Here is a 55,290-nt window from a genome sequence, read left to right as displayed (position 1 = left end):
AGCCCTTCCCCCGTGATCGGCGAGGCGATCGTCCGCCCCACACCTGAGTAGCGCGACGGCGCGACGCCGAAGCGCCCCAGGATGTCGGCAATGTCGCTGGCGAGGCTTTCGGCGGTCAAGGCGGGTTCCTTTCGGCGGGCGGGCTCCATCGGTGATAAATCACCGGGCCGGGCCGGCCAATATGCGTTGTCGGCAGGGCAGACCGGCGCATGTCAACGGGGTGGCAAACCGGTTCCCGCTTGTACCCGAAACCCCTCTGGGCCCGGCGCGGCGCCGGCGCTACAAGGGGGAATGCCGATTCGCCCCCTGCTGCTCTATCCCGACCCCGGGCTGCGCCGCCCGGCCGCCCCCGTCACCCGCTTCGACGACGGGCTTTCCGCCCTCGCCGCCGATATCGCCGAAACCATGGCGGCGCATCAGGCCATCGGGCTGTCGGCCTGCCATGTCGGGGATTACCGCCGTCTCGTCGTGCTGCGCCTCGATCCCGGGGCGGGGCCCGAGGTTTTCGTCAATCCCGCCGTCACCTGGGTCTCGCCCGAGACCGGGACGCGGGACGAGGGCAGCGTCTCCATGCCCGGGATCTACGAGCCGGTGACCCGCCCGGCCCGCATCCGCCTGACCTGGCAGGACCTGGACGGCACCGCCCGGGAAGGCGAGGCGGCGGACTGGCGCGCCGCCTGCCTCATGCACGAGATCGACCAGTTGGACGGCGTCTTCTGGCTGGCCCGCCTGTCACGCCTGCGCCGCGACCGGGCGCTCAAGCGCTTCGGCAAGCGCGCCTGACGCCTGCTGGCCGGCGATGAAACCGGCCAGATCGCGCGGCGGCCGGCCCAGCACGGCCCTTGTCGCCGCCAGGTCCTGGTCGCTGGCCGCGAGCCCCCGGGCCTGGAAATAGCCGTACATGAGCGACAGGTCGTGGCGCAGCCAGCCGGGCAGGAGCGGCCGCACCGCCTCGTTCCAGCGGGTCAGGTCGTCGCCGGCATAGGCGACGGGCCGGCCCAGCGCCGCCTGATAGCGGGCGGCCACCGCCGCACCATTCAGCACCTCGGGCCCGACCAGGGGCAGGCACCGGCCCGCGAAGCCGTCTTCCAGCAAGGCCCGCACCGCCGCCGCGGCAATGTCCCGCGTATCGACCCGCGACAGGCCGAGTGCCCCCAGCGGCTGGGGATAGACGCCGGCGCCGATCGCGCCGAAGAGATCGATGTCGTTCTGGAAGAAATTATTCGGCTCGATCACGGTCCAGCCGGGGCCGGCCTCGCGCAGCGCCGCCAGCACCGGCAATTTCGTGGCGAAATGGGGGATGTGGCGCCCGGCCTCGATATTATGGATGCCGAGGAAGACGATGCGCCGCACCCCCGCCGCCCGCGCCGCCGCCACCGCGTTGAGGCCGGCGGCGGTTTCCTCCGGGTCCAGGGGGGTGACCAGGAACAGCCGGTCGACGCCGGCGCAGGCCGCCGCCAGCGACGGTGCGTCGAACAGGTCGCCGCGCGCCGTCTCGGTGCCCGGGACCGGGGGCCGCCCCGGCCGCAGCAGCAGCCGGGGGGCCAGACCCAGGGCGTTCAGGCCGGCGACGACCTCGCGCCCGACCTTGCCGGTGCCGCCGGCCACCAGGATGCGCATGGTCAGGCCGCCAGCGCGAGGCCGAGGTCCTGCAGCAGCACGTTGAACTCGCGCGGCGGCAGGCTGGGCCGGGCGGCGTGTTCGATCACGGCATCCAGCACCTCGCGGGGGGCGGTATCCCGGATCCCGGCCAGCATGGCCAGGCGTTCGGCGGGGGCGATCGCCGGCAGCATCAGGCCCATGAAGGCCATGTTCTCCTCGGGCGGCAGGGAGCCGACCAGCGCGCCCTCGATCGCCATCTGCTCGGCATCGGTGAACAGGGCGCAGAGCCGGGCGCGGGCCGCCGTCTCTTCCTCGTTCATATGGGCGAAATCCTCGGCCATGAAGATCGCGAAGGCGAGATAGAGGTCATGGGCCGCCGCCGCCCGCGCCGCCGCCGCCGTCGCCCCGCGCACGGCCGCGATCAGGGCGGCCAGCTCGCCGAAGCGGGCGCCGTGGTGGCGGTGCTGTTCCTCCAGCGCCGCCGCCGCCCCCGGGGCCCGGCCTTCGAGGGCGGGATGGATGAAATCCTCCTCGTGGCGCAGGTGGCTGGCGGCCAGCATCAGGTGGCGGTCGAGCTCGGCGAGCACGGCCGCGGCCTCGGCGGCATCGGCGAAATCGGCATTGCCGAGGCGGGCGAGCATGCGGCCATGGGCCAGGCGTAGGCCCTTGTGAACGGCGCGATAGATATCGTAACGGGTCGAGATCGACATGGGTAAACCCCCTGGTGACATGCGATGGCGATGGCCCTTCAATAGCGCCGGCCCCGCCGGCCGGCTTCCTAAGTCGTTGCTAAGGCCCGGGCGGATTTCCTAAAACATCGCTAAACAGCCGGGCCGGGCCGCATTACCCTGCTGCCGGACCGGAGCGGGCGCGACAGCGAGGGGGCGGATGATCGACGCGACAATGGCCGCCTTCATCGAGGGACCGGTGATGACCGTGCTCGCCGCGCGGGACGACGCCCTGCGGCCATCGATCGGCCGGGGCATCGGCACGCGCTGCCTTGCCGGCGGCACGCTGGCGGATACATTGGTGCCACGCGCCCTGTGGCCGGCGGTGACCGCCAACCTGCACCCGGGCTGGCCGCTGGCGCTCACCTTCGTCGATGCTGCGAGCTATCAGTCGTTCCAGGTGAAGGCGCAGATCGAGGCGCTGGCCCCGGCCGATGCGGCCGATCTCGACCTCGCCCGGCGCTACCGGGCGCTGGTGATGGCGAAACTGACCGCCCTCGGCGTCACCAACGAGCAGATGGCCTGGTGGCTGAGCGAGCGCGACCTGATGCGCGTGCGCTACCGGCCGCTCGACCTCTACCGCCAAACCCCGGGGCCGGGCGCCGGCAGCCGCATCGTCGCCGGCGGGGCGCCCGTCGCAGGCGGCACGCCATGACCCGGCTGCGCGATATCCGCGGCTGCTTCGAGGGCGTGATCCCCTCGATCATCGCGACCGTCGACGGCGAGGGCATGCCGAATATTTCCTATCTCTCGCATGTCTATTACCTCGACGACGACCATGTGGCGCTGTCGAACCAGTATTTCACCAAGACCGCGGCCAATACCAGGACCCGCGGCCATGCCGCCCTGATCCTGGTCGACGGCATCAGCGGCCGGCAGTATCAGCTCGACATCACCTTTCTCCGCGCCGAGGCGGCGGGTGAATTGTTCACCCGCATGGCCGCGCACCTGAAGGCGATGAGCAGCCAGCAGGGCATGGCCGAGATCATGGCCCTGCGCAGCGCCGACATCTATCGCGTGACCTCCTGCATTCCGGTGCCGTGCCCCGACCTGGAGGGCGAGACCGGCCCCCCCGCGGCACCGGCGCTGGACCGGCTGGGCGCCGCCGCGCGGCTGGCCGCCGTCCTCGGCGCCGCCCCCGAGGCGGACAGCATGATCGATCTCGCCCTCGAAGGGCTGGACCGGGTCTTCGGCTTTCGCCAGGCGATGATCCTGGTGCCGGATGCGGACGGGCGCCGCCTGACCACCCTGGCCAGCCGCGGCTACGACAGCCTGGGGATCGGCTCGGAAGTGCCGGCGGGCCAGGGCGTCATCGGCATCGCGGCGGACAGCCGGCTGCCGCTGCGCATCTCGGACATGAGCCGGGGCCGGCGCTATGCCGCCGCGGTCGGCGGTGCCCTGCCGGTCGCGCCGCGCAGCATTCCGCTGCCCGGCCTGCCGGAAGCCCTGAGCCAGATGGCCGTGCCCATGATCCACCGGGGCCAGATGCTGGGCGTGCTCTTCGTCGAATCGCCGGCCCGCTTCGCCTTCCTGCAGGAGGACGAGGATGCCCTCGCCCTGCTCGCCGGGCAGCTCGCCGCGGGCCTGCGCCTGCACGAGGCCGAGGCGCGCGACGCCCCGGGTCTCGCCCCGGCCGGAACCATGGAACCCCCGGCCCCGGCACGGCGGATCCGCCTGCGTTACTACCGTTACGACGACAGCGTCTTCATCGACGAGGGCTATCTGATCAAGGGCGTGCCGGGGCGCCTGCTCTACCACCTGATCGCGATCTTCCTGCGCGAGGGGCGGCAGGAGTTCACCAACCGCGAAATCCGCCTCGCCCCCGAACTGCGCCTGCCCGAGGTCAAGGACAACCTGGAAACCCGCCTCATCCTGCTGCGCCGCCGGCTGGAGGAACATCAGGCGCCGCTGCGCCTGATCCGTACCGGCCGCGGCCGCCTGCGCCTCGAACTGGACGGCCAGCCGACGATCGACGTGGTCGAGGACGCTTGAGCGCCCGTCTCCCCGCCGCCGAAGCAGGGACGCGCATGTCATTTCAAGGGGGGCGTGAGGGATGGTGGACGCGGCTGGGATTGAACCAGCGACCCCTACGATGTCAACGTAGTGCTCTCCCACTGAGCTACGCGTCCGGGCCATGCCGGGGGCCGGGGCGGTGGGTTGCTGCCGTCGGCCGGGAGCCGCGTATTTAAGGGATCGAAAGCCGGCTTGCAACATCTTTGTTGCGGCCGGCCCGGCCGGCGGCGAACCCCGCCTTCCGGCCGGTGATCGGCAAAGCGGTGGCGTGATCGTCAGGTCAGGCCTTCACCTTGGCGGCAGTTCGGCTCATTCTAGAGGGATCGCCCGTGCCAGCAGCGAGACCGCCGCCCGTGTCCATTGCCACCATCGTCACCGCAGAGCCGCCGTTCCCGTCCGCCGACCGCGCCGACGAACAAGCGGTGGTGGCCGTGGCCGGCCCCCAGCCGGGTGCGGCGACCCGGCCCCTGGTGCTGAGTTCGCCCCATTCGGGTGCCACCTATCCCCCCGCCTTCCTGCGCCAATCCCGGCTCGACCCGGTCAGCCTGCGCCGGTCCGAGGATTGCTTCGTCGACCGGCTGTTCGCCTCGGCGCCCCGCCGTGGCGCCACCCTGGTCCGCGCCCTGTTCCCGCGGGCCTATGTCGATCCGAATCGCGAACCCTACGAGCTGGACCCGGCGATGTTCCGCGACAACCTGCCGGCCTTCGCCAATACCCGCTCGCTGCGTGTCCTGGGCGGTCTCGGCACCATCGCCCGGGTGGTCGCGGACGGGGCCGAGATCTATCGCGAAAAGCTCGCCTTCGCCGAGGCGGAAGCCCGAATCGCCGAATGCTACCGCCCCTATCACGCCGCCCTGGCCGAGGCGATCGGCAGCGCGGAACGGGGCCACGGCATGGCCATCCTGCTCGACTGCCATTCCATGCCCTCGCTCGCCAACGGCGGCGAGGAGCACAAGGGCCGGCCCGACATCGTGTTGGGCGACCGTTTCGGCATGAGCTGCGCCGCCGTGGTGATCGAGACGGCGGAACGGCTGCTGCGCACCCGGGGCTATCGGGTCGGGCGCAACGATCCCTATGCCGGCGGCTATATCACCCATCATTACGGCCGGCCCCGGCGCGGGCGCCATGCCTTGCAGATCGAAATCAACCGCGCACTCTATATGGACGAGACCCGGCTGGAGCCGAATCGGGGCTTCGCCCAGGTCCAGGCCGATCTCGACGCCCTGATCGAAGCCCTGGCCGGCCTGCCGGAAACCGACCTGAAGGCCGCACCGTGACCGGCTGGCGGCTTGTCCCCGCCGGCCCCGACCATCTGCCCGGCATCACCGCGATCTATCGCCATCATGTCGCCGAGGGCTTCGCCTCCTTCGAGGAAGTGCCGCCCGATCCGGCCGAAATGGGCCGGCGCCAGCAGGCCCTGCTGGCCGGCGGCTATCCCTATCTGGTCGCGCTCGACGAGAATGAGGCGGTGCTCGGCTATGCCTATGCCGGACCCTATCGGCCGCGCAGCGCCTATCGCTTCACCGTCGAGGATTCGATCTATCTCGACCCGGGAGCGGCGGGCCGCGGCATCGGCCGCGTCCTGCTTGCCCAGCTGATCGAGGCATGCCGCGCCCGCGGCTATCGCCAGATCGTCGCCGTCATCGGCGACAGCGGCAATGCCGCCTCCATCGGCCTGCACCGCGCCCTGGGCTTCGAGCCGGCGGGCGTGCTGCGCGCCGTCGGCCTGAAGAAAGGCCGCTGGCTCGACAGCGTGCTGATGCAGCTCGGCCTCTGAGGCCGCGCACATCCGCGTTGGGCAAAAAAAAGGGGCCGCGACGAACGCGGCCCAAGTTTAGGGAGGAAACGCCCAGGAAGGGCAGCGACACCAGCAAGCTGATGCCGCGATGCACAATATGACATTGCAGCGCGGAATTGCCAAGCCCAAATCCGAAAAAAAATCAGTCAACCGGCCCAAGGCACTGAGAAACAACAATATTTCAATTTAGAGCAGGGTCTCGAAATTTATCTGTGCAAATGACACCAAACCCGCAACCCCCAAGATGGGGGGCCAGGGGCCTGCGCGCGGCCGGGTTTTACGACTCGGTCAGCAGCGGCCGCACCGGCGCCGCCACCAGGAGAGTGGTATCGGCCAGGCGAATCTCGGCCGGCAGGCGGCCGATGACATCACCGTCGCCCTGAATGGGGTCGCCGGCCGGCCCCGTCACCGCCAGCCGGCGGAACGGCTGCAAGGTGACCGACGACAGGCGCGGCACCCGGTCGAGCCCCAGCATGACGCCGTAATGAATGGCAGCAAGGCGCCCGCCCCGCCCGAACAGGCAGGCTTCCAGCCGGTCGGCGGCCAGATCGGCCGCAGGCGCGCAGACGAAGGCGCCACCATAGTGGCGGCCGTTGGCGAAGATCGCCGACGCCGCCTCGACCGGCGCCGCCCCGTCGAAGGCGAGGCGATAGGGCGTGAAATGGAAATGGCGCAACTGGCGGACCATTTCGCCGACATAGGCGAGCTTGCCCACCCGCCGCTTCAGGCGCGGCGAAACGCCGGCCACCACATGGGCGTCATAGCCGACCCCCGCCATCATGACGAAATGCCGCGCCCCGAGGGCCGAATCGACCCGGCCGAGGTGAATGGAACGGCACGCGCCGGCGGCGATGGTCGCGGCAATGCCGGCCGGATCGCGCGGCAGCCCGAGTTCCAGCGCCAGCACATTGGCCGTGCCCAGCGGGACGATGCCCAGCGCCACCGGTCCCCCGGCCAGGCCGTTGGCAACCTCGTTGATCGTGCCGTCGCCGCCGGCCACCACCACCAGCCGGGGCGGCACCGCACGCTCGCGCAAGTCCTGCGCCAGCCTCGTGGCATGGCCCGGGCCCGCCGTCTCCAACAGGTCGACGGCGATGCCGCGGGCCGCCAGCGCCGCCAGCACGGCGCGAAACCGCCGTCCCCGCCGCTGCCCCGCAACCGGATTGTAGATGACCGTCAGATGACAGTCCTGCCCCGCGATCAAATTAGTCATTCCGTTGTCACAATATTCACTTAATTGTCACAAGTTGCGTATTCACGGCAACACATCCCATGTTTTCGAATACTCTATTCTACGCCGACAAGATATTGTGCTATCAACGCGCTGCCCGAATATTTTGCTTCTCTTTTGTGACGGGAGGGTGCCGCTTTGTTGACACGGATGCTGCCTGCGCTGACCCGCCGCCACGATTCCGAAACGCTTTCCGCCGAAGCCCTTTCCGGCGCGCTGGCGGGCCCGGGGGGCGGCTTGCCCGCCACCCTCGATCCCGACGACGACGATGGCGGCAGCGACGATGACGGCGCGGAGAACCCGAAGGACAAGCGGCGCTACCGCACCATCTTCATTTCCGACATCCACCTCGGCACCCGCGGCTGCCAGGCCGAGATGCTGCTGGATTTCCTGAAGCATACGGAAAGCGACCACCTCTATCTCGTCGGCGACATCATCGACGGCTGGCGCCTGCGCCGCTCGTGGTACTGGCTGCAAAGCCACAACGACGTGGTCCAGAAAGTCCTGCGCAAGGCGCGCAAGGGCACCCGCGTGATCTATATCCCCGGCAATCACGACGAAGCGGCGCGCGACTACGTCGACCTGCATTTCGGCGGCGTCGCCGTGGCCATGGATGCGGTCCATGTCGGGGCGGACGGCCGGCGCTGGTTCGTGCTGCACGGCGACGCCTTCGACGGCATCGTCAAATACGCCAAGTGGCTCGCCCATCTGGGCGACTGGGCCTATAATATCGCGCTGACCCTGAACACCTGGTTCAACCGGCTGCGCCGGCGCCTGGGCTATCCCTATTGGTCGCTGTCGGCCTATCTGAAGCACCGGGTCAAGAATGCGGTCGATTACATCTCGAGCTTCGAGACCGCGGTCGCCGAGGAAGCCCGCCGCCACCATGTCGACGGCGTGATCTGCGGCCACATCCACCACGCCGAGATCCGCGAGATCGACGGCATTACCTATTGCAACGACGGCGATTGGGTCGAAAGCTGCACCGCCCTGGTCGAGCACCAGGACGGCCGCATGGAGATCCTGCGCTGGGCGCCTGAGTTCGAGAAGCGCCAGACCCGCCGCCAGCGCGGCCGCGAAACCAGGCTCGTTACCGCCGGATGACCGTCCCCTCGCCTTTCCCCGCCCATCACCCCTTGCGCCTCCTGATCGTCACCGACGCCTGGTATCCCCAGGTGAACGGCGTCGTGCGCACCCTGGATACGGTGGCGCGCGAGGCCAGCCTCCAGGGCCATACCGTCGGCTTCGTGACCCCGGACCAGTTCCGCACCCTGCCGATGCCGACCTATCCGGAAATCCGCCTCGCCCTGTTTCCGGGCCGCCGGCTGGCCCGGCTGATCGCATCCTTCAAGCCCGACGCCATCCACATCGCGACCGAGGGGCCGCTCGGCTGGGCGGCGCGGCGTCTCTGCCTGAAGCGCGGCCTGCCCTTCACCACGGCCTATCACACGCGCTTTCCCGAATATGTCCAAGCGCGCTTCCGCGTGCCGGCGGCCCTGACCTTCCGGCTGATGCGGCGGTTCCACGCACCGTCGCGCGGGCTGATGGTGGCGACACGCTCCCTGTTCCAGGAACTGGCGGGGCGCGGCTTCGCCAACCTGCGCCAATGGTCGCGCGGGGTGGACCTCGAACGTTTCACGCCCGGCCCCAAGGATATCCTGCCCGACCTGCCGCGGCCGATCTTCACCTATGTCGGCCGCCTCGCGGTCGAGAAGAATATCGACGCCTTTCTCGCCCTCGACCTGCCGGGCTCCAAGCTGGTCGTCGGCGACGGGCCGGAAATGGCCCGGCTGAAGGCGGCCTATCCCCAGGTCCATTTCGCCGGGGCGCGCCACGGCGACGATCTCACCGCCCATTTCCGCGCCGGCGACGTCTTCGTCTTCCCCAGCCGGACCGACACGTTCGGCCTCGTCGTCCTCGAAGCGCTGGCCTGCGGCCTGCCGGTCGCCGCCTATCCGGTGCCGGGCCCGGCCGACATCCTGACGCCGGAGACCGGCGCCCTGGACGAGGACCTGCGCAGCGCCTGCCTGCGGGCCCTGGGCCTCGATCCCGCCGCCTGCCGGGCCCATGCCCTCAGCTTCACCTGGGGGGCGACGGCGGCCCAGTTCGTCGAGAATATCGCCCCCTTCCGCCAGGACTGGCCGGCGCAGGCCGTCGCCACCGGCCGGCCGGTGGCGATTCCCCACCAGCCGGGCCCCCGCCAGCCGGCCGCCCATCAACCAGGCGAAACGGCCTGAGCCGTCAGCCGACCGTGATTACCACCTTGCCAGTGGAACGCCGTTCGAGCACCAGTTCGAGCGCTTCCGCCGCCTGTTCCAGCGGCCGGGTGTCGGACACATGGGGGCGCAGGCGCCCCGCCTGCCACCAGCCGATCAGGGTGCGGAAACTGTCCGCCATCACGCCCGGCGCCTTGTCGGCATAGGCACCCCACCAGAAGCCGACGACATCGACATTCTTCACCAGAAGGCGGTTGGCGGCGATCTGGGGCACGTCGCCGCTGGCGAAGCCGATGATCAGGGCCCGGGCCTCGAAATTGGCCGCCTTCAGGCCCGCTTCGAACAGGGCGCCGCCGACCGGGTCATAGATCACGTCGACCCCGCCGCCGGCCGCCAGGATCGCCGCCTTCAGGTCGTCGGTGCCGGCATCGATCAGGTGATGGGCGCCCTGGGCCGCGGCGACGGCCAGTTTCTCCGCGCCCTTGGCGACCGCGATCACTTCCGCCCCCATCAGGACGCCGAGCTCGACCGCGGTCAGGCCGACGCCGCCCGCCGCCCCCAGCACCAGCAGCCTCTCGCCCGCCTTGAGCCGGGCCCGGTGCCACAACCCGAGGTGCGAGGTGCCATAGGCGACGGGAAAGCCGGCGGCGGTGACGTAATCCATCTCGTCCGGGATAGGGACCGCGCGGTCGGCGGCGACCGCGACCTTTTCGGCATAGCCGCCATAGGACGGAATGGCCAGGACCCGGTCGCCCGGCTTGAAACCTGCGACGCCATGCCCCACCGATTCGACCACGCCGGCAACCTCGAGACCGGGCGAGAAGGGCAGCGGCTGGCGCGTCTGATACTTGCCGGCCAGCATCAGGCTGTCGGCGAAATTGACCCCGGCGGCGCGCACCGTAATGGTGATTTCCCCTGCGCCGGCAAGGGGATCCGCCACCTCGAGATACTGCAGCCCGCGCGGTCCCTGGCCGAGACCGGTGACGACGATCGCCTTCATGCCTTTGCTCTCTCTTCCCTGTGTCATGCCGCGGTCACCAATTGGTCAGGGGACGAACGGCCCGCTTTCTGTGATGATGGGGCATGACCGTGCGCCATCTCGATTACTTGTTCAATCCGCGGATCGTTGCCCTGCTGGGCCCGGCGGAACCGCGCGATCCCGTCGCCGCCGCCGTCGCCGACGGCATGCGCCGCGCCCCTTTCCACGGCCGCCTGCTGGTGGCCGAGGATACGATCGAGGCCGTCGAGGCGCTGGCGGAAGCGCCGGACCTCGCGATCCTGAACGGCGATCTCGACCGCGCCCCGGCGCTGATCGAGGTGTTGGGCAAGAAGGGCTGCAAGGTGGTGCTGGCGGTCGGCGCGCCGCCGGAAGATCCCGCCGTGGTCCCGGCCATGGTCGAGGCCGGACGGCGCAACGGCGTGCGCATCGTCGGGCCCGGGGCCTTCAACCTGTCGGTGCCGGCGATCGGCCTGCAGGCCGTGGTCTCGCCGGTGCTGCCCCAGCCGGGGCGCCTCGCCTTCATCACCCATTCGAACGGCATCCTGGATACGCTGATCGACTGGGCGGCGGGCAACGGCATCGGCCTGTCGCGGGCGATCTCGCTCGGCGCCAAATGCGACGTCGACCTTGCCGACATCCTCGACTGGCTGGCGCTGGACCATGCGACCGGCGCCATCATCATGTATCTGGAAACCATCACCAAGCCGCGGAAATTCATGTCCGCGCTGCGCGCCGCCGCCCGCACCAAGCCGGTGGTGGTGCTGAAATCCGGGCGCCACGGCCCGCTGCCGCCCTCGACCACCGCGATCCGCCGGCTGGCGGATGCCGACGCGATCTTCGATGCCGTGCTGGCCCGCGCCGGCTGCGTCCGGGTCGAGGCGATCGAGGAATTGTTCGACGCCGCGGCCACCCTCGGCTTTCCCGGCGCCGCCATGGGCGAACGGCTGGCCATCGTCGCCAACGGCTATGGCGCCGGGCTGCTGGCCAGCGACCACCTGCTCGACCGCGGCGCCCGGCTGGCGGAATTCTCCAGCGCGTCGCTGGCGGCGATCGCCACCGTGCCGGGCCTCAAGTCCGACCAGAACCCGATCGACATCGGCCCCGACGCCCAGCCCGAACGCTATGCCGACCTGCTGCCCATCCTGGCCACGGACCGGGGCATCGACGGCATCCTGGTGATCCATACGCCCTCCGCCGTCTCGTCCGCCCTGTCGGCGGTGGAGGCGACGCTGCGCGGCTTCGGCACCCGGCGCCAGCCCCGGCTGATCGCCTGCTTCATGGGCGAGACCGAGGCGAGGGCCGCGCGGGCCGCGCTGCGCGCCTCGGGCATCCCCACCTTCTCGACCCCGCGGCAGGCGGCGCGGGCGATCATGCATATGGTCGAATACCGCCGGAACCAGGAATTGCTGGCGGAAACCCCGCCCTCGATCCCGGCCGATTTCACCATCGACCGGGCCGGCGTCGCGGAAGAGATCGAGCAATTGCGCCAGGCCGGGCGGGAATGGGTGCACGGGCCGGATGCCCTGCGCCTGCTGGCCGCCTACGGCTTCCCGACCGTGCGGCCGATCTTCGCCGCGACCCCCCAGGAAGCGGCCGACCACGCCAAGCGGATCGGCGCCACCGTGGTCCTGAAGATCGCCACCACCGATCCGATCGACAAGAAGACGGTGGGCGGCGTCACCCTCGGCCTCGACGAGCCGGAGGATGTCCGCCGCGCCGCCGAACTCATGCTGCGCCGGGTCATGACCCGCGCCCCCCAGGCCCGGATCGACGGCTTCACCGTGGAACCCATGGTGATCCGGCCGGACGGCCACGAACTGCTGCTCGGCTTCGTCGAGGACGAACAGTTCGGCCCGGTCATCGTCTTCGGCAACGGCGGCACCGCCTGCGAGGTGATCCGCGACCGCGCCACCGCCCTGCCGCCCCTGAACATGGCGCTGGCCCGCCACGCCATCGCCCGGACCCGCGTCGCCCGCCTGCTGGACGAAGGCCCGGGCCGGCCGGCGGTGCAGGCCCAGGCGGTCGAACTGGCGCTGATGCGCCTGGCCCAGATCGCCATCGATCATCCCGAGATCGTCGAGCTGGAAATCAACCCCATGGTCGCCGATCCGTCCGGCGTGATCGTGCTCGACGCCCGCTTCCGCCTGGGCGAGCCCAGCAAGCCGGGCAGCGGCCGCCTGGCCATCCGGCCCTATCCGGAAACCCTGGAACAGGCGGTGGTCGACGACATGGGCGACCATTACCTGCTGCGCCCGATCCGGCCGGAGGACGAGGTGCCGCTGGTCCGCGGCGTCGCCAAGGTCAATCCCGAACACCTGCGCCTGCGCTTCTTCGCGCCGATGAAGGAATTGAGCCACACCTTCGCCGCCCGCCTGACCCAGATCGACTACGACCGCGAAATGGCCTTCGTCCTGATGGGCGAGGGCCCCCCGGGCGAGGCGCCCTGGTTCGGCACCGGCCGCCTGGTCTGCGATCCCGACGGGGTGAAGGGCGAATACGCCATCCTGGTCCGTTCCGACCGGGTGGGCCGGGGCCTGGGCCGGCTGCTGATGGACCGGCTGATCGCCTATGGCCGCGACCGCGGCCTCAGCGAGATCTATGGCGAAGTCCTGCGCGAGAACCGCACCATGCTGGCGCTGGCGACCGAACTCGGCTTCACCGTCCACGCCACGCCGGGCGAGCCGGACGTGGTCCATGTCGTCCTGAAGCTGTGAACAGACGCGAAAAGGAGGCGACGCCATGCCCGCACTCCCCCTCATTCTCGGCGGCGGCGGCCTGCTGTTCCTGGCCATCGGCCTGATCTTCGGCAAGATCCAGGCGGGCCGCGGCGGCCATGCCCGGGCCGCCGGCACGGTGGTCGAGATCGAGACCCGCGACAGCTACGACCACGACGGCAACCGCCCCCAGACCCACTATCGCCCGGTGGTCGCCTTCGAAGCCGCCCCGGGCCATAAAATCGTGATCAGGGCGACGGTCGAGACCAATTGGTCCGGCTATCGGATCGGGCAGGCGGTCGAGGTCCGCTTCGACCCCCGCCGGCCCGAGAAGGCCGTGTTCGAAGGCTCGTTCCGGCGCTTCCTGATCCCGGTGATCTTCAGCCTGATCGGCGCCGCCCTGCTGGTCGCGGCCGCCCTGATCCCGGCCCCATAATGTCGAGCAGGAGGATGGCGCCGCCGCGCCAAATCGGGTAACCCTGGGGCCATGATCCGGCTGTTCGGTTTCCTGCTGTTCATCACGAGCGGCATCTTCATCTGGCTGGGCGCCCAGGACGGGATCGCCATCTGGCAGCGCACCTCGGCCGCCGAGGATGTGATCGGCGAATTGCTGCGCTACGACCCGGCGCCCGACGGCGCGGCCGCCCCGGTGGCGCGCTTCCGGGGCAGCGACGGCCGGGACCACGACATCCTGCTGCCGCCGGTGCGCCAGCCGAAGGATGCGGTCGGCACGCCCGTGCACCTGATCCACCCGCCCGGCCGGCCCGACCTGGCGGAATCCGGCGAGCCGGTCGCCCTATGGGCGCCGGCGGCTGTCCCCGTCGGCGGCGGGCTGATCGCCGCCGTGTTCGGCCTCGCCCTGATGACCAGCCGGCGCCGCCGGCCCGAGGACATGCCCCGCCTGCCGCTGCTGCTCCGCGTCGGGCTGTTTGCCGTCGCCTTCGCCCTGATTTCGGTCGCCTGGAGCGAATATACGGCGGTGGTCGACAGCCTGAACGCCAGGCCGCGCAGCCGCGGCGTGGTCGTCGCGGTCGACCAGGGCGGCGCCCCCACCATCCGCTACCGGACCGCGGACGGCGTCGTCGTCGATTATGTCGAGACCGGCCTGCCCGCCGGCAGCCTGGCCCCGGGCGAGCGCGTCACCCTGGCCTACGACAAGGGCAACCCCGGCTTCGCCCGGGTGGAGCGCTTCGGCCCGATCTGGGCAGGGGTCGCCGCCTGGGCCGTCGCCGCCGGCCTCGCCCTGACCCTTGCCCTTTTCGCCGCCAGCCTGCGCCGGGGCAAGGCCGCCGCCGTCGAACCCGCCCCGGTTGCGGAAGAGCCCGCCCACGCCGTCTTCGCCGCCGGGCCGGACGACCCGGCCCCGGGCGAGCGACGGGACCCGACCTTCGGCCCGGGCCGCTGACCGCACCGGCGAAAGACACCGCCATGCGGTCCGCGCATGGGAGTTTTCATTGCACCGCCACAAACTCGGGCTATACTCCGCCGCCGCTTGAATGACGGCATAACCTGAATTACCGGCCCTTCGCTTCCGGTCCCCCGAATGGTGGGGACGCGGCACCGGGCCCCGATGCCAGTGCCCCGGAAGGCGCGTTTCATGCAGATCCGCAATATCGCCATCATCGCCCACGTCGACCATGGCAAGACCACCCTCGTCGACCAGCTCCTGAAGCAGTCCGGTACCTTCCGCGCCAACCAGCTGGTGGCGGAACGGGTGATGGACAGCAACGACCTCGAAAAGGAGCGCGGCATCACCATCCTGGCCAAGCCGACCTCGGTGGTCTGGAAGGATACCCGCATCAATATCGTCGACACCCCGGGCCACGCCGATTTCGGCGGCGAGGTGGAGCGCATCCTCTCGATGGTCGACGGCGTCGTCGTCCTCGTCGATTCCGCCGAAGGCCCGCTGCCGCAGACGAAGTTCGTCACCGGCAAGGCGCTGCGCCTGGGCCTGCGCCCGATCGTGCTGATCAACAAGATCGACCGTTCCGACGCCCGCCCGGACGAGGTGCTGAACGAAGTCTTCGACCTTTTCGCCGCGCTGGACGCCAATGAGGAACAGCTCGACTTCCCGATCCTCTATGCCTCGGGCAAGCAGGGCTGGGCGGTCACCGATATCAACGACCCGCGCGAGACGCTGGCGCCCCTGTTCGACCTGATCCTCGACCATGTCCCGCAGCCGAGCGTGATCAACGACACCGACCAGCCCTTCACCATGCTGGCGACCACGCTGGAAAGCGATCCCTTCCTCGGCCGCATCCTGACCGGCCGCATCCAGTCCGGCATCGCCCGCCAGAATGCGCCGGTGAAGTCGCTGCGCGCCGGCGGCGAACTGCTGGAACAGGGCCGCCTGTCCAAGCTGCTGGCCTTCCGCGGCATCGAGCGCGTGCCGGTCGAGGAAGCCTCGGCCGGCGACATCGTCGCCATCGCCGGCCTGACCACCGCCACCGTCGCCGATACGATCTGCGCCCTTGACGTGGCCGAGCCGCTGAAGGCCCAGCCGATCGACCCGCCGACCCTGGCCATGACCTTCTCGATCAACGACTCGCCGCTGGCCGGGACCGAGGGCAGCAAGGTGCAGTCCCGCGTGATCCGCGACCGCCTGATGCGCGAGGCGGAAGGCAATGTCGCCCTGAAGATCACCGACACCCCGGGTGGCGACAGCTTCGAGGTGGCCGGCCGCGGCGAACTTCAGCTCGGCATCCTGATCGAACAGATGCGCCGCGAGGGCTTCGAGCTTTCGATCAGCCGCCCGCGCGTGCTGTTCAAGGAAGAGGGCGGCCAGCGCCTGGAGCCGATCGAGGAAGTGGTGATCGACGTCGACGACGAATTCACCGGCGTCGTCGTCGAGAAGATCTCGATCCGCAAGGGCGAACTGAAGGAAATGCGCCCGTCCGGCGGCGGCAAGACCCGCCTGGTCTTCCACTGCCCGTCGCGCGGGCTGATCGGCTATCACGGCGAGTTCCTGACCGATACCCGCGGCACCGGCCTGATGAACCGCCTGTTCCACGCCTATTCCCCCTACAAGGGCCAGATCCCGGGCCGCCGCAACGGCGTGCTGATCTCGAACGCGGCCGGCGAATCCGTCGCCTATGCCCTGTGGAACCTGGAAGACCGCGGCCCGATGTTCATCGACCCCGGCGTCAAAGTCTATGAGGGCATGATCATCGGCGAGCATACCCGCGACAACGACCTCGAGGTGAACCCGCTCAAGGGCAAGCAACTGACCAATATCCGCACCACCTCGAAGGACGAGGCGATCCGCCTCACGCCGCCGCGGAAGATGAGCCTCGAACAGGCCATCGCCTATCTCGGCGACGACGAACTGGTCGAGGTGACGCCGAAATCGATCCGCCTGCGCAAGCGCTATCTCGACAGCAACGAGCGCAAGCGCATGTCGCGGGCCGCCGAAAGCGCATAAGCCCGCCGGAATCGCCCGGCTTTCGAACGCCGCCGCCCCAACCAGGGGTGGCGGCGTTTTGCTGTCCGTCGCCGGCAGGGGTTGAAAGATAACGGATTAATCACCATTATGGGCACAAATTAAACCATAGTGGTGATCTCCATGCCTCTTACGCCCCTGGACTTGCAGATCGGCCGCCGCATCCGCGAACGCCGCTGGCTCCTGGGTCTGTCCCAAGACAAACTTGCCCGCCGCGTCGGCCTGAAGTTCCAGCAGATCCAGAAATATGAAACCGGCGGGGCCAAGGTCTCGGCCGGGCGCCTGTCCCTGCTGGCAGAGGCGCTGGATGTCCCGATCAGCTATTTCTACGCGCACGCGGGCCCGGACGGCGACGGCATCAGCCGCGATGCCGCCGATCTCGCCCGGCTGTTCATGACCTTGCCGGAAGAACAGCGCAGCCGCCTGCTCGACCTCGTGCGCGCCATCAGCACACCCCCGGCCATCGCCGCCTGACCTGTTTCGCCCTCCCGCCGACCTGATAGACTGGACGGATACAGGCGGGAGGTCCGGGGCATGAAGGTGGTCGTTGCCATGATGAAGCACGAGACCAACACTTTCTCGCCCCTGGTCACCGACCTTGCCCGCTTCGAGGCCTGGGGCCTTCATTTCGGGCCGGCGGCGGAAAGCGCCTATGCCGAAACCGCCATGCCCATGGGGGCCTATATCCGCCTGTGCCGGGCGCGCGGGGCCGAGATCGTCACCCCCGTCGCGGCCGAGGCCATGCCCGGCGGCATCGTCACCCGCGACGCCTATGAAACCCTGGCCGGCGCCATCGTCGAGGCGGTGGCGGCGGGCTGCGACGCCGTCCTGCTCGACCTGCACGGCGCCATGGTCGCGGCCCATGTGGCGGACGGCGAGGGCGAATTGCTGCGCCGGCTGCGCGCCGTGGCGCCCCGGGTGCCCATCGCCGTCACCTGCGACCTGCACTGCAACCTGACCCGGGCCATGGTCGACCATTGCGATGCCCTGATCGGCTACAAGACCTATCCCCATGTCGACATGGCCGAGGTGGGCGAGCGGATCGCCCGGGTCCTGTTCGCCGCGATCGACGGCAAGGCGCGCCCGGTGATGGCCTTCGCCCCGATCCCGGTACTGGCCCAGACCCTGCGCATGGGCACCGACGACGAGCCGATGAAAGGCCTGATCGCCGAAGCCCGCGCCCTGGAGGCCGAGGGCTTCCTGGCCGCCACCGTCTTCGGCGGCTTTCCCATGGCCGACGTGCCCCACGCCGGCATGGCGGCGGTCGTCGTCGGCGACGGCGATCCGGCCGCGGCCGGGGCGGCGGTGGAACGGCTGGCGGCGCTGGCCCGCGCCCGGCGCGACGATTTCCTCTATCCCCACGAACCCCTGGAGCACGCCCTCGACCGCGCCGCCGCCCTCGGTGATGCGGGGGGAGGCGAGGCGGGGGGACCGGTGATCCTGCTCGACCATGCCGACAATTGCGGCTCGGGCGGGACCCAGGACGTCATGGGCGTGATCGCCGCAGTCATCGAGCGGGGCCTCAAGGATGTCGCGGTCGGCGCGGTCTATGACCCGGAGGCGGTGAAGACCATGGCGGCCGCCGGCGTCGGCGCCGAGGTGAGCCTGGCCCTGGGCGGCCGGCTGGACATGCCGGCCCTCGGCCTCAAGGGCCGGCCGCTGGCGCTGACGGGCCGGGTGAAAGTGCTGACCGACGGGCGCTTCGTGGTGCGCGGGCCCATGTATACCGGGGTCACCGTCGAAATGGGCCCGACCGCCGTGCTGTCCGTCGACGGCGGCCGGGTGGAGATCGTCGTCACCTCCCACCACCACGAGCCCTGGGACCGGGGCGTCTTCACCAGCGTCGGCATCGAGCCGGAGGCGAAGCGCTTCCTGCTGCTGAAGTCGCGCATTCACTATCGCGCCGGCTTCGCCGCCCTGGCCCGGGCGACGGTGACCCTGGACGGCGAAGGGGTGACCACGTCGGACAACGGCAAGCTCGACTACCGCCGCCTGCGCCGGCCGCTCTACCCCTTCGACCGGATCAATTGACCCGCCCTATCGGCTACCGGCCGGTCACGTCGACGAAGGGCACGGCGCCGCCGGGCACCATGGTGGCCGGCAGCTTGCCATCCCAGCGTTCGGCGCGGATCAGGTCGATCAGGTCGGGCGATGCCTTCATCGCCTCGCCCTTGGCGCGGATCGCGGCCGCCTCCGCCTCGCCGCGCAGGCGGATGGCGTCCGCTTCCGCCTTGGCGCGCAGGGCGGACGAATCCGCCTCGGCGCGGGCCTGGACCACGGTCGAATCCGCCTGGCCCTGGGCGGCGGTGCGGCGGATTTCCGCCTGGACCTTTTCCCGCTCCAGGTTCTGGCGCAGGCGCGTGACCTCGACCTCGGCCTGCATGCGCTGCTCGATCGCCTGTTCGAAGGCATCCGAGAAGTCGATATTCTCGATCTGCACGCTTTCGACGATGATGCCCTCGTCGGTCACCGCATCCCGCAGCGACTCCGTGATCTCGGCCACCAGTTTCGAGCGCTCGCCGACGATGGCCGGGGCATTGTAGCGCCCGAACACCGCCTTGGTGCGGTCCAGCAGAGCGGGGATCAGGATACGGTCGGCGTAATTGACGCCGAGGCGGGCGTAGATTTCCTTCACCTGCCCGGCATTGATCCGATAGTTGACCGACATTGTCATTTCCGCCGCCTGGATATCCTGGGAATAGGCGGCGACCTGGGGCAGGTGGAGCTTTTCCGTGCGGGTGGACAGGGCCACCACCGCATCGACCACCGGCAGCTTGAAATGGAGGCCGGGCGAGGCGACGTCATGGACGGCGCCGTTGCGCAGGACCACCCCGATCTCGCCCTCCTCGATCGTGTACCAGCTCGACAGGACCACGATCACGCCGACCAGCACCGCGCCGCCCAAGGCGATGCGCCGCAGCAAGGCAACTGGACCCCGGCCCGAGCCCTGGTTCATCATGGACATTGCTATCCCCCCGGAAGCAGAAGATGACGATTCGTCGGATGTCTCTGGGGATGGCCCGGGGCTGCGCGGCCGCCTGCCCCCGCCCAGCTTCGGCAGACGCCGCTTCGACATGCCTGTCCCCTGTCATGCATCCGTCCGGTCGGGGATGGTATCCTATTGTGTGTCTTGATGGAGCATTTTCATGTCCGCCCCCGTTTTCGATCTTGCGATCATCGGCGCCGGCATCGTCGGCCTCGCCCATGCCCTGGCGGCGCGCCGGGCGGGCAAGCGAGTGGTGGTGATCGACCGCGACGCCCAGGCGAACGGCGCCTCCATCCGCAATTTCGGCTTCGTCACCGTGACCGGGCAGCAGCAGGGCACGGTCTGGAACCGGGCCCGGCGCAGCCGCGAGATCTGGGCCGAGGTGGCGCCCAAGGCCGGAATCCCGGTGCTGCACCGGGGCAGCGCCGTCATCGCCCACCGGCCCGAGGCGGCGGAAGTGGTCGCCGCCTTCGTCGCCTCCGAGATGGGCGCGGGCTGCGAGATGCTGTCGCCGGCCCAGATCGCCGACCGCCTGCCCCTGCTTCGCCACGAGGATGCCAGCGCCTGCCTGTGGAGCCCGCATGAACTGCGGGTCGAGCCGCGCCGCGCCATTCCCCTTCTCGCCGCCTGGCTGGAAGAACAGCTGGGCGTCGTCTTCCTGCGCAACACCCTGGTGAAGGCGATCGACCTGCCCCGCGTGGTCACTACCGCCGGCATCGTCGAGGCCGGGCAGGCAATGGTCTGTCCCGGCGGCGACTTCCTCTCGCTCTACCCCGAAGTCTGGGCCCGGCGCGAGCTTGACCTGTGCAAGCTGCACATGCTGCGCCTCGCCCCGCAGGGGGCGGGCTGGGTGCTGCCCGGCTCGGTCATGAACGACATGTCGCTGGGGCGCTATCTCGGCTTTGCCGAACTGCCGGCGGCGGCGGCCCTGAAGGCGGTCCTGGCGCGGGAGGAGGGGCCGAGCCTCGACAATGGCATCCACCTGATCGCGGTGCAATCGGCGGACGGTTCGCTCGTCGTCGGCGACTCGCATCATTATGCCGCAACACCCGATCCCTTCGCGCCGGACGCGGTGGACGCCCTGATGATCGGCCACGCCCGCCGGGCGCTCCGCCTCGCCAGCGACCGGGTGGTGGAGCGCTGGATCGGCATCTATCCCCATTCGAAGACCGAGGCCGCCCTGATCGAGGACGCCGCCCCCGGCGTCCGCGCCGTGATGGTGACCAGCGGCACCGGCATGTCCACCGCCTTCGCCCTGGCCGAGGATGCGCTCGCCGGCTGGCTCCGGTGATAACAAAAGACTGGCATCCGGACGGGCGCCGGCCTATGTGATTAGCGGGGATGATCAGAGACTTGCGGTAGAACGGCGAAAGATTCCAGACTCGCCGGCGCCCGCCGTCGTTAAACCTGAGGATTGGACGAAATGGCTTTCAAACTTCCCGAACTGAAATTCGACCCGAGCGCCCTTGCCCCCGCCCTCTCGGCCGAGAGCTTCTCGTTTCACCACGGCAAGCACCACCAGGCCTATATCACCGTCGCGAACGAGATCGTGGCGGCGACCCCGGCGCTGCAGGGCAAGTCGATCGAAGACGTGACCAAGATCGCGGCGGCCGATCCGGCGGCCAAGAAGCTGTTCAACAACGCCGGCCAGCACTACAACCACACCCTCTACTGGCTGTCGCTGTCGGCTCCGGGCTCGACCAAGCCGTCGGCCGCGATTTCCTCGCTGATCGAGAAGTCGTTCGGCGATTTCGCCGGCTTCAAGACCGCCTTCACCACCGCCGCGCTCGGCCAGTTCGGCTCGGGCTGGGTGTGGCTGCTGAAGGACGGCGAAAAGCTGGCGATCACGACCACCGGCAATGCGGAAACCCCGCTGACCCAGGGCAAGGACGCGCTGGCGGTGATGGACGTGTGGGAACACGCCTATTACATCGACTATCGCAACAACCGTAAGGGCTTTGCCGAGACTTTCGTCGACAGCCTGATCAACTGGGATTTCGTCGAGAAGCGCATCGAGGACACCACGACCCTCGACGCCGGCGTCTGATCTCCGATCAGCGACAACAGGAAGGGCGGCGCCGCAAGGTGCCGCCCTTTCCGTTTATTCGGTGCCGTCGCCCTTGTGATAGCGCGCGATATAACGCTCGGTGATGGCGTCGCAGGGCACCATGATGAAACAGTCGACGGTCTTGAATTCCGGATCGATCACCGCGCCGTCGCCGATATAGCCGCCGAGGCGGAGATAGCCCTTGATCAGCGGCGGCAGGGTGCGCAGCCCGTCGCGCGGGCGGATCGCATCCTTCGGCAGGCGGTTCATGGCGACATAGCGGCTATCGAGCGCGCGGACCCGGCGCTCCGGCGGCGCCAGATGATTGTGGTAGAGATAGCTGAGCGGCACGGCCAGCGCCTCCGGGTCCACCCCGGGCAGGCTGCCGCAGCCGAACATCAGGCTGATCTTATGCTCGGCGATATAGCCGGCGATCGCCCGCCACAGCATCTGGATGACCGCATTGGTGCGATATTCCGGGGCGACGCAGGAGCGGCCGAGTTCGAGGAAATTGTCGTCCGCCTTGCGGTTCCGCTCGAGGAACGACAGGTCGAATTCCCCGGCGGAATAGAAGCCGCCATGCTGGCGCGCCACCTCTTCCCGCAGCAGGCGATAGGTCCCGACCACCGCCGGGGCGTCGCCCTCGACCGCATGATCGATCACCAGAAGATGGTCGCAGATCGGGTCGAAATGATCGAAATCGCGCTTTTCCGCGGCCGTGGCCGGGGTCGGCGTCGCGCCCATCTCCTCGTAGAACACGCGGTAGCGCAGCCGCTGGGCGGCCAGCAGCTCGGCCGGGCTCCGGGCCAGGCGAACTTCGAGCTTGTCGATATCGACCGAACGCCGGGCGGAAACCGGGTCGTCCCGCTCTTCTTCGGTCTTCACACTGTTCAGGGCCACGATCGTCCTATTCATGCGTCCCGGCCCTGCCGACGGGCAGACGGCCGTGTCAAACGCCCCCTCCGTGGCCGGCATGCCCCCTGGCCGGGGCCGGGCCGACTACGCGATTACCTTATCCCCCGCCGGCCATCACGGTCAAACCGCTCGACCGGCGTCAGGGCCCGGCCGCCGTTGCCCCTGCCGTGCGGTCACGACAAGGCAGAGCACGATGGCCACCAGCCCAATCGCCACTGAATACAGGAAGAATGTTACATATCCAGCACCAAGTGCGGCCGCAGATGTTCCCGCCTTGGCGGCACCTTCGGCAAAGGCGGGCACCGGCAGGCGCTCGAACAGGGGCAGCAGCAGGGCGGGCAGCCCCCCCGCCTCGGCCGCCCGCGCCGCCCCTTCGACGATCCGCCCGGACTGCGAGGCGATCAGCTTGCCCGGCAGGGCATAGAGCGACGAGAACAGCGCATATTGGGTCGCGGTGAAGCCGGCCGAGGTCAGGCCGGACATATAGGCGATCAGGCAGGTGCCGGCATAGCCCGAGGCCAGGTTGTCGACCCCGATGGCGATGAAGAGCGCGGGCAGCCAGGGCCCCTGCACCGCCAGCCAGGCATAGACGAGGTTGCTGGCCGGCCCGGCGAAGGCGCCGATCATCAGGGCGCGCAGCACGCCCAGCCGCGCCACCGCCCAGCCGCCGAGGAACACCCCGCCCATGGTCATGACCATGCCGAAGACCTTGCGCACCTCCGCCACCTCGGTCTTCGAGAAACCGAGGTCGAGGTAGAAGGGATTCATGATGTTGAGGACGAAATCCGACAGGCGGTAGACGCAGATCAGGGCCAGGATCGGCCCCGCCAGCCGGCCGAATTCGCCGAAAAAGGCGCCCAGCGGCGCGCCGAAGGCCCGTTGCAGGGCCTGCCCCGGCCGCGTCGCCCGCCCGGGCAGGGGCCAGCAGGCGAGCAGGATCAGGCCGAGCCCGAGGATCACCGCGCCGAATTGCAGATAGGCGGCGCCGGGCGCCCGGGTCCACAACGGCGCAAGCCCGAGCGCATCGTCGGAAAAGGTCAGCACGGTCAGGGTGAAGGGATTGCCCGACAGGCCGGCGCCGACGATCAGGGCGGCGCCGAGCAGGACCAGGGCCCGCACCAGCCATTCGGCGGCATCGCGCCCGGGCCGGGCCGGCACCGCGCCCCCGGCCCGGGGCAGCGGCGCCGGCCGGGCCGTCTCCCGCGGGGCGCACAACACGCCGGCCATGCCGACCAGCATCAGCCCGCCCATGGCGAAATAGGACAGGTTCCAGCCCGCGGCCTCGGCCAGGGCCAGCGCGGCGCCGCCCGCCACCAGCCCGGCGATGCGATAGCCCCATTGATAGGCGGCGGCCAGCGCGCCCTGGCGGCTGTCGTCCGCCGCCTCGATGCGCCAGGCGTCGATGACGATGTCCTGGGTCGCCCCGGCGAAGCCGACGAAGACGGCAAAGGCGGCGGTGCGGGCCAGATCGGCCCCCGGATCGCCCCCGGCGATCAGGCCGAGCCCCAGCATGACCGCCACCTGCGCCGCCAGCATCCACGACCGGCGATGGCCGAGGCGGGCGGTCAGCCCCGGCACGTCGAACCGGTCGACCAGCGGCGCCCACAGGAATTTGGCCGAATAGGCCAGGGTCGCGAGGCTGAAGAAACCGATGACCGCAAGCGACACCCCCTCGTCGCGCAGCCAGGCCGACAGCGTGTCGAAGACCAGCAGGTTGGGCAGGCCGGCGGCGAAGCCGAGCGCGAGCATGACCAGCGTGCGCCGCTCGCCGTAGACCTTCAGACCTTGACGCTCCGCCATGCCGGTTCCCGCCGAATCACCTGCCCACCACCTTGCCCGGCGCGGCGGCCCGGCGGCAAGACCCGCTCAGGCAAGGGGCAATCAGGCAAGGGGCAGGACCAGGGCGATGCGCGCCCCGCCGCCCGGCCGGTCGCCGATCTCCAGCCGGCCGCCCAGGCCTTCGGCGATCTCGCGGGCGATGGCAAGGCCGAGGCCGGCCCCGGCATCGGCCTTGGTCCGCGCCGCATCCGCCTGCCGGAACGGCTGGGCGAGATCGGCACGCAGGGCCGCCGGGATTCCCGGGCCCCGGTCGTCGACGGTCAGGCGGGCATTGCCGCCGTCGCGGCCAAGGGCGATTTCGGCGCTGCCCGCATGTTTCAATGCATTGTCGATCAGATTGGCCAGGGCCCGGGCCAGGGCCGCCTCGCTGCCCGCGACCGTGAGCGGACCCGGCGCGGCCGCGGCCAGGGTGACCGGGGCGCCCTGGGCCTGCCGTTCCTCGACCTCGCGGGCGACGATCCGGGCCAGGTCGCTGCGGCCGGCGCGGTCGGCGCCGAAGGCGACGCGGGCGAAGGTCAGACTGTCCTCGACCAATTGGTTCATGTGTTCGAGATTGCGGATCCAGCCGGTGCGGTCGCCGTCCTCGGGCAGCATCTCGGCCCGCAGCCGCAACCGGGTCAGATAGGTGCGCAGGTCATGGGCCAGGGCGCCGAGCACGAAGGCCCGGTTGCGCATCAGCCCGGCAAGCCGGGCCTGCATGTCGTTGAAGGCGCGGATCAGCACCCGCACCTCGGCCGCGCCCGCCTCGGCCACCGGCCGGGGTTCCGGATCGCGGCCGAATGCCTGCACCGCCCGGGCCAGGCGGCGCAGCGGCCGCGATTCCCGGCTGAACAGGACGATCGCCAGCAGGGCGACGGTGAGGCCGATGATGCCGGCGAAAAAACCCGGTTGCAGGCCGAACAGCCGGGGCATCACCTCGCCGTCCGCCACCACCTTCAGATAGCGGCCGCCGGCGAGGCCCACCGTCACCTCGATCCGGCTGGCCAGCAGGCGGCCGAGCAGCCGGGGCCGCCCGCCCGGCTCCCGCAGCCCCCGATACTGGATGGACACCAGCCGCGGCGGATCGAGCGCCGGCAGGCCGGACCGGATCACGGTCTCGAGCGGGCGACGCGGCAGGGCGGGATCGCGGATCTCCCCCGGCTCGTCGGCGACGGTGACGAGAAGATCCGGCCCGTTGACCGCGCGCAGCACCAAGGGCAGCTGCGCCGCCGGCGTGGCTTCGACCAGCGCCGCGGTCGCCGCCACCTGATCGGCCAGCGGCACCGCCATCCGGGCATCGAAAGCCTGTTCGCGGCGCCAGAAATACAGCGCCGTGGTCACCAGCTGGACCAGGACCAGGGCGGCCAGCAGGATCAGGACCAGCCGGCCGACGATGCCGATGCGCGCCATCATCGCCCCGCCCCCTCGACATCCAGGGACAGGATATAGCCGCCGTTGCGCACCGTGGTGATGCCCTGGGCGACCTCGGGCGCGACCGCTTCCAGCTTGCGGCGCAGGCGCGAGATGCCGACGTCGATCGTGCGGTCGAAGGGATCGGCACCGCGCCCGCGGGTCCAGTCCAGCAATTGGTCGCGGCTGAGCACCCGGCGCGGGTGTTCGACCAGACAGGCGAGAAGATCGAATTCCGCCGAGGTGAGCGGCACCCGCGCGCCGTCCCCCGCCTCCGCCTGGCGGCCGTCGAGATCGACGGTCAGGGCACCCACCCGCAGGCGCCGCCCGGCCGGGACCGGCGCCTGCCGCTCGCCCCGGCGCAGCACCGCCCTGATGCGCGCCAGCAGTTCGCGCGGGTTGAAGGGTTTCGGCAGATAGTCGTCGGCGCCCAGTTCAAGGCCGACGATGCGGTCCACATCCTCGCCCTTCGCCGTCAGCATGATGATGGGAAAGCCGCAGGTGCCCGACAGCCGGCGGCAGATCGACAGCCCGTCCTCCCCCGGCAGCATGAGGTCGAGCACCATCAGGGCCGGCCTTGCCCTGGCCAGTTGCGCATCCATGGCGACCGCATCCGCCGCGGCCGCCACCGCGAAGCCCTCGCGGTGCAGGAAACCGGTCAGCAGCATGCGGATTTCCGGGTCATCCTCGACCAGCAGGATCGTCTTCATGGCGGGCATTGTCGGCCATGCCGGGGCCGGCGCAAGGCCGGTAACAAAACGTTACAAATCGCCGGCGTCCTGCAAAACCCGGGCAAAGCGCCGGTCCCATGATCGCCCTCGTTCCCCGGGCCGGACCGGCCGGGGCCACCCCGCAAGGAGACCAACATGCGCATTTCCCCGACCTTGGCCCTGGCCGCCTTCGCCGCCGCCCTGACCCTGGCCGGCGCCGCCGGCGACAGTTTCGCCCGCGAACGCCATGTCGCCGGCACCGGCGCCGGCGGCCGCAGCTATTCCCGCTCGGTCGAGCAAGGCTGCGCCAACGGCACCTGCACGCGCAGCCGCGAAGGCACCACCCGGGCCGGCAACAGCTGGCACGCCGACCGCAGCCGTACCCGCAACGGCGACGGCACGGGCAGCGTCACCCACGAGGCCCAGGGCCCGCGCGGCGGCACCTATTCCGGCAGCGGCAGCGGCGGCAACGGCCAGTACGGCTATTCCGGCACCGCGACCGGCCCGAACGGCAGGAGCGTGACCGTGGACCGCAGCGTCACCGTCACCCCCGCGAAGTGACCGGGAGAGTGCCGATGTCCCCCTTCCCGACCCTTGCCCTGGCGGCGGCGCTGGCCGCCGGCCTGGCCGCCCCCGCCCTTGCCCAGGGCGGGCCGGCGGCGCAGAAGCTCCGCGCCGCCTGCGCCAAGGATATCGAAACGCTGTGCCCCGGCGTGCAGCCGGGCGGCGGCCGTATCCTCCAGTGCCTGAAACAGCACCGGAAGGAAGTCTCGGCCGACTGCACCGCCGCCTTCGAGGAAGCCCGCGCCGCCCGCAAGGCGCCGTGACGGGCAAGGCCGGAACCGCCGCCATGGAAAGCCTGTTCCAGGCCCGGGGTGCCGCCGGGGGCTGGGGCGCCGCCCTCGTCCTCGTCCTGATCCTCGGGGAAGCGGGGCTCGCCCGGTGGCGGGGCCGCCCCGCCTATGACCTCGGCGAGACGGCGGCGACCGTGGTCATCGCCGCCGGCCAGCGCCTGCTGGCCGCGGCCACGGCACCGCTGCTGTTCCTGATCCTGGGGGAATTATACCGCTATCGCCTGTTCGCGGTCGACATGGCGTCGCCCCTGGCGCTGGTCGCCCTCTTTCTCGGGGTCGAGTTCTGCTACTACTGGCATCACCGGGCGATGCACCGCTTCCGCCTGCTCTGGGCCGTGCACGGCGTGCATCATTCGAGCACGCGGCTGAACCTGTCCGCCGCCTTCCGCCTCGGCTGGGGCGGGCAGGCCACCGGGGCGGCGCTCTTCTATGCGCCCCTGGTGCTGCTGGGGTTTCCGCCCCTCGCCGTGCTGGCCATGCTGGGCGCCAACCTGTTCTACCAATTGTTCCTGCATGCCAGCGTCATGCCGAACCTGGGACCGCTGGAAGCGGTGCTGAACACGCCGCGTCACCACCATGTCCATCACGCCGTGAACCCGGTCTGCATGGACCGCAATTTCGGCGGCGCGCTGATCGTCTTCGACCGGCTGTTCGGCACCTTCCAGGCGCTGCCGGCCGAACCGCTGCGCTATGGCACGGTAGCGGGCGGCCCCAGCCGCAACCCGTTCAAGGCAGCACTTCGCGGCTGGCTCGACGTCGGCCGGCGGCTGGCTGCCGCGCGCGGCCTGCGCGCGGCGGGGGCGGCCCTGTTCGGCCGCCCGTAGTCCCTGCCGGTCAGGCGGCGCTGTCCTTGGCGTAGCCGACGGAGCGGAGCGAATCCGTGATCTCGTCCAGGATCACCGGATCGTCGATCGTCGCCGGCATCGACCATTTCTCGCCGTCGGCGATCTTCCGCATGGTGCCGCGCAGGATCTTGCCCGAGCGGGTCTTCGGCAGGCGCTTGACCACGGTCACGGTCTTGAAGGCGGCGACCGGGCCGATCTTGTCGCGCACCAGTTTCACCAGTTCCTTCTCGATCTCCGCCTCGGGCCGGTTAACGCCGGCCTTCAGCACGACGAAGCCGAGCGGCACCTGGCCCTTCAGGGCGTCGGCGGCGCCGATCACGGCGCATTCGGCGACATCCGGGTGATAGGCGAGAACTTCCTCCATGCCGCCGGTCGACAGCCGGTGGCCGGCGACATTGATGATGTCGTCGGTCCGGCTCATGACGAAGAGATAGCCGTCCTCGTCGATATAGCCGGCGTCGCCGGTCTTGTAGTAACCGGGAAAATCGCTGAGGTAGGAGCGGATATAGCCGTCGTCGTTCTGCCACAGGGTGGGCAGGGCGCCCGGCGCCAGCGGCAGCTTGACGACGATGGAACCGATCTCGCCCGCCTCGACCTCGTTGTGCTCGTTGTCGAGGACGCGGATGTCGTACCCCGGCACAGCCCTGGTGGGCGAGCCGTATTTGACCGGCAGCAGTTCGACGCCGACGAGGTTGGCCGCCATGGGCCAGCCGGATTCGGTCTGCCACCAATGGTCGATCACCGGCACTTTCACCATGCGCTCGGCCCATTGCACCGTGTCGGGGTCGGCCCGCTCGCCGGCCAGGAACAGGGTGCGCAGGCCGGAAATATCGTATTTTTCGAGAAGTTTCCCGTCCGGGTCTTCCTTCTTGATCGCGCGGAACGCGGTCGGGGCGCAGAACTGCACCTTGCAGCCGTATTCCTCGATGACGCGCCAGAAGGCGCCGGCATCGGGCGTGCCCACCGGCTTGCCTTCGTAAAGGATGGTGGTCGCGCCGATCAGCAGGGGGCCATAGGTGATATAGGAATGGCCGACGACCCAGCCGACGTCGGACGCCGCCCAGAACACCTCGCCCGGGGCGACGCCGTAGATATTCTTCATCGACCACGCCAGCGCCACCATGTGGCCGGCATTGTCGCGCACCACGCCCTTGGGCACCCCGGTGGTGCCCGAGGTATAGAGGACATAGAGCGGATCGGTCGAGGCGACGGGCACGCAATCGGCAGGTGCAGCACCCCGCACCGCCTCGGCCCAGTCGAAGTCGCGGCCGGGGACGAGGCTCGCCGCCAGCATCGGGCGCTGGAGGATCAGGGTGAAGTCCGGCTTGAACGAGGCAAGCTCGATCGCCTCGTCCAGCAGCGGCTTATAGGCGACGGTGCGGCCGGGCTCGACCCCGCAGGAGGCGGAGACGATCGCCTTCGGCTTGGCGTCGTTGATCCGGGTCGCCAGTTCCTTGGCGGCGAAACCGCCGAAGACGACGGAATGAATGGCGCCCAGGCGGGCGCAGGCCAGCATGGCGAACAGCGCTTCCGGCACCATGGGCATGTAGACGAGCACCCGGTCGCCCTTGACCACGCCCTTGGCGGCCAGGGCCCCGGCCAGTTCCGCCACCTTGTCGCGCAGTTCGCGATAGGTGAAGCGGGTCTTGGTGCCGGTCACCGGGCTGTCGTAGATCAGCGCGTCCTGCTCGCCCCGGCCGGCCTCGACATGGCGGTCGAGGCAGTTCCAGGCAGTGTTCACCGAACCGCCGGGGAACCAGCGGTAGAGCGGCTTCGCGCTGTCGTCCAGGATGGCGGCCGGCGGCTCGAACCAGTCGATGGCCTTGGCGGCATCGGCCCAGAAGGCTTCCGGATCGGCCTGCCAGCGGGCATAGAGGTCGTTATAGGCGCCCAAGATCGTTTCCCCCCTGTAGCGGGTCTCTCTATTGGCGCGGATTCAGCAAAATACCGGCGATCATTGCAACGTCCAATCCGACGATGCCCCCCGTACTTTGGTCGGATCCCGTACTTTGGTCGGAGAAATCGCCGCGCCAACATCCATTCGCACGGAATCCCGCCTTTGTGTTATGGTGAGGGCCTGAGACCTACCACCGATGACCATCGACCTCGTTATTCTCGTCCTGCTTGTCGCGCTCAACGCCTTCCTGGTGATGGCGGAACTGGCGATCGTGGCGGCGAAGCGTGCCCGCCTGAAGCGCCAGGCCGACGGCGGCAGCCGGGCGGCCAAAGTGGCGCTGGAACTGGCGGGCGATCCTGGCCGCTTCCTGTCTACCGTGCAGATCGGCATCACCGCGATCGGCACGCTGTCGGGTGCTTTCGGCGGGCAGGCGCTGGCCGGGCCGCTGACCGAGATCTTCGCCGGCATCCCCCCGCTTGCCCCTTACGCCGATACGATCGCGATCGGCGTCATCGTCGCCGGCCTGACCTATGTCACCCTGATCCTGGGCGAACTGGTGCCGAAGCGCCTGGCGCTGGCGCGGGCGGAAAACATCGCGACCTTCGTCGCCCTGCCGCTGCGCAGCCTGTCCCTGATTTCCGCACCCATGGTCGCCTTCATCAATTTCTCGACCAATCTGGTCCTGCGGCTGCTGCCCAAGGGCTCGAAACAGCCGGATGTGACAGACGAGGAAGTCCGCGTCCTGATGCAGGAAGGCACCGCCGCCGGCGAATTCCTGGAGGCGGAGCGCGCGATCGTCGAAATGACGCTGCGCCTCGGCGACCGCAACGTCGACGCCCTGATGACGCCGCGCACCCAGATCGAATGGCTGGACGTCAACGATCCGCCCCGCCAGACCTGGCAGAAGATCGCCGCCAGCCATTGTTCCCGCTTTCCGGTGAAGAAGGGCTCGACCAAGACCGTGCTCGGCTTCGTGCAGGTGAAGGACCTGTTTGGGCAGGCGCAGATGATGGCGGGCAAGCCCTTCGACCTGGCCGCCGCCATCCACCCCGCCCATTACATCCCGGAAACCACCCCGGCCCTGAAGGCGCTGGAAGTGTTCCGGGCGAGCGGCAGCCCCATGGCCCTGATCGTCGACGAATATGGCGACATCCAGGGGATCGTCACCCTGACCGACCTGCTCGAAGCCCTGATCGGCGAGCTGGAGGAGGCGGACACGCCGGAAGACGAGCGTTCCGTGGTCCAGCGCGAGGACGGTTCCCTGCTCGTCGACGGCGGCTATTCGCTGGACCGGCTGTGGGACCTGCTCGGCATGATCGAACCGCAAGAAGGGGATGCGGATTTCAACACGCTCGGCGGCTTGATGATGCACCGTCTGAAGCGTATTCCCTCGGCGGGCGACCATTTCGTGCTGGGCGACCATCGCTTCGAGGTCGTGGACATGGATGGCCGCCGGGTGGACAAGGTGCTGATCGCCCCGATCGCCCCCGACGCCGCCGACACCTGAGCTTTCCGGAGTACCGCCCGTGGACTGGAGCCTGATCGCCGAACAATTGGCGGCCTTTGCCAGCATCGTCCTGGTCGACCTTGCGCTGGCCGCGGACAATGCGGTGGTGATCGGCCTTGCCGCGTCGGCGGTGGCGCCCGAACTGCGGCGCCGGGTCATTATCTGGGGCCTGGTCGGCGCCACGGTGCTCCGCATCGTCTTCGCCGTCATCACCACCGAACTGCTGGCGATCATCGGCCTGACCCTTGCCGGCGGGCTGCTCCTGCTCTGGGTCGCGTGGAAGATGTGGCGCGAGGTCGACGCCCAGCGGAAGGCCCGGGCCAGCGGCCGGGAAGCCGGCGACGAGGAGGAATTCGTCCCCGGCGAAAAGGCCCCGGCCAGTTTCAAGGGCGCGGTGCTGCACATCGTGCTCGCCGATGTTTCCATGTCCCTCGACAATGTGCTGGCGGTCGCCGGCATCGCGCGGGACCATCTCTGGGTGCTGGTCGCTGGCCTTCTCCTGTCGATCGCCCTGATGGGCATCGCCGCCGGCGTGGTCGTCACCCTGCTGAAGCGCTATCACTGGATCGCCTATGTCGGCCTTGCGATCATTACCTATGTCGCGCTGGACATGATCTATAAGGGGACGGTACAGGTCGTGGCGGCGGCGAGCTGACGACAATTTTGAAAAAACAAGCCGCGCACTTCGTTCGAGAGGGCCAGTCTCGACACCAACAAGAATGCCCGCCCGGGGGGCCGCTATGAGCAAGATCAATCATTACGAAGTCGACCTCGACAAGAATGCCGCCAACTATGTCCCGCTGACGCCGATCGGCTTTCTGGAGCGGGCGGCGGCGGTCTATCCGACGCGGACGGCCATCATCCACGGCGAGTTGCGCTATACTTACGCCGAAGCCTATGCCCGCGCGCGGCGCCTCGCCTCGGCGCTGGCGGCACGCGGCGTCGGCATCGGCGACACGGTTTCCGTGATGGCGCCGAACACCCCGCCGGTGCTGGACGCCCATTTCGGCGTGCCCATGACCGGCGCCGTGCTGAACACGCTGAACATCCGCCTCGATGCCGCGACCATCGCCTTCACCCTCGACCATGCCGAGACCAAGGTGCTGATCACCGACCGCGAATTCTCGCATGTGATCAAGGCGGCGCTCGAGATCGCCAAGGCGAAGCCCCTGGTCATCGACATCGACGATCCCCAGTACACGGGCCGGGGCGAGCGCCTGGGCGCGATCGAATACGAGGATTTCATCGCCGCCGGCGATCCGGACTTCGCCTGGACCGGGCCCGACGACGAGTGGCGCGCCATCAGCCTGAACTATACCTCGGGCACCACGGGCAATCCGAAGGGCGTCGTCTACCACCACCGCGGCGCCTATCTGAACGCGGTCGACAACATCGTCTCGGCGGGGATGACCGGCAAGTCGGTCTATCTCTGGACCCTGCCGATGTTCCATTGCAACGGCTGGTGCTTCACCTGGTCGCTCGCCATCGTCGGCGGCACCCATGTCTGCCTGCGCCGGGTCGAGGCGGCGGCGATCTACGCCTCGATCGAGACATACAAGGTCACCCACCTGTGCGGCGCGCCCATCGTCATGGGCATGCTGATCAATGCCGGCGCCGAGGCGAAGCGCCCCCTGCCCCATCCGGTCGAACTCTTCACCGCCGCGGCACCGCCGCCGGCCGCCGTCATCGCGGCGATGGAAGACAACGGCTTCAAGATCACCCATCTCTACGGCCTGACCGAAACCTATGGCCCGGCCACGATCTGCGCCTGGAACGAGGATTGGGACGCGCTCTCGACCGACGAGCAGGCGGCGCTGAAGGCGCGCCAGGGCGTGAAGTCGCCGCTGCTGGCCGGGCTCGACGTCATGGACCCGGGCACCATGACCCCGGTACCGCGCGACGGCCTGACCATGGGCGAGGTCATGTTCCGCGGCAACCTGGTGATGAAGGGCTACCTGCGCAACCCCAAGGCGTCGGACGAGGCTTTCGCCGGCGGCTGGTTCCATTCGGGCGACCTCGGCGTCATCCACCCGGACGGCTATATCCAGCTGCGCGACCGCTCGAAGGACATCATCATCTCGGGCGGCGAGAATATCTCGACCATCGAGGTGGAGGACGTGCTCTACAAGCACCCGAAGATCCTGGAAGCCGCGGTCGTCGCCCGCCCGGACGAGAAATGGGGCGAGACCCCTTGCGCCTTCATCAACGTGAAGGCGGGCGAAAGCCTGACGGAAGACGAGGTCATCGCCTTCTGCAAGGCCAATCTCGCCGGCTACAAGGTGCCGCGCACCGTGGTGTTCGAGGAATTGCCCAAGACCTCGACCGGCAAGGTGCAGAAATTCGTCCTGCGCGACCGCGCCAAGGCGCTGTGACCGCCAGGGCACTGTGACCGACGGGGCCCGGGTCGGCGATCCGGGCCCCTTCCCGGCAGGGCATGCAGGGGATAGGGCATGCAGAGATTGCATGTGCGGTTTCATCGAAGCGTCCTAAGCTGGCGGCAGCTTTCCCCAGGTGCATCATGTCCCTGCCCTTCGACCCGCATCTGTTCCAGCTTTACCTCGTCGCCGTCATCGTCCTGATCCTGATCCCGGGGCCGGATTTCCTGCTCGTCCTCGGCCGCAGCCTGTTCGACGGGCGCCGGGCCGGCTGGACCGCGATCGGCGGCATCACCCTCGGCAACACCATCCATTCGACCCTGGCGGCCGCCGGCATCTCGGCCCTGGTCGCGGCCTCGCCCGCCCTGTTCCAGGGACTGAAGCTGCTGGGCGCGGTCTATCTGGCCTGGCTCGGCCTGCGCGCCCTGGCGGCGGCCCGGCGGCACTGGCGCGAGCACGGCACCCTCGAATTGCGTGCCGCGCCGGATTCGGCCCGGCGCATCTTCACCCAGGCCCTGGTCACCAACCTGCTGAACGCCAAGGTGATCCTGTTCTACCTTGCCTTCGTGCCGCAGTTCGTGGCGCCCCAGCTCGGCCATGTCGCGGTGCAGACCTTCGTCATGGGCATGATGATCGCGGTGGTCGGCGGCCTCTACCTCGCCGCCATCGCCGCCTTCGCCGCCGGCACGGCCAGCCGCATCGCCGGCAACCGCTGGTTCCGCACCGGGGTCGAGGGCCTGTCCGGCCTCATCTTCATCGGCTTCGCGCTGCGCCTGTTCTTCACGGAACGGAAGCTGGTCTGAGCCTCAGCCCCCCGCCTGGGCCGCAGCCCGGCGTTCCAGCTCGTCGGGCGAGACATCCTCGACATGGGTGGCGACATGCCAGACATGGCCGAAGGGATCGACCAGGCTGGCCATGCGGTCGCCGTAGAATTTCACTTCGGCCGGACTGCGCAGCACCGCCCCCGCCGCCACCGCCCTTGCGACCAGATCGTCCACGTCCGGGCAATAGAAGGTGAAGGAGACGCTGGCCCCGGCCGCCCCGGGCACCGGCGCCAGGGCACCGTATTCGGGAAAGGGATCGGCCAGCATGATGATGCCCTGGCCGAATTTCAGTTCGGCATGGCCGATCCTGTCGCCCCCGGCGCCGATCCGGAACAATTCGACCGCATCGAAGACCGCGCGGTAGAAATCGATCGCCCGGGCCGCCCCCTCGACGATCAGATAGGGGGTCACGCCTTCATAACCGTCCGGAATGGGTTTCACCATGTTCGCCTCCCCGAGTGTTCTTCTTATGTTCCAGGAGAACCGCCGGCGAGTCAAGCCGCGTGGCGCGCCTTCAGGCTGAACAGCAGGGGCAGGTCCGGCCCCTCGTGCCGGCGCCAGTAATAGCCGCCGGCCTCCGCCGTCATGCCGGGCAGGGCTTCCCAGGCGGCGAAGGGATATTCGCGAAACTCGAAGACCCGCAGCCCGGCCTTTTCCAGCGCCGCCATGATGTCGGCGATGGTCCAGGCCCAGCCGATGCCCGGCTCCTTCGGCAGATAGTCGGGCACGGCGTAATCGGGCACGCCGTCGAGCGCCATCGGCTCGTCCTTGTGGAAATAATCGAAGCGCTGGTAGAGCCGGCCCGAGGTTTCCAGATCCATGGCCAGGCCGAAGGGATGGGCTTCCATCATGTAGAAGACCCCGTCCTGGGCGAGGTGGCGGGCGACGACCCGGCCCCAGGCCTCGATATCCGACAGCCAGTTGATCGCGCCATGGGAGGTGAAGATCCGCTCGAAGCGGCTTTTCAGGTCGAGGTCGAGAACATCCGCCTCGACGAAATCGGCCCAGGCGCCGAGCTTGAGCTTTTCCGCCAGGGCCGACGCCTCGCGGATCGCCGCCCCCGAAATATCGACCCCCGTCACCCGCGACGCGCCGAGGCGCAGCAGCGACAGCGTGTCGAGGCCGAAATGGCACTGGAGATGCAGCAGGTTCTTGCGCAGCAGGGGCGACAGTCCCTCGCGCTCGACGGGGCCGACGGTGCAATGGCCGGCAAGAAAGGCATCCACCTTATAGAAGGCCGAGTCGCGATGGATGGCCGTCACCTCGTCCCAATGGCGTCGGTTGGCATCATGCGGGTGACTCATCGCGGGGTCTCGCAGGGGGGGAAGGCAAGGCGGGCGGATCATAGGCCCGCCGCCCCCGGCGAAACAAGCAGGCCGACGTCAGGCCGCGCGCTCGACCCGCTGCTTCAGCTTGGCGAGGCCGCCGCCGAGAATATGCCGCACCAGCATCTCGGTCGGCGCGCCGAGGAACGAAATGCGCGGATCGAAGGTGATGCGATAGTCGATCTCGGTGCCGCCGTCCGCCGTATCGGTCAGGCGGATGCAGCCCAGGTGGTTCTTCACCGGGCTGCCCTCGATCACGGTATATTCGACATATTCGTCCGGGATCAGCGCCGTCACCTTCTCGTCCGTATAGGAAACGCCGAAGGAAACCCGGCGCACCGAGCCGGCGCCATTGACCCCGCCCGGCCCCGTGCCGTCGATGATCCGCTTCGTCCGCCCCGGCAGCAGCGAGCCGAATTTCTCGTGATCGCCGAGCCAGGCGAAGACCGCCGGGCGCGGCGCCTTCACCACGAGGTTGAACGCGATATTGCGGCTGGCCATCCGCCCCTCCCTGAAATCCGGGGAACAGGATCGGCCAGCCGCAGGCCGCTGCCTACGTCTTTTTGGATTAGGGGCAGGGGTTCGGGTTGGCGCGGTGGATCGCCTCGATCCCCTTCAGCACCTCGTCGGAGAGGTCGAGGTCGATCGAGCCGATGTCGGCCTTCAACTGTTCGAGACTGGTCGCGCCGATGATGTTGGCGCCGAGGAAAGGCCGGCTGTTGACGAAGGCCAGCGCCATCTGCGCCGGGTCCAGGCCATGCTGGCGCGCCAGGGTGACATAGGCATCGGCCGCCGCCTGCGCCCCCGCCGTCGCATAGCGGACGAAGCGCGAGAACAGGGTCAGCCGGGCATTGGCCGGCCGGGCGCCGCCGAAATACTTCCCGGTCAGGAGCCCCATGCCGAGCGGCGAATAGGCCAGCAGTTCGACCCCCTCGCGGTGGGCGATCTCGGCATGGCCGATCTCGAACAGCCGGTTGACCAGGCTGTAGGCATTCTGGATCGAGACGATATGGGGCAGACCCAGGCGGTCGGCGGCTTCGAGATAGCGCATCACCCCCCAGGGGCTTTCGTTGGAAACCCCGAGATGGCGCACCTTGCCCGCCTTCACGAGGCCGGCGAGCGCGTCCAGCGTCTCTTCGATCGGGATCAGGTCGGTCTGCTCGAAATGCCGGTATTCGGCGATACCGAAGGCATTGGTCAGCCGTTCCGGCCAATGGACCTGATAGAGATCGACGTAATCGGTGCCGAGGCGCTTCAGGCTGGCGTCGATCGCCTGGTTGATCTGGGCCTTGTCCAGCCGGGTGGTGGGCTGGCGGATATGGCCGCCCGGGCCGTCGCGCCCGGCGACCTTGGTCGCGAGGATCACCTTGTCGCGGTTGCCCCGGGCCTTCAGCCAGGAGCCGATATAGGCCTCGGTCCGGCCCTGGGTCTCCGCCCTGGGCGGCACCGGGTACATTTCGGCGGTATCGAGGAAATTCACCCCCTGGTCGAGGGCGTAGTCGAGCTGCTCATGGGCCTCCGCCTCGGTGTTCTGCTCGCCCCAGGTCATGGTGCCGAGGCAGATCACGCTGACGTCGAGATCGGTGCGGCCAAGCCGGCGGTACTTCATGCGGCAATCCTTGTTGACGGAACGCGAGACTACTGGAGGGCGCGGACCACGAGGGGCGTGATCCGTTCGACGATGATGGCGACGCCCGCCCCGTTGGGATGCATGCCGTCCGCCTGATTGAGCGCGGGCTGGGCGGCGACGCCGTCGAGGAAGAAGGGATAGAACGGCACCCCGTGCTTTTCCGCAAGCCGGGGATAGAGAGCATCGAAGCGGGCGACATAATCGGCGCCAAGGTTCGGCGGCGCCTTCATCCCGGCCAGCAGGGCGGGAATGCCCCGTTCCTTGAGGACGGCCAGGATCCGGTCGAGATTGGCCTCGGTCGAGGCCGGGTCCAGGCCGCGCAGGGCATCGTTGGCGCCCAGTTCGACGATCACCAGATCGGGCGCCGCCGCCGGATCGCCCAACGCCCAGTCGAGCCGGGCCAGCCCCCCGGCGGACGTATCGCCCGAGACCCCGGCATTGACCACCCGGGCCTCGACCCCGGCGCCGGCCAGCGCCTGTTGCAGGCGCACCGGGAAAATCTCCGGCTCGTCGAGGCCATAGCCATGGGTCAGCGAATCGCCCAGCGCCAGCACGGTTTTCGGCTGCGCCTGCGCCCCCGCCCCCGAAACCGCGAGCCCCAGCACGACCGCGAGGTTGAAAACCAGGGCGCGCAAGCCATATGACCAAATTCCGGTACTGTTTCGCACAGGGTTCCCCTCCTTGGCCTCACCTGAAATCAAGCTCGAAGCCGTGCGGCTGACGCTCGCCAGCGCCGCCGGACCGGTCGACATCCTGCGCGGCATCGACCTTGCCGTCGAGCCCGGCGAGACCATCGGCCTGATCGGTCCCTCGGGTTCCGGGAAATCGACCCTGCTGTCGGTCATGGCCGGGCTGGAGAAGCCCACCAGCGGCACCGTCACCGTCGCCGGCCACGGGCTGCACGCGCTGGACGAGGACCGCCTGGCGCGCTTCCGCCGCGATCATGTGGGGATCGTGTTCCAATCTTTCCACCTGATCCCGACCATGACCGCGCTCGAAAACGTCTCGGTCCCGCTTGAGCTTGCCGGCGACCGCGCGGCCCGGGCCAAGGCGCGGGCCGAACTGGAGCTTGTCGGCCTCGGCCACCGGCTGGACCATTATCCGGCACAGCTTTCGGGCGGGGAGCAGCAGCGCGTGGCCCTGGCCCGCGCCCTGGTCGCCAGCCCCCGCATCCTGTTCGCCGACGAGCCGACCGGCAACCTGGACGGCAAGACCGGCGAGACCATCGTCGAGCTTCTTTTCGGCCTGGGGCGCCGGCATGGCGCCACCCTCGTCCTCGTCACCCATGATCCGGGCCTGGCCGCGCGCTGCGACCGCCAGCTGCGCCTGGCCGACGGCCTCGTGGTGGCGGACGAGCGCCGGCCATGAGCCGCCTCGCCGTCACCCTGGCCCGGCGGGAATTGCGCGCCGGCGTGCGCGGGTTCCGCATCTTCCTGGCCTGCCTGATCCTGGGGGTCGCGGCGATCGCCGGCATCGGCAATCTCGGCCGCGCGGTCGAGGCCGGACTGGCCGCCAAGGGCCAGGACCTCCTCGGCGGCGACATCGAGCTGCGCCTCGTCCAGCGCGAGGCGACGGCCGGGGAAGAGGCCTATATCGCCGGGAAAGCCGTCGCCGTCTCCACCGTCCGGCAGATGCGCGCCATGGCCCGCCGCGTCGGCGGCGCCGAGGGCCGCACCCTGGTCGAGCTGAAGGCGGTGGACGGCGCCTATCCCCTTTACGGCAGCCTCGGCCTCGAACCGGCGCAAAGCCCGACTGATGCCTTCGCCCGCCGCGACGGGCTGCCGGGTGCCGCGGTCGATGCGGTGCTGCTGACCCGGATCGAGGCCGCCGTCGGCGATACGATCACCCTGGGCGATGCGCAGTTCCGCGTCAGCGCCGTGATCGCCGCCGAGCCGGACATCGGTTCCGACGCCTTCGGCCTCGGCCCCCGGGTGATGATCGCCATGGCCGACCTGCCGGCCACCGGCCTGTTGCAGCTGGGCAGCCAGATCAGCACCTCCTACCGCCTGAAGCTGCCGCCCGGGACCGATGCCCGCGCCCTCGCGGAAGACCTGAAGGCCGATCAGCCGGACGCCGGCTGGCGTATCCGCAACAGTTCCAACGCCGCCCCCGGCATCCGCCAGTTCGTCGACCGCCTGGGCCAGTTCCTGACCCTGGTGGGATTGACCGCGCTGGTCGTCGGCGGGGTCGGGGTGGGCAGCGCCGTGCGCGCCCATATGGCGACCAAGACCAGAACCATCGCCATCCTGAAATCGCTGGGGGCGCCGGCCGGCCTCGTCTTCGCCGTGTTCCTGATCCAGGTGACGGCGATCGCCCTTGTCGGCATCGCCATCGGCCTTGCCGTCGGCGCCCTGCTGCCTGTGGCCCTTGGCGGCGTCATCGGCGCCGCCCTGCCGATCCCGGCCGAGATCGGCATCTATGCCGAGCCCCTGCTGCTGGCCAGCGCCTTCGGCCTCGTCATCGCCCTGCTCTTCGCCCTGTGGCCGCTGGCCCGGGCGCGGGAAGTGCCGGCGGCCCATCTGTTCCGCGATCTCGTGGCGCCCGACCGCGTGCTGCCGCGGAAACGCTATCTGGCCATGATGGCGGCGCTCGTCGTCATTCTCATCGGCCTTGCCCTTGCCACCGCCAACGAGATTTCCTTCGGTCTCTATTTCATTCTCGGCACCCTTGGCGTCTTCGTCCTGCTGCGCCTGGCCGGGCTGGCGGTGACCGCGATCGCCGCGCGCCTGCCCCGGCCGGCACGGCCGGGGGCGCGGCTTGCGCTTGGCAACCTGCACCGGCCGGGGGCGGCGACCGGCTCGGTCGTGCTCTCGCTCGGCCTCGGCCTGACCTTGCTGGTCGCGGTCGCGCTGGTGCAGTTCAACCTGCAGAATCAGGTGACGGAACGCCTGCCCAGCGCCGCGCCGTCCTTCTTCTTCGTCGACATCCAGACCGACCAGATCGAGGCCTTCACGACCCTGGTCACCGGCATCGAGGGCACCGCCGACCTGAAAGCCGTCCCTTCCATGCGCGGGCGGATCACCCGCATCAAGGGCGTGCCGGCGGACCAATACCCGGTGAAGCCGGACGGCCGCTGGGCCCTGCGCGGCGACCGCGGCGTGACCTATGCCGCCGTGCCGCCCGAGGGCGCCAGCCTGAGCGCCGGCGCCTGGTGGCCGGCGGATTACCGCGGCGCCCCCCTCGTCTCCTTCGACGCGGCCCTGGCCGAGGCGATGGACCTCTCGATCGGCGACAGGATCACCGTCAACCTGCTCGGCCGCGACATCGAGGCGGAAATCGCCAGCCTGCGCCGCATCGACTACACCACCCTGACCATCAATTTCGCCCTGGTGTTCTCGCCCGGCATGCTCGAAGCCGCGCCGCATAATTTCCTCGCCACCGTCCGCGCCAGCCCCGAGGCGGAACCCAAGGTGTTCCGCGCCGTCACCGACCGCTTCCCCAATATTTCGGTGATCCGCATGAAGGAAGCGCTCGAAACCGTGGACGGCATGCTGCGCCAGCTCGCCCTGGCCGTCCAGGTTACCGCTTCGGTTACCCTGGTCGCCGGCCTCTTCGTCCTGGCCGGCGCCTTGGCCGCCGGGCACCGCCAGCGGCTCTACGATGCCGTCATCCTGAAGACCCTGGGGGCCTCGCGCGCCCAGGTGCTGGCCGCCTTCAGCCTCGAATATGCCGTGCTCGGCCTTGCCACCGGCCTCGTCGCGCTGGGGGCGGGGACGGCGGCGGCCTATGGCGTCATGGTCGGGGTCATGCGCAGCAGCTTCACCTTCGATCCCCTGATCGCCGTGCTGGCGGCCGCGGCCGGCATCGTGCTCACCGTCGGTCTCGGCCTGGCCGGGACCTGGGGCGCGCTGGCGGGGCGGCCGGCACCGGTGCTGCGCAGCCTGGCCTGAACGCCGGCCTATCCCGACTGGGCGCAAACGCGAAGGATGGCGAGCAGCGCCATGGCGATCCCGATGCCGATCCAGAAATTATGGGCGGTACGGCGCTTGCCCTCGGCCTCGGCCGGGGTCAGGGGGTGGACTTGGCCGTCGGCGCCGGCTTCCACCGGATCGCCGACCTCGCCGATCGCAACCCCCGCGAACCGGGCGATCGCCTGTCCCGCGGCCTCGACCGGGAATTGGATCGAGCCTTGCGCGGCGCGGGAGCCGAAATCGTAACTCTCGCCGCTGTGGGTCACGACACGCCAGCATTCCTCGATCCAGGGCACGCCCATGCTCTGGCGGATCACTTCGCGGCGCTCGATCCCCGCAATGTCGGCGGCGGCGAGTTCGACATCGTGAAACGGCGGCCGGATACTGTTGCGGCCCCAGGTCGGCAAGGTCATGTGCAGGCGACCGTCGCTGCCGATGCGCACCTTGTGCCGGACCATGGCCCGGGCGGGCCGGACCACGATGGGGATCACCGGCGCAAGAAGAAGGCCGAACAGGGCCAGCAACACGCCGGAACCGGGATCGCCGGTGATGAACAGCGCCAAGGCACCGGCGATCATGCCGGCGACGAGCCCCGCCAGGAGCAGCACGACGAACCAGATCAGCCCGATGCCGTACCAGGGATGCCCGTATACCGTCTCGACGGCGGCCCCGGGCCCGCGACGCGCGGGTGTATTCATCGGGTATTCTGGCAAAAGGCGGCTTCCGAGCCGCGGCCGCTGACGAAGCTCAGCGTCGGGACGCCCTGGCGCACCTCGTAAACCGCTTTGAAGCCGTCCGGCAGCGCACCCGCGAGCGTTCCACTGGTGAAAGTCACCTCGCTCGCCTCACTGATCGAATATTCGCCGGCCGAGCCATCGTAGCCCTTGTAGGTCCCCGGCCCGGTGACCGTGAAGTTCAAGGTCAGTCGCGGCTCGCTGAAGAACCAGCATTCAAAGGCACCGGACGCCATGTCGGCCGCAGCGGCCGCCGCCCCGGCGGACGACAGGATGGCGGCAAGCGCGCCCGCACGGACGCATCGGCGAAAATCGACAACGATCATGTGGCTCAAGCCCCCCTGAAGCACGGCCTAACGTTTGCAACAACGGCAGGCATCGTCAAGGCCGGCAAGGTCGTGGGCCGCCGGCACGACCCGCCCCCTGCCCGTTTCGGGCATTGCGCCCCCGGAATCCCCGGCGGAGGATGCCCGCAACAGGCCACGGAAGGCCGAGGGGGAGGGGCATGCGTCGCATCATCGTCGGATTCGTGCTGCTGGTGCTGGGGGCCGCCCTTGGCCTCGGCAGTGCCTGGGCCGGGCTCAATATCTCGCTGGACCGGACCGCGACCAGGGTCGGCGCGTGGCAGACGCCCCTCGATGCCGGGGGCACGGACCGCGGCCTCTATACCCGGGCCGTGGTCGCGCTGGGCGCGCTGCTGGCGCTGAGCCGCAGCGAGACGATCTATTTCATCGCCCGGGCGGACGACCAGGGCGAACCCTTGCGCGGCAATTGCACCTATGAACTATCGGGCCGCGACCTGCCGGCGCGCTGGTGGTCGGTCACGCTTTATGCCGGCGATCATTTCCTGATCGCCAACCCGGAGCAGCGCTGGTCCTTCAATGACGCCAACCTGGCGCGGGAAGCGGACGGCAGCTTCCGCCTGACCATCGCCCGCGACCAGGCGCCGGGCAACTGGCTGCCCAGCGGGACTGCTGACAGGCTCGTGCTGCTGGCCCGGCTCTACAACCCGCAAGGAACGGTGGCCACCGACCCGGCCACCGCCGTCCTGCCCACGATCACGCGAAAGGCCTGCTCATGACCGCGCGCCTGCTGCGCCGGGCGGCGATCGTCCTGGTCGTCGCCGCCGTCACCCATGTCGCCGCCGTCTGGGCCCTGCCCCGCCTCATCATGAGCGTGGTGATCGACCGCGCGGCGGCAACCGCGGGCGGCCCGAACCGGCCGCTGCATCCGCCCGCCGTCGACGACACGTCGCGCTGGGTGGTGCTGCCGTCCCCGGATCTTCGCTATTCCAGCTGTGCGCTGGACCTGCGCCAGGGCCCGGTCGAGGTCAGCGCCACGCCGCCGGAGAGTTATTTCTCCCTCTCGGTCTTCGATGCGATCACAGACAATGTCTTCGTCATCAGCAATGCGACCACCGGCAGCGGCCCGATCCGCCTCGTCATCGCCGGGCCGGACAAGCCGCCGCCCACCCTGCCCGAGGGCGCGCGGCTGGTGACCATGCCGACCGAAACCGGCCTCCTGCTGCTGCGGGCCCTGGCGGCGACGCCGGAACTCGCCGCCGCCGCCGACGAAGCCCGCCGGACCCTGGTGTGCAAGCCTTTGGCCTGACCGCCCCGCGTCAGCGGGCGGCGAGCAGGGCATCCGCCAGTTCGGCGAAGCCCTGGCCGCCGCGGGCCGTGGTCACATAGGCGGGTTTCGCCGCCAGCCGGTCGCCGAAGAAATCGAGATTGGCGACCCCGACCGCGAGCGGGAAATAGGAGAACATGGGCACATCGTTCGGGCTGTCGCCGATGAAGGCGACACGGGTGCGACAATCGTTCAGGTCCGCGCCGAAATAGTCGCGGAACAGGATGCGGGTCATCGCCAGCTTGTCCCAGTCGCCGAACCAGCCGTTGACATGGGCGGTGCTGTATTTGGCGCTGGCGCCCGCCGCCTCGAACAGGGCGACGATGCGATCGACCGCGGCCCAGGGCAGGGGCGCCACATCCTCGCGGAAATCGATGGCGAGATCGGCCTCGCGGCAGAATTGGTCGGTGGCGACCGCCGCCCCCGGCACCTGGGCCGGGATGGTTTCCGCCAGGGCGGCCAGCCGGGCACGGTCGGCGGCGCGGACCTTGGGGTCCTGTTTCCAATAGCGCCGGACCAGCCGGTTCGCCGCCCGGTCGTGGGCGAAGAAAAAGGCGCCGTTCTCGCCGATCACGGCGGCGACGGGCCATTGCCGGGCGATCAGGTCGCACCAGCCGGCGGGCCGCCCGGTGATGGGCACGACCTTGATCCCCGCGTCCGCCAGCCGCTCGATCGCGGCATAGGTGACGGCGGGCAGGCGGCCGTGGGTGGTGAGCGTGTCGTCGATATCGGTCAGGACGAAATCGACGCCGGCGCGGACCAGCGCCGGCATCTCGGCCAGGGGGCGCATCAGGGGCCGTCCGGGCTGCGGCGCTGGGCGAACCAGCCGTCCACCGCATCGCGCCCCGCCTGGTCCATCAGGATGAAGGCCTTGGTCCGGCGATAGAGGAAATCCTCGGCCGTGCGGGCATCCTCGACCGTGACCGCATGGACAAGCTCCGCCTCGGGCACCATGCCGCCGACGAGGCGGGCAAGCTCCGGCTCCTGGCGGATCATGGCATAAAGGGTCTCGATCTCGGCGCCATAGGTGAAGGCCCAGCGCCGGCGGATCTCGGCCGGGATGTCCTCGGGGCCGTTTTCGGCCAGGCGGGCCAGGGTCTCGCGGTCGTATTCGCCGCCGTGAAGCGGCGCGGTCGCGGTCCAGGCCGGCCCCAGGCTCGCGCCGAGCGCGGCCAGTTCCGCCATCACCAGTTCGCCCAGTTTCCGGTGCGTGGTGATCTTGCCGCCGAAGATGGAGACCAGGGCGCCCCGGCCCTGACGGGTCGAGACCAATTCGTATTCCCGCGTCACCTTGGACGGATTGTCTTCCCCGTCGTCGACCAGGGGGCGGACACCGGACCAGGTCCAGACCACGTCGGCGGCGGTGACGTCGTGATTGAAGAAGCGGCGATAGCAGTCGAGCAGATAATCCCGCTCCTTGTCCGAGCAGCGGGGCCGGGCCGGATCGCCGTCATGGGGCACGTCGGTGGTGCCGACGATCAGGAAGCGGCCGAGCCAGGGAATGACGAAGACCACCCGCCTGTCGTCGTTCTGCAAGGTAAACGCCCGGGTCTCCGCCGGGGCGGGCATGGGCAGGACGATATGGCTGCCGCGGACGAGGCGCAGGCGCTTCGCCGGCGGCGGCCCGCCCGCCACCTTGGCCAGGACCTCGTTCACCCAGGGCCCGCCGGCATTGACGACGAAGCGGGCATCGACCGTCCGCGCCCGCCCGTCCTCGCGCAGGGTGACGCGATAGCCGTCCTGCCGCGGCTCGATCTTCGTCACCGGGCGGTAATTGCCGATGTCGGCGCCGCGTTTCCGCGCGTCCAGCAGGGTTTCCAGGGTCAGGCGCGCATCGTCGGTCCAGCAGTCGGGATAATGCAGGACGGCGCGCACGCTGTCGGGGCGAAGGCGCGGCACCCGGTCCCGCGCCGCCCGGGTCAGGCGCCCGGTCTTCGCCAGCAGGCGCCGGCCCGAGAGCATGTCGTAGAGGAAGAGGCCGAGGCGCACCACCCAGGCCGGGCGCGGCTGGCCCCGGGTCACGGGCACCAGGAATTGCAGGGGGAAGACCAGATGGGGGGCCAGCTTCATCAGGGTCTCGCGCTCGTGCAGCGATTCGCGGACGAGGCGGAATTCATATTGCTCGAGATAGCGGATGCCGCCGTGGATCAGCTTGGACGAGGCGGACGAGGTCGCACTCGCATAGTCGTTCGCCTCGGCGAGGAGAACCCGCAGGCCCCGGCCCGCCGCATCCCGCGCCACCGCGGCGCCGTTGATCCCGCCGCCGATCACCACCAGGTCGAATTGGCTGTTCATGCCCCTGTCCCATTCCCGCCGGTTCGCCGCCGGCCCCGCCCTCATAGCATGGATGCGGGACGGCCGTGGGACAATCCGCCGCCGGTTGAGGGCGGTTTCCGGGCCGGCGCCCCGGCATCTGCCATGCGCGCGGCGGGGCTATTGGCCAGCGCCGGCTTGGGGTATTGTCCCGGCCCATGAAGCCGGTCATCGACATCAAGAAACTCACCAAGCGCTATGCCTCGGGCTTCACCGCCCTCAAAGGCATCGACCTTGCCATCGACGAGGGCGAGATCTTCGCCCTGCTCGGCCCGAACGGCGCCGGCAAGACGACGCTGATCAGCATCGTCTGCGGCATCGCCCGCGCGACCTCGGGCCAGGTGCTGGCCGGCGGCCACGACATCGTCAAGGACTACCGCGCGGCGCGCAGCCTGATCGGCCTCGTGCCCCAGGAACTGACCACCGACGCCTTCGAGACGGTGTGGAACACGGTCAGCTTTTCCCGGGGCCTGTTCGGCAAGGGCCGGAATCCGGCCCTGATCGAGAAGATCCTCGGCGACCTCTCGCTGCTCGACAAGAAGGACAGCCAGCTGCGCCAGCTGTCCGGCGGCATGAAGCGCCGGGTGATGATCGCCAAGGCCCTGTCCCACGAACCGCGCATCCTGTTCCTGGACGAGCCGACCGCCGGCGTCGACGTCGAACTGCGCCGCGACATGTGGGAGATGGTGCGCAAACTGCGCGAGACCGGCGTCACCATCATCCTCACCACCCATTATATCGAGGAAGCCGAGGAAATGGCCGACCGGGTGGGCGTGATCCGCAAGGGTGAGATCATCCTGGTCGAGAAGAAGGCCGAACTGATGCGCAAACTCGGCCGCAAGGAATTGATCCTGCATCTCCAGCAGCCCCTGGCAGCACTTCCGGGCGATCTGGCCGCCTTCGACCTCCGTCTCGACGGCGAGGGGCGGGAGCTGGTCTATACCTATGACACCAAGGGCGAGCGGACGGGCATCACCGCCCTGCTCGGCGCCATCGGCGAGGCGGGCATCCGCTTCAACGACCTCCAGACCCGCCAGAATTCCCTCGAAGATATTTTCGTCAGCCTGGTGAGCACGCGGCCATGAACATCCACGCGATCCGCGCCATCTATCTGTTCGAGATGGCCCGCGCCTGGCGCACCCTGATGCAGAGCATCATCTCGCCGGTGATTTCCACCTCGCTCTATTTCGTCGTCTTCGGCGCGGCGATCGGCCAGCACATGGCGGCGATCGACGGGGTCGACTACGGCGCCTTCATCGTGCCCGGCCTGATCATGCTGACGCTGCTGATGCAGAGCATTTCGAACGCGTCCTTCGGCATTTATTTCCCGCGCTTCACCGGCACGATCTACGAGGTGCTGTCGGCCCCGGTCTCGCCGTTCGAGATCGTCGCCGGCTATGTCGGGGCCGCCGCCACCAAGTCGGTGCTGCTCGGGCTGATCATTCTCGCCACCTCCACCCTGTTCGTGCCGGTGCGGATCGAGCATCCCGTGCTGATGCTGGCCTTCCTAGTGCTGACCGCGGTCACCTTCAGCCTGTTCGGCTTCATCATCGGCATCTGGGCCGACGGTTTCGAGAAGCTGCAACTGGTGCCTTTGCTGATCGTCACCCCGCTCACCTTCCTCGGCGGCAGTTTCTATTCGATCGAAATGCTGCCGCCGTTCTGGCAGACGGTCAGCCTGTTCAACCCGGTGGTCTATCTCGTCTCCGCCTTCCGCTGGAGCTTCTTCGGCCAGGCCGAGGTCGATCTCGGCCTGTCGCTGGGCATGACCGGGGTGTTCCTGGTGCTGTGCCTCGGCGGCATCGCCTGGATCTTCCGCAGCGGCTACCGGCTCAAGGTCTGAGCCCGGGCCCTGCGCCGCGCCTCCTGCGGGGTCTGGCCCAGCACGCGGAGAAAGCCCTGGCACATCCGCTCGGGATCGCCGAAGCCGGCCTCGCGGGCGATCTCGTCGAAGCTCTTGCGCCCGTCCTCGACCGGGGGGCGGGCGGCCTCGACCCGCAGGCGCTCGACGGCGCGGGCCGGGGTCATGCCGCAGGCGCCGGTGAAGGCCCGGGAAAACTGCCGGGCACTGAGGCCGGCGATCGCCGCCAGCCGCTCCACCCCGAGGTCGGCCGCCAGATTGTCCCGCGCGAAGCTCAGCACCTTGCGGATCCGGTCGGCCCCGGGATCGAGGTCGAGCAGCGACGAGAACTGGTTCTGCCCGCCCGGGCGGCGGTGATAGACCACCATCAGCCGGGCGACATTGCACGCCACCTCCGCCCCGAGGTCGTCCTCGATCAGGGCCAGCGCCAGATCGATCCCGGCCGACATGCCGGCCGAGGTCCAGACCGCGCCGTCGCGGACGAAGATACGGTCGCCCTCGATCCGCGCCGCCGGGCACAGGGCCTGCAATTGCGGCGCCCCCAGCCAATGGGTGGTCGCCTGTCGCCCGTCCAGCAGCCCGGCCGCACCGAGAATGAAAGCGCCGGTGCAGACGCTGGCGCAGCGCCGCACCCGGGCGGCAGCGGCCGCCACCGCCGCCGCCAGGGCCACCGCCCCCCGGTCGTCCAGGGGCGCCGGGGCGCCGGGCACCAGCAGGGTGTCGATCGCCTCCTCGCCCAGGGGTTCCGTCAGCACTTCGAGGCCGGCGCTGCTGCGCACCAGCCCGCCGGCAAGCGACGCCACGCGCAGGCGGTATTCGCCCCCCGACAGGCCCCGCGCCAGGGTGAAGGCTTCCAGCGGCCCGCTGAGATCGAACAGCACGAAATCCGGATAGACCAGGAAACAGACCGCGCGTGCCATGACCGAATTCCCGGGAATATTGTCATTTCGGCCATTGAAGCCCGCGCCTATCCTGGCGGTCAATCACCACGATCCGGAGATACGGGCATGACGGCCACCGCCATCGACAAGCACCACCATCACCAGGGGGTCCTGGCCCCTGCCCTGGTCGGCATCGGCCTTAGCGTGCTGACGGTGCCGGCCCATCTGTTCCTGCCCCGGGACGCCTCGATCGACCTCGCGGCGGTGACGGTCGCGGTGATCGGCGCGATCTATCTCGGCTTCGCCATCCAGGCGGGCTCGGTCCGGCAGATCGCGGTCGAGGCGGTGGTGGCGGTCCTGTTCCTGGGGGCGGCGCTGGCCGGGCTGTGGTGGTCGCCCTGGGTGGTGCCCGCCGCCTATGCCGGCCATGGCGTCTGGGACTGGCTGCACCACGGCCGCGGGCACAGCCGCGACCTCGTCGCGGTGAAATCCTGGTATCCGCCCTTCTGCGCGGCCTACGACTGGATCTTCGCGCTGGGCCTTGCCGCGATCTGGCTGCTTTGACCGGCTTGCACCGAGAGCGCCGGGGACCTAGTTTCCGGCGCAAGTGGTGCGAGGTGGTGATGACGCTGTCCCCTGATCAGATCGAAGCAATGACCCGGTTCGCCGGCCGCCTGGCCGATGCGGCGCGGGCGGTGATCCTGCCCTATTTCCGCACCGACATGCCGGTGGACGACAAGGCGGATCTCTGGGGCGGGGCCAAGGGCTACGACCCGGTGACCGCGGCGGACAAGGGGGCGGAAGCCGCGATCCGCGCCCTGATCGAGGCGGAATACCCGGGCCACGGCATCCTGGGCGAGGAATACGGCGAGAAGACGGGGACCGAACCCTTGACCTGGGTGCTGGACCCGATCGACGGCACCCGCGCCTTCATCACCGGCCTGCCGCTGTGGGGCACGCTGATCGCCCTCAACGACGGCACCGCCCCGGTGATCGGCGTCATGGACCAGCCCTATACCGGCGAGCGCTTCACCGGCAATCCGGACGGCGCCTTCCTAGAGCGAATTGCCGATTCATTGAATCGGCAATTCGCTCAAGTGTCCTTGAATAGAGCGGTTTCCGGCAAACTGGTTTCCACTTCGCCGGAAACCGCTCTAGGCACCAAACGGCTGAAGACCAGGGCCTGCCCCGGCCTCGCCCAGGCCCGGCTGATGACCACCAGCCCCCACCTGTTCCGCACCCCGGAAACCCAGGCCGCCTTCACCCGCGTCGCCGACCGGGCGCAACTGGTCCGCTACGGCGGCGATTGCTATGCCTATGCCATGGTCGCGGCGGGCCAGGTCGATGCGGTGATCGAGACCAATCTCGAAGCCTATGACATCCAGGCCCTGATCCCGATCGTACGGGGCGCCGGCGGCCAGGTGACGGATTGGACCGGCGGCGACGCGCAAGCCGGCGGCAGCGTGGTCGCCACCGGCGACGCCCGGGTCCATGCGGAGATTCTGGCCCTGCTGAACGCCTGAGCGGCGGCGGGGATCAGGTGCCGTAGGTCGGGCGGACGCCGAGGCTGCCGAGAAAATTCCCCGAACCGTCGAGCGGCACCGAGAAGGGCCCGAAACTGCCGAGCGTATTGCCCGACCCCGAGCCCATGAGCATGGTGAAGGGACCGCTGTCCTTGCCGCCCTTGGTGCGGAAATCGAACAGCAGCACGGCGGCGCCGCTGCCGTCGAAAACCAGCACTTCGCCGTTCGGAAAGGCATCGCCCCGCACCTTGCCGGTCAAGACGATCGCCTTGGCCAGGAACTGAACCTTGAGATCGACGAAAGTGTCGATATCGGGCGCGCCCGGCACCATCGGATTGGCCCCGGCGGAAGAGGCGGTGAAATCCAGCGCGGTATCGGTCTTGGTGCGGATTTTCAGGTCGGTCGCGACCTTGGCGTATTTCTTCGGCCCGGTGCCATAGGACGTGCCGCTGGACGAGCCGATGACCGAGCCCACGTAGCCGGGGCCGAACTCGACCTTGGCGGCCGTCCGCGACGAGGCGCTGGCGTTCATGTCGGGCCCGGTGCGGCTGTCGCCCTCGAAGCCGAGACCGAAGGTGGCGAAAGGCGCGTAGCGACGAAAGACCAATGTGCAAGCCATGGCGGCCTCCTGTTTCTCTTCGAGGCAGTCTGCCGCGGGCCGAAGTCTCTTTCGTGATCGGCCGTCACATCCCGAGCAGATTTCAGGGTGCCGGCGCCGTGCGGAACGGCGCAGGCCTTCGGCCACGGCCCCCTGTTCCCCGCGTGCCCGTATCATGCCGCCCCGCCGCGTCACGGCATCCGCCCGTCATGGCAGCGCCCGATCACACCAAAGGTCGAATTCGTCCCAGAGGCGACGGCGCAACTCGTCCCGTTCCTTCAGGATCTCGTGGCGGGCATCCCCGATCGCCAGCAGGGTGCCGTTCGGCAGGCGGGCGGCGAAGGCCCGCTCCGCCTCGGGCCGCACCACCTTGTCGCGGCCGGCGACGGCGACCAGCACCGGCACATCGATCGCCTCGGCCGCACCCGGCAGGCGCAGCGCCGCCATCGAGCGGAACGCGGCGTCGAGCCAGCCGAAGGTGGGCGCGCCCAGGGCGAGGCGGGGCTCGGCGGCGATGAAATGGCCCTGGTCGCCGGCGCGTTCCGGATCCGAGGTGAGGAGGTTGACGCCGGCGCCGGTTTCCTTCGGCGCCGGCACCACGCGCGTGCCAAGGCCGGCGCGGACGAGCAGGCGGGCCGTGCGCGCCGCCGCCCGTTCCGACAGCCGCCCGGTCTCGATCGCCATCATGGCGGAGAGCAGCACGGCCCCCGCGGCCCGGGCCCGCAATGCGGGGCATTCCGCAAGCGCGCGGGCGACGATATGGCCGCCCATGGAATGGCCCATGAGGATCAGGGGGCCGCGCGCCGGGATCGCCTCGACCAAGGTGGCGAGATCGTCGACGTAATCGGAAAAGTCGCGGACGTGGCCCCTCAGGCGGTCGGGCAGCGGCCGGTCCGACAGGCCCTGGCCGCGCCAGTCCATCATATGGACGTCGAAGCCGCGGTCGTGCAGGTCGGCGACGGTCTCATAGTATTTCTCGATGAATTCGTTCCGCCCGGTGAGCAGGACGACGGTGCCCCGCGCCACGCCCGGGACCGGAAAGGCGGCGGTGCGCAGCATCGCGCCGCCGCGCTCGATCCGGCCGAAGCGCCCGCCCGGCGGGGGATCGAGGCGCCGGGCGGGGGTGCTCATCTCGGCGGGCCCGTCCGGTCAGTGGGTCTGGCTGGCGGCGGTCAGGCGGGCGCCGGCGTCGACGATCTGTTCCCGCGTCGCGAGGAAGCGGACGTTCGGGTAATCGTCCTTGGCCCGCTGGAGATACCATTGGTTCCGCGCCAGATAGACCAGGGCGCCGTCGTGATCCTCGGCGAGGTTCATCTTGTTGGCGTCGGCGAAGGTTTCGATCGTCTTCTTGTCGTCGGCATCGACCCAGCGGGCCAGTTCGAAGGGCACGCTCTCGAACTCGATGTCGAGGCCGTATTCGGCCAGCAGCCGGCTTTTCAGCACGTCGAACTGGAGCGGCCCGACCACGCCGACGACGTAATCGCCGCCGATCTGCCGCCGGAACACCTGGGAGGCGCCCTCCTCGGCCAATTGTTCGAGGGCGCGGCGCAGGTGCTTCACCTTCATGGGGTCGTCCAGCTTCACCCGGCGCAGCATTTCCGGCGCGAAGGAGGGCACGCCCAGGAAGGCGAGGTCCTCGCCCTCGGTCAGGGTGTCGCCGATCCGGAGCGTGCCGTGGTTCGGAATGCCGAGGATATCGCCGGCATAGGCGAGATCCGCCGTCTCGCGGTCGCCGGCCATGAATTGCACCGGGTTGTTGATCGCCAGCATGCGGCCACTGCGCACATGCTTCATCTTCATGCCGCGCTTGAACTCGCCCGAAACCAGGCGCACGAAAGCCACCCGGTCGCGGTGGTTCTTGTCCATATTCGCCTGGATCTTGAAGACGAAGCCCGCGACCTTGCCCTCGGTCGGCGCCACCATCCGGGTGGTGGCCTTGGCCGGCCGGGGCGAGGGCGCCATTTCCCCCAGCCCCTGCAGCAATTCCCGCACCCCGAAGGAGCGCAGCGCCGAGCCGAAGAACACCGGCGTCAGGTGGCCGGCGCGGTAGCTTTCCTCGTCGAAGGGCTGGCACAGGCCGCGGATCATCTCCACATCCTCGCGCAGCTTCTCGACCAGCGCGGCCGGCAGCCTGGCATCGATCTTCGGATCGTCCAGGCCGGCGCATTTCTCGATCTCGGGCAGCTTGTTGCCGGCGCCCCGGTCGATCAGGATCAATTCGTCGTGGATCAGGTCGTAGCAGCCGTGGAAATCCCGGCCCTGGCCGATCGGCCAGGTGGCGGGGGTGACATCCAGCGCCAGGGTCTTCTCGATCTCGTCCATCAGTTCGAAGGGATCGCGGGCCTCGCGGTCCATCTTGTTGACGAAGGTGACGATCGGCACGTCGCGCAGGCGGCAGACTTCGAACAGCTTCAGGGTCCGCGTCTCGATGCCCTTGGCGGCGTCGATCACCATGATCGCGCTGTCGACCGCGGTCAGCGTGCGATAGGTGTCTTCCGAGAAATCCTCGTGGCCCGGCGTATCGAGCAGGTTGAAGGTGCAGCCGTCGGCCTCGAAGGTCATGACCGAGGCGGTGACGGAAATGCCGCGCTCCTGTTCGACCTTCATCCAGTCCGAGCGCGCACGCCGCTGGTCGCCGCGCGCCTTGACGGCGCCCGCCTGCTGCACGGCACCGCCGAACAGCAGCAGTTTTTCGGTCAGTGTGGTCTTGCCGGCGTCCGGGTGCGAGATGATCGCAAAGGTGCGCCGGCTCTCGATCGCGCTCGTCTCTATGCTCACGGCCGGTCCTGTCTCTGGGTGGCGGGACACTAGCGGCAGCGCCCGGCCGGTTCAAGTGCGGCCGGCCCGCCTTACCGCGTCTTCGCCCGATCGCCCAGGAAACCGCCCGGCGCCTCCGGGGTCGGGGCCGCGGGGGATGGCGCGGCCGGCGCCGCAGCCGGGGCCGGCGCGGCAGCGGCGGGAACGGCGGCCGGGGCCTCCGCCCCCGGGGTCGGCGGGCGCAGGGCCAGCAGGGCGCCGAAGGTGGCCGCCGCGAGCAGGAGGGCGCCGCCCGCCCAGATCAGCAGGCGCTTGCGGTCCAGCCCCTTCGGCCTGCGCGGGGCGGCCGGGGCCGGCACGTCGATGGCGGGGGCCGGCGGCAGGCTGCTGCGCAGGGAGCCCGGCGTATAGAGGCGGAGGATGACATCCGACATGCTGGCCGGGCGTTTGGCCGGATCGGGTTGCAGCATGGCGGCGATGACCGGGCGCAGCGCCTCGGGCAGGGCCGAGAGATCGGGCACCTGGCGGCGCGCCGCCAGCGCCGTCTCGATATTGCGCCCCATGTCGAGCTTGCGGCCGAGCAGGGCCGCCGCCATGACGAGGCCGAGGCTGTAGATGTCCGAACGGGCATCGACCTTGCCATCGTAAAGCCCCAGTTGCTCCGGCGCGATGAAGGAAATCTTGCCCGCCACCTGGCCGCCGAGCAGCGTGCCCTCGCCCGCGCCGTCGACCCGGGCGATGCCGAAATCGATGATCTTGGGGTGCATCATGTCGCCCCCCTCGAAGATGATATTGTCGGGCGAGAGGTCGCGGTGCAGCACGCCCTTGTCGTGGGCGATCTCCAGCCCGGCGGCGACATTGATCGCCATGCGCCGGACATCCTCGACCGGCAGGGGCCGGACGCCGATCAGGCGGGCCAGCGACGGCCCGTCGACATATTCCATCACCAGATAGGTGCGGCCGCGCTCGTCGCGGAAAATGCCGTCATAGGCGACGATCGCATCGGAGCGGAGCTGGCGCAGCGCCATCGCCTCGCGCCGGAACAGCTCGACGATGGTCGACGAGCCGGCCAGTTCGGCCCGGATGATCTTGATCGCGTGCAGCGTGCCCAGCGTCTCGTTCCGGGCCCGGTAGACCTCGCCCATGCCGCCCCGGGCGATCAGCGCTTCGATGCGATAGGTATTGCCGAGAAGGCTCTC

Annotated in this window: 55 protein-coding genes and 1 tRNA gene (2 of these 56 running past the window's edge); 30 read left to right on the top strand and 26 right to left on the bottom strand. The window is 69.4% G+C overall.

Annotated features, from left to right (window positions below):
- Window positions 1–119, bottom strand: partial view of an L-piperidine-6-carboxylate dehydrogenase gene (gene amaB / locus DKG75_RS17945; RefSeq protein ID WP_425086461.1) — the 5' end (the start) only. It extends 1,405 nt beyond the left edge of the window; the window shows 119 of its 1,524 coding nt (coding positions 1–119); the start codon lies at window positions 117–119; its stop codon lies beyond the left edge, outside the window.
- A gap of 172 nt (window positions 120–291) precedes the next feature.
- On the opposite strand from amaB, the gene DKG75_RS17940 reads away from it, so the two are divergent.
- Window positions 292–783 (top strand): peptide deformylase, encoded by a 492-nt coding sequence (locus DKG75_RS17940; RefSeq protein ID WP_109922542.1) that lies wholly within the window; start codon window positions 292–294, stop codon window positions 781–783.
- Here DKG75_RS17940 and DKG75_RS17935 read toward each other — a convergent pair.
- Together DKG75_RS17935 and DKG75_RS17930 are read right to left on the bottom strand one after the other, a co-directional pair.
- Window positions 733–1,620 carry an SDR family oxidoreductase gene (locus DKG75_RS17935; protein WP_109922541.1) on the bottom strand — a complete coding sequence of 296 codons (888 nt, stop codon included), beginning with the start codon at window positions 1,618–1,620 and terminating at the stop codon, window positions 733–735. The genes DKG75_RS17940 and DKG75_RS17935 overlap by 51 nt on opposite strands.
- 2 nt (window positions 1,621–1,622) lie before the next feature.
- Window positions 1,623–2,312 (bottom strand): hemerythrin domain-containing protein, encoded by a 690-nt coding sequence (locus tag DKG75_RS17930; RefSeq protein ID WP_208111880.1) that lies wholly within the window; start codon window positions 2,310–2,312, stop codon window positions 1,623–1,625.
- Between the two features lie 178 nt (window positions 2,313–2,490).
- Between DKG75_RS17930 and DKG75_RS17925 the strand changes: the two genes are divergently transcribed.
- Both DKG75_RS17925 and DKG75_RS17920 read left to right on the top strand, forming a co-directional pair.
- Window positions 2,491–2,985 (top strand): hypothetical protein, encoded by a 495-nt coding sequence (locus tag DKG75_RS17925; RefSeq protein ID WP_133636674.1) that lies wholly within the window; start codon window positions 2,491–2,493, stop codon window positions 2,983–2,985.
- Window positions 2,982–4,322 (top strand): GAF domain-containing protein, encoded by a 1,341-nt coding sequence (locus DKG75_RS17920; protein ID WP_109922538.1) that lies wholly within the window; start codon window positions 2,982–2,984, stop codon window positions 4,320–4,322. The genes DKG75_RS17925 and DKG75_RS17920 overlap by 4 nt, the downstream gene beginning before the upstream one ends.
- Window positions 4,323–4,384: 62 nt before the next feature.
- Here DKG75_RS17920 and DKG75_RS17915 read toward each other — a convergent pair.
- Window positions 4,385–4,459: transfer RNA gene (locus DKG75_RS17915), tRNA-Val, on the bottom strand.
- A 237-nt stretch (window positions 4,460–4,696) separates the two neighbouring features.
- Between DKG75_RS17915 and DKG75_RS17910 the strand changes: the two genes are divergently transcribed.
- Both DKG75_RS17910 and DKG75_RS17905 read left to right on the top strand, forming a co-directional pair.
- Entirely contained in the window at window positions 4,697–5,620 is a 924-nt protein-coding gene (locus tag DKG75_RS17910) for an N-formylglutamate amidohydrolase (RefSeq protein WP_243746398.1), read from the top strand.
- Entirely contained in the window at window positions 5,617–6,120 is a 504-nt protein-coding gene (locus DKG75_RS17905) for a GNAT family N-acetyltransferase (protein WP_109922537.1), read from the top strand. The genes DKG75_RS17910 and DKG75_RS17905 overlap by 4 nt, the downstream gene beginning before the upstream one ends.
- Window positions 6,121–6,418: 298 nt before the next feature.
- Here DKG75_RS17905 and DKG75_RS17900 read toward each other — a convergent pair whose 3' ends face one another.
- Window positions 6,419–7,354, bottom strand: coding sequence for a diacylglycerol/lipid kinase family protein (locus tag DKG75_RS17900; protein ID WP_109922536.1), 936 nt, complete (start codon window positions 7,352–7,354; stop codon window positions 6,419–6,421).
- A gap of 159 nt (window positions 7,355–7,513) precedes the next feature.
- On the opposite strand from DKG75_RS17900, the gene DKG75_RS17895 reads away from it, so the two are divergent.
- Window positions 7,514–8,476 (top strand): UDP-2,3-diacylglucosamine diphosphatase, encoded by a 963-nt coding sequence (locus tag DKG75_RS17895; protein ID WP_243746397.1) that lies wholly within the window; start codon window positions 7,514–7,516, stop codon window positions 8,474–8,476.
- A 32-nt stretch (window positions 8,477–8,508) separates the two neighbouring features.
- On the top strand, window positions 8,509–9,609 hold the full coding sequence (locus tag DKG75_RS17890) for a glycosyltransferase family 4 protein (protein WP_109922895.1): 1,101 nt from the start codon (window positions 8,509–8,511) through the stop codon (window positions 9,607–9,609).
- A gap of 4 nt (window positions 9,610–9,613) precedes the next feature.
- Here DKG75_RS17890 and DKG75_RS17885 read toward each other — a convergent pair whose 3' ends face one another.
- Window positions 9,614–10,588, bottom strand: a complete 975-nt coding sequence (locus DKG75_RS17885) for an NADPH:quinone oxidoreductase family protein (protein ID WP_109922534.1) — start codon at window positions 10,586–10,588, stop codon at window positions 9,614–9,616.
- A gap of 83 nt (window positions 10,589–10,671) precedes the next feature.
- Between DKG75_RS17885 and DKG75_RS17880 the strand changes: the two genes are divergently transcribed.
- From DKG75_RS17880 to DKG75_RS17855, 6 genes are all read left to right on the top strand, one after another.
- Window positions 10,672–13,302, top strand: a complete 2,631-nt coding sequence (locus tag DKG75_RS17880) for a bifunctional acetate--CoA ligase family protein/GNAT family N-acetyltransferase (RefSeq protein WP_109922533.1) — start codon at window positions 10,672–10,674, stop codon at window positions 13,300–13,302.
- Window positions 13,303–13,327: 25 nt separating this feature from the next.
- Window positions 13,328–13,738 (top strand): DUF3592 domain-containing protein, encoded by a 411-nt coding sequence (locus DKG75_RS17875; protein WP_109922532.1) that lies wholly within the window; start codon window positions 13,328–13,330, stop codon window positions 13,736–13,738.
- A 51-nt stretch (window positions 13,739–13,789) separates the two neighbouring features.
- Entirely contained in the window at window positions 13,790–14,707 is a 918-nt protein-coding gene (locus DKG75_RS17870) for a DUF3592 domain-containing protein (RefSeq protein ID WP_109922531.1), read from the top strand.
- Window positions 14,708–14,899: 192 nt separating this feature from the next.
- Window positions 14,900–16,723, top strand: a complete 1,824-nt coding sequence (typA, locus tag DKG75_RS17865) for a translational GTPase TypA (RefSeq protein WP_109922530.1) — start codon at window positions 14,900–14,902, stop codon at window positions 16,721–16,723.
- 141 nt (window positions 16,724–16,864) lie between these two features.
- Complete coding sequence (locus DKG75_RS17860; protein ID WP_109922529.1) at window positions 16,865–17,215, top strand: helix-turn-helix domain-containing protein; 351 nt, start codon at window positions 16,865–16,867, stop codon at window positions 17,213–17,215.
- A gap of 60 nt (window positions 17,216–17,275) precedes the next feature.
- A complete protein-coding gene (locus tag DKG75_RS17855) occupies window positions 17,276–18,772 on the top strand; it encodes a M81 family metallopeptidase (protein WP_109922528.1) in 1,497 nt (498 codons plus the stop codon).
- A 13-nt stretch (window positions 18,773–18,785) separates the two neighbouring features.
- On the opposite strand, the gene DKG75_RS17850 is transcribed toward DKG75_RS17855, so the two are convergent.
- Window positions 18,786–19,706 carry an SPFH domain-containing protein gene (locus DKG75_RS17850; protein ID WP_208111878.1) on the bottom strand — a complete coding sequence of 307 codons (921 nt, stop codon included), beginning with the start codon at window positions 19,704–19,706 and terminating at the stop codon, window positions 18,786–18,788.
- Between the two features lie 181 nt (window positions 19,707–19,887).
- Here DKG75_RS17850 and DKG75_RS17845 point away from each other — a divergent pair, with 181 nt between their 5' ends.
- Window positions 19,888–21,018, top strand: a complete 1,131-nt coding sequence (locus DKG75_RS17845) for a TIGR03364 family FAD-dependent oxidoreductase (protein WP_109922527.1) — start codon at window positions 19,888–19,890, stop codon at window positions 21,016–21,018.
- Window positions 21,019–21,150: 132 nt separating this feature from the next.
- Complete coding sequence (locus DKG75_RS17840; protein WP_109922526.1) at window positions 21,151–21,774, top strand: superoxide dismutase; 624 nt, start codon at window positions 21,151–21,153, stop codon at window positions 21,772–21,774.
- Window positions 21,775–21,828: 54 nt separating this feature from the next.
- Here DKG75_RS17840 and olsB read toward each other — a convergent pair whose 3' ends face one another.
- The 4 genes from olsB to DKG75_RS17820 all read right to left on the bottom strand — a co-directional run bounded on the left by olsB (window position 21,829) and on the right by DKG75_RS17820 (window position 26,627).
- Entirely contained in the window at window positions 21,829–22,689 is an 861-nt protein-coding gene (olsB, locus tag DKG75_RS17835; RefSeq protein ID WP_109922525.1) for a l-ornithine N(alpha)-acyltransferase, read from the bottom strand.
- Between the two features lie 120 nt (window positions 22,690–22,809).
- Window positions 22,810–24,489: an AmpG family muropeptide MFS transporter gene (locus DKG75_RS17830; protein ID WP_109922524.1), complete on the bottom strand. Its 1,680-nt coding sequence runs from the start codon at window positions 24,487–24,489 to the stop codon at window positions 22,810–22,812.
- 81 nt (window positions 24,490–24,570) lie between these two features.
- Complete coding sequence (locus DKG75_RS17825) at window positions 24,571–25,920, bottom strand: ATP-binding protein (protein WP_109922523.1); 1,350 nt, start codon at window positions 25,918–25,920, stop codon at window positions 24,571–24,573.
- Window positions 25,917–26,627: a response regulator gene (locus DKG75_RS17820; RefSeq protein WP_425086459.1), complete on the bottom strand. Its 711-nt coding sequence runs from the start codon at window positions 26,625–26,627 to the stop codon at window positions 25,917–25,919. The genes DKG75_RS17825 and DKG75_RS17820 overlap by 4 nt, the downstream gene beginning before the upstream one ends.
- 156 nt (window positions 26,628–26,783) lie before the next feature.
- On the opposite strand from DKG75_RS17820, the gene DKG75_RS17815 reads away from it, so the two are divergent.
- From DKG75_RS17815 to DKG75_RS17805, 3 genes are read left to right on the top strand one after another with little or no spacing between them, the layout of a single operon-like run.
- On the top strand, window positions 26,784–27,188 hold the full coding sequence (locus DKG75_RS17815; RefSeq protein ID WP_109922521.1) for a hypothetical protein: 405 nt from the start codon (window positions 26,784–26,786) through the stop codon (window positions 27,186–27,188).
- A 14-nt stretch (window positions 27,189–27,202) separates the two neighbouring features.
- Window positions 27,203–27,454 (top strand): cysteine rich repeat-containing protein, encoded by a 252-nt coding sequence (locus tag DKG75_RS17810; protein WP_109922520.1) that lies wholly within the window; start codon window positions 27,203–27,205, stop codon window positions 27,452–27,454.
- Window positions 27,451–28,305, top strand: a complete 855-nt coding sequence (locus DKG75_RS17805) for a sterol desaturase family protein (RefSeq protein WP_208111877.1) — start codon at window positions 27,451–27,453, stop codon at window positions 28,303–28,305. The genes DKG75_RS17810 and DKG75_RS17805 overlap by 4 nt, the downstream gene beginning before the upstream one ends.
- Before the next feature lie 10 nt (window positions 28,306–28,315).
- Here DKG75_RS17805 and DKG75_RS17800 read toward each other — a convergent pair whose 3' ends face one another.
- Complete coding sequence (locus DKG75_RS17800; RefSeq protein WP_109922519.1) at window positions 28,316–30,223, bottom strand: propionyl-CoA synthetase; 1,908 nt, start codon at window positions 30,221–30,223, stop codon at window positions 28,316–28,318.
- Window positions 30,224–30,419: 196 nt separating this feature from the next.
- On the opposite strand from DKG75_RS17800, the gene DKG75_RS17795 reads away from it, so the two are divergent.
- From DKG75_RS17795 to DKG75_RS17780, 4 genes are all read left to right on the top strand, one after another.
- Window positions 30,420–31,730, top strand: coding sequence for a hemolysin family protein (locus DKG75_RS17795; protein WP_109922518.1), 1,311 nt, complete (start codon window positions 30,420–30,422; stop codon window positions 31,728–31,730).
- Window positions 31,731–31,749: 19 nt separating this feature from the next.
- Window positions 31,750–32,385: a YjbE family putative metal transport protein gene (locus DKG75_RS17790; protein WP_208111876.1), complete on the top strand. Its 636-nt coding sequence runs from the start codon at window positions 31,750–31,752 to the stop codon at window positions 32,383–32,385.
- 85 nt (window positions 32,386–32,470) lie between these two features.
- Window positions 32,471–34,102, top strand: a complete 1,632-nt coding sequence (locus tag DKG75_RS17785) for an acyl-CoA synthetase (RefSeq protein ID WP_109922517.1) — start codon at window positions 32,471–32,473, stop codon at window positions 34,100–34,102.
- A gap of 146 nt (window positions 34,103–34,248) precedes the next feature.
- The gene (locus DKG75_RS17780) at window positions 34,249–34,908 is read left to right on the top strand and encodes a LysE family translocator (protein ID WP_109922516.1); all 660 of its coding nucleotides are present in this window, start codon (window positions 34,249–34,251) and stop codon (window positions 34,906–34,908) included.
- 3 nt (window positions 34,909–34,911) lie between these two features.
- Here the strand turns inward: DKG75_RS17780 and DKG75_RS17775 are convergent, their stop codons facing one another.
- From DKG75_RS17775 to DKG75_RS17755, 5 genes are all read right to left on the bottom strand, one after another.
- Window positions 34,912–35,373, bottom strand: coding sequence for a VOC family protein (locus DKG75_RS17775; RefSeq protein ID WP_109922515.1), 462 nt, complete (start codon window positions 35,371–35,373; stop codon window positions 34,912–34,914).
- Window positions 35,374–35,423: 50 nt separating this feature from the next.
- Window positions 35,424–36,233 carry a class I SAM-dependent methyltransferase gene (locus tag DKG75_RS17770; RefSeq protein WP_166646261.1) on the bottom strand — a complete coding sequence of 270 codons (810 nt, stop codon included), beginning with the start codon at window positions 36,231–36,233 and terminating at the stop codon, window positions 35,424–35,426.
- Window positions 36,234–36,311: 78 nt separating this feature from the next.
- On the bottom strand, window positions 36,312–36,755 hold the full coding sequence (locus tag DKG75_RS17765) for an SRPBCC family protein (protein WP_109922513.1): 444 nt from the start codon (window positions 36,753–36,755) through the stop codon (window positions 36,312–36,314).
- Between the two features lie 67 nt (window positions 36,756–36,822).
- Window positions 36,823–37,863, bottom strand: a complete 1,041-nt coding sequence (locus DKG75_RS17760) for an NADP(H)-dependent aldo-keto reductase (RefSeq protein WP_109922512.1) — start codon at window positions 37,861–37,863, stop codon at window positions 36,823–36,825.
- A gap of 29 nt (window positions 37,864–37,892) precedes the next feature.
- A complete protein-coding gene (locus DKG75_RS17755) occupies window positions 37,893–38,519 on the bottom strand; it encodes an arylesterase (protein ID WP_425086458.1) in 627 nt (208 codons plus the stop codon).
- 46 nt (window positions 38,520–38,565) lie between these two features.
- Between DKG75_RS17755 and DKG75_RS17750 the strand changes: the two genes are divergently transcribed.
- Window positions 38,566–39,252 carry an ABC transporter ATP-binding protein gene (locus DKG75_RS17750; protein WP_109922511.1) on the top strand — a complete coding sequence of 229 codons (687 nt, stop codon included), beginning with the start codon at window positions 38,566–38,568 and terminating at the stop codon, window positions 39,250–39,252.
- Complete coding sequence (locus tag DKG75_RS17745) at window positions 39,249–41,774, top strand: ABC transporter permease (protein WP_109922510.1); 2,526 nt, start codon at window positions 39,249–39,251, stop codon at window positions 41,772–41,774. The genes DKG75_RS17750 and DKG75_RS17745 overlap by 4 nt, the downstream gene beginning before the upstream one ends.
- 8 nt (window positions 41,775–41,782) lie before the next feature.
- Here DKG75_RS17745 and DKG75_RS17740 read toward each other — a convergent pair whose 3' ends face one another.
- The gene (locus DKG75_RS17740) at window positions 41,783–42,493 is read right to left on the bottom strand and encodes a hypothetical protein (protein WP_109922509.1); all 711 of its coding nucleotides are present in this window, start codon (window positions 42,491–42,493) and stop codon (window positions 41,783–41,785) included.
- The gene (locus DKG75_RS17735) at window positions 42,490–42,855 is read right to left on the bottom strand and encodes a hypothetical protein (RefSeq protein WP_109922508.1); all 366 of its coding nucleotides are present in this window, start codon (window positions 42,853–42,855) and stop codon (window positions 42,490–42,492) included. The genes DKG75_RS17740 and DKG75_RS17735 overlap by 4 nt, the downstream gene beginning before the upstream one ends.
- 179 nt (window positions 42,856–43,034) lie before the next feature.
- On the opposite strand from DKG75_RS17735, the gene DKG75_RS17730 reads away from it, so the two are divergent.
- Complete coding sequence (locus DKG75_RS17730; protein WP_166646260.1) at window positions 43,035–43,610, top strand: DUF1214 domain-containing protein; 576 nt, start codon at window positions 43,035–43,037, stop codon at window positions 43,608–43,610.
- Complete coding sequence (locus DKG75_RS17725) at window positions 43,607–44,140, top strand: DUF1254 domain-containing protein (RefSeq protein ID WP_109922506.1); 534 nt, start codon at window positions 43,607–43,609, stop codon at window positions 44,138–44,140. Before DKG75_RS17730 ends, DKG75_RS17725 begins: the two co-directional genes overlap by 4 nt.
- 10 nt (window positions 44,141–44,150) lie before the next feature.
- On the opposite strand, the gene DKG75_RS17720 is transcribed toward DKG75_RS17725, so the two are convergent.
- Both DKG75_RS17720 and glpD read right to left on the bottom strand, forming a co-directional pair.
- Entirely contained in the window at window positions 44,151–44,948 is a 798-nt protein-coding gene (locus DKG75_RS17720) for an HAD-IIB family hydrolase (RefSeq protein WP_109922505.1), read from the bottom strand.
- Window positions 44,948–46,453: a glycerol-3-phosphate dehydrogenase gene (gene glpD / locus DKG75_RS17715; protein WP_166646259.1), complete on the bottom strand. Its 1,506-nt coding sequence runs from the start codon at window positions 46,451–46,453 to the stop codon at window positions 44,948–44,950. The genes DKG75_RS17720 and glpD overlap by 1 nt, the downstream gene beginning before the upstream one ends.
- Before the next feature lie 176 nt (window positions 46,454–46,629).
- On the opposite strand from glpD, the gene DKG75_RS17710 reads away from it, so the two are divergent.
- Window positions 46,630–47,556 carry an ABC transporter ATP-binding protein gene (locus tag DKG75_RS17710; protein ID WP_109922503.1) on the top strand — a complete coding sequence of 309 codons (927 nt, stop codon included), beginning with the start codon at window positions 46,630–46,632 and terminating at the stop codon, window positions 47,554–47,556.
- Window positions 47,553–48,314 (top strand): ABC transporter permease, encoded by a 762-nt coding sequence (locus tag DKG75_RS17705; protein WP_109922502.1) that lies wholly within the window; start codon window positions 47,553–47,555, stop codon window positions 48,312–48,314. The genes DKG75_RS17710 and DKG75_RS17705 overlap by 4 nt, the downstream gene beginning before the upstream one ends.
- On the opposite strand, the gene DKG75_RS17700 is transcribed toward DKG75_RS17705, so the two are convergent.
- Complete coding sequence (locus tag DKG75_RS17700; RefSeq protein WP_109922501.1) at window positions 48,296–49,252, bottom strand: GlxA family transcriptional regulator; 957 nt, start codon at window positions 49,250–49,252, stop codon at window positions 48,296–48,298. The genes DKG75_RS17705 and DKG75_RS17700 overlap by 19 nt on opposite strands.
- Window positions 49,253–49,339: 87 nt before the next feature.
- On the opposite strand from DKG75_RS17700, the gene DKG75_RS17695 reads away from it, so the two are divergent.
- Both DKG75_RS17695 and DKG75_RS17690 read left to right on the top strand, forming a co-directional pair.
- Window positions 49,340–49,777, top strand: coding sequence for a DUF6010 family protein (locus DKG75_RS17695; RefSeq protein WP_109922500.1), 438 nt, complete (start codon window positions 49,340–49,342; stop codon window positions 49,775–49,777).
- 59 nt (window positions 49,778–49,836) lie between these two features.
- Window positions 49,837–50,736 carry an inositol monophosphatase family protein gene (locus tag DKG75_RS17690; protein ID WP_109922499.1) on the top strand — a complete coding sequence of 300 codons (900 nt, stop codon included), beginning with the start codon at window positions 49,837–49,839 and terminating at the stop codon, window positions 50,734–50,736.
- Window positions 50,737–50,749: 13 nt separating this feature from the next.
- On the opposite strand, the gene DKG75_RS17685 is transcribed toward DKG75_RS17690, so the two are convergent.
- From DKG75_RS17685 to DKG75_RS17670, 4 genes are all read right to left on the bottom strand, one after another.
- Window positions 50,750–51,355, bottom strand: a complete 606-nt coding sequence (locus tag DKG75_RS17685) for a hypothetical protein (RefSeq protein WP_133636672.1) — start codon at window positions 51,353–51,355, stop codon at window positions 50,750–50,752.
- A gap of 186 nt (window positions 51,356–51,541) precedes the next feature.
- The gene (locus DKG75_RS17680) at window positions 51,542–52,465 is read right to left on the bottom strand and encodes an alpha/beta fold hydrolase (protein WP_109922497.1); all 924 of its coding nucleotides are present in this window, start codon (window positions 52,463–52,465) and stop codon (window positions 51,542–51,544) included.
- Between the two features lie 18 nt (window positions 52,466–52,483).
- Window positions 52,484–54,112: a peptide chain release factor 3 gene (locus tag DKG75_RS17675; protein WP_109922496.1), complete on the bottom strand. Its 1,629-nt coding sequence runs from the start codon at window positions 54,110–54,112 to the stop codon at window positions 52,484–52,486.
- A 71-nt stretch (window positions 54,113–54,183) separates the two neighbouring features.
- Window positions 54,184–55,290, bottom strand: the 3' portion of a protein-coding gene (locus DKG75_RS17670) for a serine/threonine-protein kinase (protein WP_166646258.1). Its footprint extends 27 nt past the window's final position; the window shows 1,107 of its 1,134 coding nt (coding positions 28–1,134); the start codon falls outside the window, past its right edge; the stop codon is at window positions 54,184–54,186.

Origin of the sequence: Zavarzinia compransoris, assembly GCF_003173055.1 — a bacterium.
Classification (GTDB): Bacteria; Pseudomonadota; Alphaproteobacteria; order Zavarziniales; family Zavarziniaceae; genus Zavarzinia; species Zavarzinia compransoris.
Note: the sequence above shows the minus strand (reverse complement) of the source record. Positions and strands in the feature narration are given on the sequence as shown.

What these genes read in the sequence shown, in the direction of transcription:
- DKG75_RS17765 (WP_109922513.1), bottom strand. Translation starts at nt 36,755, where the DNA reads ATGGCCAGCCGCAATATCGCGTTCAACCTCGTGGTGAAGGCGCCGCGC.
- DKG75_RS17900 (WP_109922536.1), bottom strand. Translation starts at nt 7,354, where the DNA reads ATGACTAATTTGATCGCGGGGCAGGACTGTCATCTGACGGTCATCTAC.
- DKG75_RS17705 (WP_109922502.1), top strand. Translation starts at nt 47,553, where the DNA reads ATGAACATCCACGCGATCCGCGCCATCTATCTGTTCGAGATGGCCCGC.
- DKG75_RS17925 (WP_133636674.1), top strand. Translation starts at nt 2,491, where the DNA reads ATGATCGACGCGACAATGGCCGCCTTCATCGAGGGACCGGTGATGACC.
- DKG75_RS17830 (WP_109922524.1), bottom strand. Translation starts at nt 24,489, where the DNA reads ATGGCGGAGCGTCAAGGTCTGAAGGTCTACGGCGAGCGGCGCACGCTG.
- DKG75_RS17730 (WP_166646260.1), top strand. Translation starts at nt 43,035, where the DNA reads ATGCGTCGCATCATCGTCGGATTCGTGCTGCTGGTGCTGGGGGCCGCC.
- DKG75_RS17840 (WP_109922526.1), top strand. Translation starts at nt 21,151, where the DNA reads ATGGCTTTCAAACTTCCCGAACTGAAATTCGACCCGAGCGCCCTTGCC.
- DKG75_RS17680 (WP_109922497.1), bottom strand. Translation starts at nt 52,465, where the DNA reads ATGAGCACCCCCGCCCGGCGCCTCGATCCCCCGCCGGGCGGGCGCTTC.
- DKG75_RS17760 (WP_109922512.1), bottom strand. Translation starts at nt 37,863, where the DNA reads ATGAAGTACCGCCGGCTTGGCCGCACCGATCTCGACGTCAGCGTGATC.
- DKG75_RS17845 (WP_109922527.1), top strand. Translation starts at nt 19,888, where the DNA reads ATGTCCGCCCCCGTTTTCGATCTTGCGATCATCGGCGCCGGCATCGTC.
- DKG75_RS17775 (WP_109922515.1), bottom strand. Translation starts at nt 35,373, where the DNA reads ATGGTGAAACCCATTCCGGACGGTTATGAAGGCGTGACCCCCTATCTG.
- DKG75_RS17810 (WP_109922520.1), top strand. Translation starts at nt 27,203, where the DNA reads ATGTCCCCCTTCCCGACCCTTGCCCTGGCGGCGGCGCTGGCCGCCGGC.
- DKG75_RS17860 (WP_109922529.1), top strand. Translation starts at nt 16,865, where the DNA reads ATGCCTCTTACGCCCCTGGACTTGCAGATCGGCCGCCGCATCCGCGAA.
- DKG75_RS17770 (WP_166646261.1), bottom strand. Translation starts at nt 36,233, where the DNA reads ATGAGTCACCCGCATGATGCCAACCGACGCCATTGGGACGAGGTGACG.
- DKG75_RS17920 (WP_109922538.1), top strand. Translation starts at nt 2,982, where the DNA reads ATGACCCGGCTGCGCGATATCCGCGGCTGCTTCGAGGGCGTGATCCCC.
- DKG75_RS17720 (WP_109922505.1), bottom strand. Translation starts at nt 44,948, where the DNA reads ATGCGCCCCCTGGCCGAGATGCCGGCGCTGGTCCGCGCCGGCGTCGAT.
- DKG75_RS17815 (WP_109922521.1), top strand. Translation starts at nt 26,784, where the DNA reads ATGCGCATTTCCCCGACCTTGGCCCTGGCCGCCTTCGCCGCCGCCCTG.
- DKG75_RS17690 (WP_109922499.1), top strand. Translation starts at nt 49,837, where the DNA reads ATGACGCTGTCCCCTGATCAGATCGAAGCAATGACCCGGTTCGCCGGC.
- DKG75_RS17695 (WP_109922500.1), top strand. Translation starts at nt 49,340, where the DNA reads ATGACGGCCACCGCCATCGACAAGCACCACCATCACCAGGGGGTCCTG.
- DKG75_RS17785 (WP_109922517.1), top strand. Translation starts at nt 32,471, where the DNA reads ATGAGCAAGATCAATCATTACGAAGTCGACCTCGACAAGAATGCCGCC.
- DKG75_RS17880 (WP_109922533.1), top strand. Translation starts at nt 10,672, where the DNA reads ATGACCGTGCGCCATCTCGATTACTTGTTCAATCCGCGGATCGTTGCC.
- DKG75_RS17700 (WP_109922501.1), bottom strand. Translation starts at nt 49,252, where the DNA reads ATGGCACGCGCGGTCTGTTTCCTGGTCTATCCGGATTTCGTGCTGTTC.
- DKG75_RS17725 (WP_109922506.1), top strand. Translation starts at nt 43,607, where the DNA reads ATGACCGCGCGCCTGCTGCGCCGGGCGGCGATCGTCCTGGTCGTCGCC.
- DKG75_RS17780 (WP_109922516.1), top strand. Translation starts at nt 34,249, where the DNA reads ATGTCCCTGCCCTTCGACCCGCATCTGTTCCAGCTTTACCTCGTCGCC.
- glpD (WP_166646259.1), bottom strand. Translation starts at nt 46,453, where the DNA reads ATGAACAGCCAATTCGACCTGGTGGTGATCGGCGGCGGGATCAACGGC.
- typA (WP_109922530.1), top strand. Translation starts at nt 14,900, where the DNA reads ATGCAGATCCGCAATATCGCCATCATCGCCCACGTCGACCATGGCAAG.
- DKG75_RS17850 (WP_208111878.1), bottom strand. Translation starts at nt 19,706, where the DNA reads ATGTCCATGATGAACCAGGGCTCGGGCCGGGGTCCAGTTGCCTTGCTG.
- DKG75_RS17795 (WP_109922518.1), top strand. Translation starts at nt 30,420, where the DNA reads ATGACCATCGACCTCGTTATTCTCGTCCTGCTTGTCGCGCTCAACGCC.
- DKG75_RS17685 (WP_133636672.1), bottom strand. Translation starts at nt 51,355, where the DNA reads ATGGCTTGCACATTGGTCTTTCGTCGCTACGCGCCTTTCGCCACCTTC.
- DKG75_RS17875 (WP_109922532.1), top strand. Translation starts at nt 13,328, where the DNA reads ATGCCCGCACTCCCCCTCATTCTCGGCGGCGGCGGCCTGCTGTTCCTG.
- olsB (WP_109922525.1), bottom strand. Translation starts at nt 22,689, where the DNA reads ATGAATAGGACGATCGTGGCCCTGAACAGTGTGAAGACCGAAGAAGAG.
- DKG75_RS17735 (WP_109922508.1), bottom strand. Translation starts at nt 42,855, where the DNA reads ATGATCGTTGTCGATTTTCGCCGATGCGTCCGTGCGGGCGCGCTTGCC.
- DKG75_RS17870 (WP_109922531.1), top strand. Translation starts at nt 13,790, where the DNA reads ATGATCCGGCTGTTCGGTTTCCTGCTGTTCATCACGAGCGGCATCTTC.
- DKG75_RS17745 (WP_109922510.1), top strand. Translation starts at nt 39,249, where the DNA reads ATGAGCCGCCTCGCCGTCACCCTGGCCCGGCGGGAATTGCGCGCCGGC.
- DKG75_RS17935 (WP_109922541.1), bottom strand. Translation starts at nt 1,620, where the DNA reads ATGCGCATCCTGGTGGCCGGCGGCACCGGCAAGGTCGGGCGCGAGGTC.
- DKG75_RS17855 (WP_109922528.1), top strand. Translation starts at nt 17,276, where the DNA reads ATGAAGGTGGTCGTTGCCATGATGAAGCACGAGACCAACACTTTCTCG.
- DKG75_RS17820 (WP_425086459.1), bottom strand. Translation starts at nt 26,627, where the DNA reads ATGAAGACGATCCTGCTGGTCGAGGATGACCCGGAAATCCGCATGCTG.
- DKG75_RS17940 (WP_109922542.1), top strand. Translation starts at nt 292, where the DNA reads ATGCCGATTCGCCCCCTGCTGCTCTATCCCGACCCCGGGCTGCGCCGC.
- DKG75_RS17930 (WP_208111880.1), bottom strand. Translation starts at nt 2,312, where the DNA reads ATGTCGATCTCGACCCGTTACGATATCTATCGCGCCGTTCACAAGGGC.
- DKG75_RS17740 (WP_109922509.1), bottom strand. Translation starts at nt 42,493, where the DNA reads ATGAATACACCCGCGCGTCGCGGGCCCGGGGCCGCCGTCGAGACGGTA.
- DKG75_RS17825 (WP_109922523.1), bottom strand. Translation starts at nt 25,920, where the DNA reads ATGATGGCGCGCATCGGCATCGTCGGCCGGCTGGTCCTGATCCTGCTG.
- DKG75_RS17710 (WP_109922503.1), top strand. Translation starts at nt 46,630, where the DNA reads ATGAAGCCGGTCATCGACATCAAGAAACTCACCAAGCGCTATGCCTCG.
- DKG75_RS17885 (WP_109922534.1), bottom strand. Translation starts at nt 10,588, where the DNA reads ATGAAGGCGATCGTCGTCACCGGTCTCGGCCAGGGACCGCGCGGGCTG.